Annotated in this window: 62 protein-coding genes and 1 pseudogene (2 of these 63 running past the window's edge); 26 read left to right on the forward strand and 37 right to left on the reverse strand. The window is 55.1% G+C overall.

Annotated features, from left to right (window positions below; all coding sequences use genetic code 11):
• Window positions 1–116 carry the 3' end of a GIY-YIG nuclease family protein gene (locus AN189_RS14130; protein WP_056037127.1) on the forward strand. Its footprint begins 1,090 nt before the window's first position, so 116 of the gene's 1,206 nt are visible here — the last part of the coding sequence; its start codon lies beyond the left edge, outside the window; the stop codon is at window positions 114–116.
• 291 nt (window positions 117–407) lie between these two features.
• Here AN189_RS14130 and ccmI read toward each other — a convergent pair whose 3' ends face one another.
• The 4 genes from ccmI to AN189_RS14150 are packed head-to-tail and all read right to left on the reverse strand — an operon-like array spanning window position 408 to window position 4,604.
• The gene (gene ccmI / locus AN189_RS14135; protein WP_056037130.1) at window positions 408–1,559 is read right to left on the reverse strand and encodes a c-type cytochrome biogenesis protein CcmI; all 1,152 of its coding nucleotides are present in this window, start codon (window positions 1,557–1,559) and stop codon (window positions 408–410) included.
• On the reverse strand, window positions 1,556–2,026 hold the full coding sequence (locus AN189_RS14140; RefSeq protein WP_056037134.1) for a cytochrome c-type biogenesis protein: 471 nt from the start codon (window positions 2,024–2,026) through the stop codon (window positions 1,556–1,558). The genes ccmI and AN189_RS14140 overlap by 4 nt, the downstream gene beginning before the upstream one ends.
• Complete coding sequence (locus tag AN189_RS14145; RefSeq protein ID WP_056037141.1) at window positions 2,023–2,589, reverse strand: DsbE family thiol:disulfide interchange protein; 567 nt, start codon at window positions 2,587–2,589, stop codon at window positions 2,023–2,025. The genes AN189_RS14140 and AN189_RS14145 overlap by 4 nt, the downstream gene beginning before the upstream one ends.
• A gap of 2 nt (window positions 2,590–2,591) precedes the next feature.
• On the reverse strand, window positions 2,592–4,604 hold the full coding sequence (locus AN189_RS14150; protein ID WP_056037144.1) for a heme lyase CcmF/NrfE family subunit: 2,013 nt from the start codon (window positions 4,602–4,604) through the stop codon (window positions 2,592–2,594).
• A gap of 202 nt (window positions 4,605–4,806) precedes the next feature.
• Between AN189_RS14150 and AN189_RS14155 the strand changes: the two genes are divergently transcribed.
• The 8 genes from AN189_RS14155 (at window position 4,807) to mrdA (ending at window position 13,567) form a co-directional block, all read left to right on the forward strand.
• Entirely contained in the window at window positions 4,807–5,385 is a 579-nt protein-coding gene (locus AN189_RS14155; RefSeq protein WP_056037148.1) for a hypothetical protein, read from the forward strand.
• A 15-nt stretch (window positions 5,386–5,400) separates the two neighbouring features.
• Window positions 5,401–5,868, forward strand: coding sequence for a rhodanese-like domain-containing protein (locus AN189_RS14160; protein ID WP_056037152.1), 468 nt, complete (start codon window positions 5,401–5,403; stop codon window positions 5,866–5,868).
• 55 nt (window positions 5,869–5,923) lie between these two features.
• On the forward strand, window positions 5,924–7,318 hold the full coding sequence (locus AN189_RS14165; RefSeq protein WP_253279627.1) for a multicopper oxidase domain-containing protein: 1,395 nt from the start codon (window positions 5,924–5,926) through the stop codon (window positions 7,316–7,318).
• Between the two features lie 70 nt (window positions 7,319–7,388).
• Window positions 7,389–7,793 (forward strand): DUF6010 family protein, encoded by a 405-nt coding sequence (locus AN189_RS14170; RefSeq protein WP_056037158.1) that lies wholly within the window; start codon window positions 7,389–7,391, stop codon window positions 7,791–7,793.
• A 19-nt stretch (window positions 7,794–7,812) separates the two neighbouring features.
• Window positions 7,813–8,457, forward strand: coding sequence for a TVP38/TMEM64 family protein (locus AN189_RS14175; RefSeq protein WP_056037273.1), 645 nt, complete (start codon window positions 7,813–7,815; stop codon window positions 8,455–8,457).
• A gap of 89 nt (window positions 8,458–8,546) precedes the next feature.
• Window positions 8,547–9,110 carry a ubiquinol-cytochrome c reductase iron-sulfur subunit gene (gene petA, locus AN189_RS18840; protein ID WP_083484426.1) on the forward strand — a complete coding sequence of 188 codons (564 nt, stop codon included), beginning with the start codon at window positions 8,547–8,549 and terminating at the stop codon, window positions 9,108–9,110.
• 137 nt (window positions 9,111–9,247) lie between these two features.
• Window positions 9,248–11,605, forward strand: coding sequence for a heavy metal translocating P-type ATPase (locus AN189_RS14185; protein WP_056037164.1), 2,358 nt, complete (start codon window positions 9,248–9,250; stop codon window positions 11,603–11,605).
• Window positions 11,606–11,629: 24 nt separating this feature from the next.
• On the forward strand, window positions 11,630–13,567 hold the full coding sequence (mrdA, locus tag AN189_RS14190; RefSeq protein WP_056037169.1) for a penicillin-binding protein 2: 1,938 nt from the start codon (window positions 11,630–11,632) through the stop codon (window positions 13,565–13,567).
• Between the two features lie 51 nt (window positions 13,568–13,618).
• On the opposite strand, the gene lgt is transcribed toward mrdA, so the two are convergent.
• The 4 genes from lgt to AN189_RS14205 all read right to left on the reverse strand — a co-directional run bounded on the left by lgt (window position 13,619) and on the right by AN189_RS14205 (window position 17,272).
• On the reverse strand, window positions 13,619–14,533 hold the full coding sequence (lgt, locus tag AN189_RS14195; protein WP_056037172.1) for a prolipoprotein diacylglyceryl transferase: 915 nt from the start codon (window positions 14,531–14,533) through the stop codon (window positions 13,619–13,621).
• Window positions 14,534–14,594: 61 nt separating this feature from the next.
• Complete coding sequence (locus tag AN189_RS14200) at window positions 14,595–15,227, reverse strand: DUF2182 domain-containing protein (protein WP_367379444.1); 633 nt, start codon at window positions 15,225–15,227, stop codon at window positions 14,595–14,597.
• A 117-nt stretch (window positions 15,228–15,344) separates the two neighbouring features.
• Complete coding sequence (locus AN189_RS18845; RefSeq protein WP_083484427.1) at window positions 15,345–15,836, reverse strand: disulfide bond formation protein B; 492 nt, start codon at window positions 15,834–15,836, stop codon at window positions 15,345–15,347.
• A 107-nt stretch (window positions 15,837–15,943) separates the two neighbouring features.
• Window positions 15,944–17,272, reverse strand: coding sequence for an APC family permease (locus tag AN189_RS14205; protein WP_056037177.1), 1,329 nt, complete (start codon window positions 17,270–17,272; stop codon window positions 15,944–15,946).
• Window positions 17,273–17,441: 169 nt separating this feature from the next.
• Between AN189_RS14205 and AN189_RS14210 the strand changes: the two genes are divergently transcribed.
• A complete protein-coding gene (locus tag AN189_RS14210; RefSeq protein WP_056037276.1) occupies window positions 17,442–18,227 on the forward strand; it encodes a DsbA family protein in 786 nt (261 codons plus the stop codon).
• A gap of 60 nt (window positions 18,228–18,287) precedes the next feature.
• Window positions 18,288–18,521 carry an anti-sigma factor gene (locus AN189_RS14215; RefSeq protein WP_056037180.1) on the forward strand — a complete coding sequence of 78 codons (234 nt, stop codon included), beginning with the start codon at window positions 18,288–18,290 and terminating at the stop codon, window positions 18,519–18,521.
• A gap of 18 nt (window positions 18,522–18,539) precedes the next feature.
• Here the strand turns inward: AN189_RS14215 and AN189_RS14220 are convergent, their stop codons facing one another.
• Window positions 18,540–19,829: a multicopper oxidase family protein gene (locus AN189_RS14220; protein ID WP_253279628.1), complete on the reverse strand. Its 1,290-nt coding sequence runs from the start codon at window positions 19,827–19,829 to the stop codon at window positions 18,540–18,542.
• Between the two features lie 154 nt (window positions 19,830–19,983).
• Here AN189_RS14220 and AN189_RS14225 point away from each other — a divergent pair, with 154 nt between their 5' ends.
• A complete protein-coding gene (locus tag AN189_RS14225) occupies window positions 19,984–22,047 on the forward strand; it encodes a protein-disulfide reductase DsbD (RefSeq protein WP_056037183.1) in 2,064 nt (687 codons plus the stop codon).
• Window positions 22,048–22,122: 75 nt separating this feature from the next.
• Here AN189_RS14225 and AN189_RS14230 read toward each other — a convergent pair.
• The 8 genes and pseudogenes from AN189_RS14230 to AN189_RS14260 form a co-directional block, all read right to left on the reverse strand.
• Window positions 22,123–23,532 (reverse strand): annotated as a pseudogene (locus tag AN189_RS14230) (fused MFS/spermidine synthase).
• A 200-nt stretch (window positions 23,533–23,732) separates the two neighbouring features.
• A complete protein-coding gene (locus AN189_RS14235; RefSeq protein WP_056037279.1) occupies window positions 23,733–24,500 on the reverse strand; it encodes a glutaredoxin in 768 nt (255 codons plus the stop codon).
• Window positions 24,501–24,513: 13 nt separating this feature from the next.
• Window positions 24,514–25,476, reverse strand: coding sequence for a DUF6692 family protein (locus tag AN189_RS14240; RefSeq protein ID WP_083484429.1), 963 nt, complete (start codon window positions 25,474–25,476; stop codon window positions 24,514–24,516).
• Window positions 25,477–25,544: 68 nt separating this feature from the next.
• The gene (locus tag AN189_RS14245) at window positions 25,545–25,967 is read right to left on the reverse strand and encodes an ion channel (protein WP_056037189.1); all 423 of its coding nucleotides are present in this window, start codon (window positions 25,965–25,967) and stop codon (window positions 25,545–25,547) included.
• A gap of 46 nt (window positions 25,968–26,013) precedes the next feature.
• On the reverse strand, window positions 26,014–26,442 hold the full coding sequence (locus AN189_RS14250) for a rhodanese-like domain-containing protein (protein ID WP_056037192.1): 429 nt from the start codon (window positions 26,440–26,442) through the stop codon (window positions 26,014–26,016).
• The gene (locus tag AN189_RS18850) at window positions 26,402–27,301 is read right to left on the reverse strand and encodes an MBL fold metallo-hydrolase (protein ID WP_083484430.1); all 900 of its coding nucleotides are present in this window, start codon (window positions 27,299–27,301) and stop codon (window positions 26,402–26,404) included. Before AN189_RS18850 ends, AN189_RS14250 begins: the two co-directional genes overlap by 41 nt.
• Before the next feature lie 96 nt (window positions 27,302–27,397).
• Window positions 27,398–27,787, reverse strand: a complete 390-nt coding sequence (gene cueR, locus AN189_RS14255) for a Cu(I)-responsive transcriptional regulator (RefSeq protein ID WP_056037196.1) — start codon at window positions 27,785–27,787, stop codon at window positions 27,398–27,400.
• A 9-nt stretch (window positions 27,788–27,796) separates the two neighbouring features.
• Window positions 27,797–30,307 (reverse strand): heavy metal translocating P-type ATPase, encoded by a 2,511-nt coding sequence (locus AN189_RS14260; RefSeq protein ID WP_056037198.1) that lies wholly within the window; start codon window positions 30,305–30,307, stop codon window positions 27,797–27,799.
• Between the two features lie 157 nt (window positions 30,308–30,464).
• On the opposite strand from AN189_RS14260, the gene AN189_RS14265 reads away from it, so the two are divergent.
• The gene (locus tag AN189_RS14265; RefSeq protein WP_055687632.1) at window positions 30,465–30,659 is read left to right on the forward strand and encodes a heavy-metal-associated domain-containing protein; all 195 of its coding nucleotides are present in this window, start codon (window positions 30,465–30,467) and stop codon (window positions 30,657–30,659) included.
• Here the strand turns inward: AN189_RS14265 and AN189_RS14270 are convergent.
• The 9 genes from AN189_RS14270 to AN189_RS14305 all read right to left on the reverse strand — a co-directional run bounded on the left by AN189_RS14270 (window position 30,656) and on the right by AN189_RS14305 (window position 38,113).
• On the reverse strand, window positions 30,656–31,375 hold the full coding sequence (locus AN189_RS14270) for a DsbA family protein (protein WP_056037202.1): 720 nt from the start codon (window positions 31,373–31,375) through the stop codon (window positions 30,656–30,658). The two genes, AN189_RS14265 and AN189_RS14270, sit on opposite strands and share 4 nt — an antisense overlap.
• Window positions 31,372–31,863, reverse strand: a complete 492-nt coding sequence (locus tag AN189_RS14275; RefSeq protein ID WP_056037204.1) for a cytochrome c — start codon at window positions 31,861–31,863, stop codon at window positions 31,372–31,374. Before AN189_RS14275 ends, AN189_RS14270 begins: the two co-directional genes overlap by 4 nt.
• The gene (locus AN189_RS14280; RefSeq protein ID WP_056037208.1) at window positions 31,860–33,248 is read right to left on the reverse strand and encodes a multicopper oxidase family protein; all 1,389 of its coding nucleotides are present in this window, start codon (window positions 33,246–33,248) and stop codon (window positions 31,860–31,862) included. The genes AN189_RS14275 and AN189_RS14280 overlap by 4 nt, the downstream gene beginning before the upstream one ends.
• Window positions 33,249–33,263: 15 nt before the next feature.
• Window positions 33,264–34,148: a cytochrome c gene (locus AN189_RS14285; protein ID WP_253279633.1), complete on the reverse strand. Its 885-nt coding sequence runs from the start codon at window positions 34,146–34,148 to the stop codon at window positions 33,264–33,266.
• Between the two features lie 9 nt (window positions 34,149–34,157).
• Window positions 34,158–34,739, reverse strand: coding sequence for a cytochrome c (locus AN189_RS14290; protein ID WP_055296332.1), 582 nt, complete (start codon window positions 34,737–34,739; stop codon window positions 34,158–34,160).
• Window positions 34,740–34,752: 13 nt separating this feature from the next.
• Window positions 34,753–35,211 carry a cytochrome c gene (locus tag AN189_RS14295; RefSeq protein WP_056037212.1) on the reverse strand — a complete coding sequence of 153 codons (459 nt, stop codon included), beginning with the start codon at window positions 35,209–35,211 and terminating at the stop codon, window positions 34,753–34,755.
• A complete protein-coding gene (locus tag AN189_RS18855) occupies window positions 35,211–35,780 on the reverse strand; it encodes a L,D-transpeptidase (RefSeq protein ID WP_157057503.1) in 570 nt (189 codons plus the stop codon). The genes AN189_RS14295 and AN189_RS18855 overlap by 1 nt, the downstream gene beginning before the upstream one ends.
• A 156-nt stretch (window positions 35,781–35,936) precedes the next feature.
• Complete coding sequence (locus AN189_RS14300; protein WP_157057507.1) at window positions 35,937–37,388, reverse strand: ATP-binding protein; 1,452 nt, start codon at window positions 37,386–37,388, stop codon at window positions 35,937–35,939.
• Window positions 37,389–37,393: 5 nt separating this feature from the next.
• Window positions 37,394–38,113, reverse strand: a complete 720-nt coding sequence (locus AN189_RS14305; RefSeq protein WP_056037281.1) for a response regulator — start codon at window positions 38,111–38,113, stop codon at window positions 37,394–37,396.
• A 138-nt stretch (window positions 38,114–38,251) separates the two neighbouring features.
• Between AN189_RS14305 and AN189_RS14310 the strand changes: the two genes are divergently transcribed.
• Together AN189_RS14310 and AN189_RS14315 are read left to right on the forward strand one after the other, a co-directional pair.
• Window positions 38,252–38,701, forward strand: coding sequence for a DUF411 domain-containing protein (locus AN189_RS14310; protein WP_055296334.1), 450 nt, complete (start codon window positions 38,252–38,254; stop codon window positions 38,699–38,701).
• A 1-nt stretch (window position 38,702) separates the two neighbouring features.
• Window positions 38,703–39,350, forward strand: coding sequence for a hypothetical protein (locus AN189_RS14315; protein WP_056037215.1), 648 nt, complete (start codon window positions 38,703–38,705; stop codon window positions 39,348–39,350).
• A gap of 7 nt (window positions 39,351–39,357) precedes the next feature.
• On the opposite strand, the gene AN189_RS14320 is transcribed toward AN189_RS14315, so the two are convergent.
• The gene (locus AN189_RS14320; protein WP_056037218.1) at window positions 39,358–39,927 is read right to left on the reverse strand and encodes a Crp/Fnr family transcriptional regulator; all 570 of its coding nucleotides are present in this window, start codon (window positions 39,925–39,927) and stop codon (window positions 39,358–39,360) included.
• 71 nt (window positions 39,928–39,998) lie between these two features.
• Between AN189_RS14320 and AN189_RS14325 the strand changes: the two genes are divergently transcribed.
• Entirely contained in the window at window positions 39,999–40,538 is a 540-nt protein-coding gene (locus tag AN189_RS14325; RefSeq protein WP_056037219.1) for a hypothetical protein, read from the forward strand.
• A gap of 155 nt (window positions 40,539–40,693) precedes the next feature.
• Window positions 40,694–40,984 (forward strand): hypothetical protein, encoded by a 291-nt coding sequence (locus AN189_RS18860; protein ID WP_083484432.1) that lies wholly within the window; start codon window positions 40,694–40,696, stop codon window positions 40,982–40,984.
• A 303-nt stretch (window positions 40,985–41,287) separates the two neighbouring features.
• Here AN189_RS18860 and AN189_RS14330 read toward each other — a convergent pair whose 3' ends face one another.
• A complete protein-coding gene (locus AN189_RS14330) occupies window positions 41,288–41,923 on the reverse strand; it encodes a cation transporter (protein ID WP_056037223.1) in 636 nt (211 codons plus the stop codon).
• Between the two features lie 73 nt (window positions 41,924–41,996).
• On the opposite strand from AN189_RS14330, the gene AN189_RS14335 reads away from it, so the two are divergent.
• The gene (locus AN189_RS14335; RefSeq protein WP_056037225.1) at window positions 41,997–42,413 is read left to right on the forward strand and encodes a helix-turn-helix domain-containing protein; all 417 of its coding nucleotides are present in this window, start codon (window positions 41,997–41,999) and stop codon (window positions 42,411–42,413) included.
• A 108-nt stretch (window positions 42,414–42,521) separates the two neighbouring features.
• On the opposite strand, the gene AN189_RS14340 is transcribed toward AN189_RS14335, so the two are convergent.
• Window positions 42,522–43,232: a L,D-transpeptidase gene (locus AN189_RS14340; protein ID WP_056037283.1), complete on the reverse strand. Its 711-nt coding sequence runs from the start codon at window positions 43,230–43,232 to the stop codon at window positions 42,522–42,524.
• A 224-nt stretch (window positions 43,233–43,456) separates the two neighbouring features.
• Here AN189_RS14340 and AN189_RS14345 point away from each other — a divergent pair, with 224 nt between their 5' ends.
• Window positions 43,457–43,768 (forward strand): DUF2933 domain-containing protein, encoded by a 312-nt coding sequence (locus AN189_RS14345; RefSeq protein WP_056037228.1) that lies wholly within the window; start codon window positions 43,457–43,459, stop codon window positions 43,766–43,768.
• A gap of 273 nt (window positions 43,769–44,041) precedes the next feature.
• On the opposite strand, the gene AN189_RS14350 is transcribed toward AN189_RS14345, so the two are convergent.
• From AN189_RS14350 to AN189_RS14385, 8 genes are all read right to left on the reverse strand, one after another.
• Window positions 44,042–44,893 (reverse strand): TniQ family protein, encoded by an 852-nt coding sequence (locus AN189_RS14350; protein WP_301281461.1) that lies wholly within the window; start codon window positions 44,891–44,893, stop codon window positions 44,042–44,044.
• Window positions 44,830–45,753 (reverse strand): TniB family NTP-binding protein, encoded by a 924-nt coding sequence (locus AN189_RS14355; RefSeq protein ID WP_253279630.1) that lies wholly within the window; start codon window positions 45,751–45,753, stop codon window positions 44,830–44,832. The genes AN189_RS14350 and AN189_RS14355 overlap by 64 nt, the downstream gene beginning before the upstream one ends.
• Window positions 45,713–47,347 carry a Mu transposase C-terminal domain-containing protein gene (locus AN189_RS14360; protein WP_157057504.1) on the reverse strand — a complete coding sequence of 545 codons (1,635 nt, stop codon included), beginning with the start codon at window positions 47,345–47,347 and terminating at the stop codon, window positions 45,713–45,715. Before AN189_RS14360 ends, AN189_RS14355 begins: the two co-directional genes overlap by 41 nt.
• Window positions 47,348–47,657: 310 nt before the next feature.
• Window positions 47,658–48,575 carry a cation diffusion facilitator family transporter gene (locus AN189_RS14365; protein ID WP_027240785.1) on the reverse strand — a complete coding sequence of 306 codons (918 nt, stop codon included), beginning with the start codon at window positions 48,573–48,575 and terminating at the stop codon, window positions 47,658–47,660.
• Window positions 48,565–49,320, reverse strand: a complete 756-nt coding sequence (locus tag AN189_RS18865) for a transglutaminase family protein (protein ID WP_027240784.1) — start codon at window positions 49,318–49,320, stop codon at window positions 48,565–48,567. The genes AN189_RS14365 and AN189_RS18865 overlap by 11 nt, the downstream gene beginning before the upstream one ends.
• 95 nt (window positions 49,321–49,415) lie before the next feature.
• Complete coding sequence (locus tag AN189_RS14375) at window positions 49,416–50,015, reverse strand: cation transporter (protein ID WP_027238636.1); 600 nt, start codon at window positions 50,013–50,015, stop codon at window positions 49,416–49,418.
• A gap of 198 nt (window positions 50,016–50,213) precedes the next feature.
• Window positions 50,214–50,540, reverse strand: coding sequence for a YnfA family protein (locus AN189_RS14380; RefSeq protein ID WP_056037240.1), 327 nt, complete (start codon window positions 50,538–50,540; stop codon window positions 50,214–50,216).
• A 1-nt stretch (window position 50,541) separates the two neighbouring features.
• The gene (locus AN189_RS14385; RefSeq protein ID WP_039965742.1) at window positions 50,542–50,970 is read right to left on the reverse strand and encodes a helix-turn-helix domain-containing protein; all 429 of its coding nucleotides are present in this window, start codon (window positions 50,968–50,970) and stop codon (window positions 50,542–50,544) included.
• Window positions 50,971–51,177: 207 nt separating this feature from the next.
• On the opposite strand from AN189_RS14385, the gene AN189_RS14390 reads away from it, so the two are divergent.
• The 7 genes in view from AN189_RS14390 to AN189_RS14420 are tightly spaced (at most 23 nt apart) and all read left to right on the forward strand, a layout consistent with a single transcriptional unit that may run on beyond the window.
• Entirely contained in the window at window positions 51,178–51,744 is a 567-nt protein-coding gene (locus AN189_RS14390; protein ID WP_050525832.1) for an SCO family protein, read from the forward strand.
• Between the two features lie 5 nt (window positions 51,745–51,749).
• Complete coding sequence (locus AN189_RS14395; protein ID WP_050525818.1) at window positions 51,750–52,172, forward strand: disulfide bond formation protein B; 423 nt, start codon at window positions 51,750–51,752, stop codon at window positions 52,170–52,172.
• Window positions 52,169–52,828 (forward strand): thioredoxin domain-containing protein, encoded by a 660-nt coding sequence (locus tag AN189_RS14400; RefSeq protein WP_009807980.1) that lies wholly within the window; start codon window positions 52,169–52,171, stop codon window positions 52,826–52,828. The genes AN189_RS14395 and AN189_RS14400 overlap by 4 nt, the downstream gene beginning before the upstream one ends.
• A 23-nt stretch (window positions 52,829–52,851) precedes the next feature.
• The gene (locus AN189_RS14405; protein WP_009807979.1) at window positions 52,852–53,319 is read left to right on the forward strand and encodes a copper chaperone PCu(A)C; all 468 of its coding nucleotides are present in this window, start codon (window positions 52,852–52,854) and stop codon (window positions 53,317–53,319) included.
• Window positions 53,319–53,945, forward strand: a complete 627-nt coding sequence (locus AN189_RS14410) for an SCO family protein (RefSeq protein ID WP_009807978.1) — start codon at window positions 53,319–53,321, stop codon at window positions 53,943–53,945. The genes AN189_RS14405 and AN189_RS14410 overlap by 1 nt, the downstream gene beginning before the upstream one ends.
• Window positions 53,942–55,315 carry a M23 family metallopeptidase gene (locus AN189_RS14415; protein WP_056037242.1) on the forward strand — a complete coding sequence of 458 codons (1,374 nt, stop codon included), beginning with the start codon at window positions 53,942–53,944 and terminating at the stop codon, window positions 55,313–55,315. Before AN189_RS14410 ends, AN189_RS14415 begins: the two co-directional genes overlap by 4 nt.
• 3 nt (window positions 55,316–55,318) lie before the next feature.
• Window positions 55,319–55,563, forward strand: partial view of a DUF411 domain-containing protein gene (locus AN189_RS14420; RefSeq protein ID WP_009807976.1) — the 5' portion only. The gene runs 211 nt beyond the window's last position; the window shows 245 of its 456 coding nt (coding positions 1–245); the start codon lies at window positions 55,319–55,321; its stop codon lies beyond the right edge, outside the window.

The following is a 55,563-nucleotide window of genomic DNA, read 5'->3' on the forward strand; positions in this document are numbered from 1 at the left end:
CCATCTTCGTCATCAACGACGCTGTTGAAAAGATCAGGGATGGCACAATAACGAGCTATCGCTATGATCCCCGCGCTGCCGAACTCAAACGGATTTCGGGGGAGATGCCGCAATAGATGCTGCGTGACACTCTATGGCACCTCGACCAGCGGGATGCATGGATCGGAGAAGGATTGCGCTTGAACTCGCGGAATATGGTCGAGCGCCATCACGTTCACCGGCACCCCAGCGTACCGCCAATCTTCTATCTTGCGCCTTTTGTTTTCTAACAAGAGTCGCAGTCGGGGGTAGCGCGCACCCGCGTACATGATAGATTCGCATAATGAAGTTTATGTTAAATAGTTGCACAGATTTTCTAGTTGCTGGGAGGTGTCGTTAATTAATCCCTGCTTACGATTTAACAACGGTCACTGCCTCAATCGCTTGAGCGCATCTGCAATTTCCTGCAATATAGGTGGCCCTAGGTCAGCCGCAAGCTCTTGTGCCCGTTCATACGCCGTAATTGCAGCCTCTGCCTCTCCAAGAACAGAATAGGCATTCCCCAAACGCATCCATCCATCAAGATCATCAGGCTCGTTTTCAAGGCGGTCAGCCAAACGCGCAACCATCGAAAGAATAAACGCCTGCCTGTCATCATCTGACATGTCTTGCGCGTTCGCAATGTCATCCGCTGTGGGGCCCGGTGCATTCACCGTTGGCGCAAAGTCTGCCAATGAAAGTGGTGTCTTCCCAATCCCGTCACCTATGCGGTTTGCCTCTGCCACAAGGCTTTCCATCCAAGGATAAAAGCCATCCGCCGCATCCAGGCGTTCTATCAGCAGGTCATAGCCGCGCAATGACTCGCCCTTTTGCGACAGTGCGACAGCCTTGTAATAGACGCTAGCCGGGTTGCCAGGGTTCATTGCTATTGCGCGATCAATTGCAGCTTCGGCTGGTGGTGTGACCACGCCTTGCTCTGCGTAGATCAGTGCCTCCGCCAACATGGAAAAAACGGCTGAGTCCGCTTCAGGGCGCTCAGAAACAACCTTGAACGCTTCAGCCGCATCTTCAAACCGGCCCATGCGAGTGTAGGTTTGCCCCAAAAGCATCCAACCTTCGCTTGGCCCACCATCTGGATCACTCACAAGCCTCTCGTAGAGCTGGGACGATAAATCGGCGATTTGGGCGGCCTCTTCCCGTTCGGCGGTACGGTCAGCAAAGGCTAGGCTATCGATCTCGGGTGATCCCATCGTCATGTAATAGCCTCCCGCAAACAATGGCACGAAGACAGCGCCAAGGATCAAAACGATGCGGCCGCCGGTGTTCGTCGCAATTCTGCGTGTTTCCGCCTTGCGTGACTGCATCAAAATGCGCCGCTTGATCTCTTGCTCGGCAGCTTTTGCCTCCGCTTCTGAGATAACACCGCGATCCAGATCGCGCTTCACCTCTTCCAACTGATCCAAAAGCACCGCTGGTGTGGTATCTTCGGGAATGGCGGCGATTTGAAACCTCCCGCGCAGTGGCATCGCCATCAGCGTCAGCGCGAACAGGGAAAGAAGTAGGAAGAACAGCCAGATCATGTTTTTTCACTCACTTTGTTCTGCTCGATGAACTGCGCTACTTCTGCTTCTTCAGCAGCAGACAGGCCTGTCACCGTCTTCCGTCTTCGGCTGGCTGACAGCACCACCCATCCAATCAGAAGAGAGGCCAAAGCAAGTATGAAGGGTGCGAGCCACAGTGCTGCCGTTGAGACATTGAACGGAGGGCGCATCAAAACATAGTCACCATATCGCGCATGGACGTAGTCGACTACTTCGACATCACTATCTCCCGCAATCAGACGCTCTCTGACTAGGATGCGCAGGTCACGGGCGACACCGGCGTTTGAGCTATCAATGTCCTGGTTCTGGCAGACGACGCAGCGCAGTTCTTTCGATATCTCCCGCGCGCGTTGCTCTAGCACTGGATCTTGCAATATCTCATCCGGCTCGACCGCAAAAAGGGTTGCGGGCAAGACCAGAAACAACACAACAGCAAGGTGTCTCATCCACCTACCCTTCTTTCCAAGGCACCGGCTTGAACCAGTGCTTCTCTAAACTTTCCGACGGCATCATCACCGACCACAGGACCAACATATCGGTAGAGAACGGTGCCATCCGCTCCGACGATAAATGTCTCAGGGACACCGGAAATGCCCCACTCGATCCCGGCTCTGCCTGTGCTGTCAGCCCCGATCTTTTCGTAAGGGTTGCCGAGTTCGGCCAGCCAGCGCGTTGCATCCTCGGGCTTGTCTTTGTAATTGATCCCGAAAAGACGCTGCCCCTCGCTTTCGACAAGCCGGGTCAGGACCGCATGTTCGGCACGGCATGGCACACACCAAGAGGCAAAGACATTCACGATCACAGGGCCCGGATTGCCAACAAGATCGGTCCGCGCAAAGCTTGGTGTCGCTAATCCCTCGACGTCCATGAGCGTGAACTCTGGCGCCTGTTGGGAAATCAAGACTGAGGGGATATCATTCGGATCCCGGTCTGGATCGAGGCCCCACAAGAAGAACCCTCCAAAGACAACCGCGATCAGTAGCGGAATAAGGGCAAGAGCACGTGTCATCCTTATTCCGCCGGAACCTGCGCCGAATCTGATATCTTCTTGGCCGCACCGCGACGCGGCGCACCAACGCGCAACCGCCGGTCCGAGAGAGATAGCCCACCGCCCAAAACCAGCATGGCTGATCCAATCCAGATGAAATTGACCAAAGGCTCGTAAAGAATGCGCAGTGTCAACGCGCCCCCTGCCCCGGCTTCTTCTGATGCTGGTCTGGCGATAGAAGCGTAAAGGTCACCAGCCATCGTCGAGCGAATAGCGCTTTCAGTCGTGTTGCTTTCCGCCACTGGGTAGTAGCGGCTTTCCGGAAAGAGCTCTGTTACAAAAACCCCGTCTTGTCTAACGGTTAGTTTGCCGCGATCGGCGACATAGTTTGGTCCACGAACCCGTTCAAGGCCCTCGAATGTGACATCAAATCCTGCAATTTCGATCTGGCTGCCCGGCTGAACAAAGACAATCTCCTCAGTCTTCCAAACGCTTGAGCCGATGAAGCCAAACATAGCGACGGCTAGTCCGGTATGTGCGAGTGTCATTCCATAGACTGATCTAGGAAGGTTGGCGGCACGCCTGCGCGACTCTGTGAACGGCACCTCAAACAGTTTAATCCGCACTGTCCACTCTTTGAGGGTCGCCATGAAAAGCCAAATGGCGAGAAGGATGGATAAATAGCCAAGCACCGGACCGCCGCGCACGATGTACCAGACCGCGAGTGTCGCCAGAACTGTCAGAACCGCGACAATCCGCAGCCTTTGAAGTACACCCGGTAGGTCTGCACGTTTCCAAGACAGGAACGGCCCGATGCCCATGACGAAAACCAACGGCAGCATAATCGGTATGAAGGCTGCATTGAAAAATGGCGGCCCGACAGACAGCTTTTGGCCGTCCGTCAACGCTTCATAAAACAGCGGATAAAGTGTTCCAAACAGGACGATGCCTGTCGCTGTCGCAAGGATCAGGTTGTTGATGAGCAAACCTGCCTCTCGGCTGATCGGTTTGAAGATGCCACCTGGTTCCATGACGGGTGCACGCCACGCAAAGAGTGCTAAAGAGCCACCGATCGACACCGCCAGAAGACCCAGAATGTATAAGCCACGTTCAGGATCGACTGCAAAAGCATGAACAGAAGTCAGCAGACCTGACCGAACAATAAATGTACCAAGTAGCGAGAGCGAAAATGTCAGGATCGCCAGCAGGATCGTCCAGCTTTTGAAGGCGTCCCGCTTTTCTGTGACGATGGCAGAATGCAAAAGCGCCGTGCCCATCAACCAAGGCATGAAGCTGACATTCTCAACCGGGTCCCAGAACCACCATCCGCCCCAACCAAGTTCATAGTAGGCCCACCAGGACCCTAGCGCGATGCCAGCGGTAAGGCTGAGCCAAGCCGCGAGCGTCCAAGGGCGGACCCATCTTGCCCAAGCCGCATCTACCCGGCCTTCTATTAAGGCCGCGACGGCGAAGGAAAACACGATGGAGAAGCCGACATACCCAAAATAAAGCAGTGGCGGATGCATCGCCAAGCCGACGTCTTGAAGCAATGGGTTGAGGTCTTGCCCGTCTACCGGGGGTGGGAAAACACGGTCAAACGGGTTCGATGTGAACAGCATGAAGGTGATGAAACCAACGCTGATCCATGCCTGCACAGACAGGGTCCGAGCCTTTAGACTATCCGGGATGTTGGAGCCAAAAACAGAAACAGCGGCACCAAAAACTGTCAAAATTAACACCCAAAGGAGCAACGACCCCTCGTGACTGCCCCAGGACCCTGCGACCTTGAACAGCATGGGTTTGAGCGAATGCGAGTTTTCAACGACGTTCTTGACCGTAAAATCGCTCGTCACGAAAGCCTGCAGCAGAGCAAAGAACGCGATGGATGCAAAAAAGACCTGTCCTAGCGATGACCACTTTGCGGATTGCATCCATAAAATATTGCCACGGGCGGCACCTAGAATTGGCAATACACTTTGAACAATCGCCATGGCAAGTGCAAGCGCCAGCGCGAAGTGACCGATCTCTGGTGTCATGTGAAGCTTACCCTTGGCTAGGTGTTTGCGCGAATGCGAGATGCCTAGAATTTATCAAGTGATGCCGCAGGCTGTTAGGGGTGCGTTTGTCACCTTTTGTAACCAAAATCCGCGACATAACATTACAAAACACCGATGCGTCAGACCTTTACCCGGATGAAGACGATCCCGATATTTGTTGTACAAATGGAAAGGAAAGAAGATGTCGATTAAACGTGTTTTGGTACTCGCTGCGTTGGTTTCAGCCGGAATGTCGCAGATAGTTTATGCTGATGAAGATCCTGGAGACACCTTAGATGCAGATACGGATATGATGTCAGAAATGGATAACGGTAGCGGTATGGGCATGGGTGGCGACGCGTCACAAATGGGAATGATGAACGGCAATATGATGCCCATGATGATGCAGATGCATGAGAACATGATGGGCAGTAGCGGCCAGATGGGTATGATGAATGGTGCCAACCGGATGGCTATGATGGACCGCGATATCATGGGCATGATGATGCCTGACGGTGATCCTAAAAATATGGCACCGCATATGGCGGTCAAGATGCAGGAGTTTGATGCAGACTCTGATGGCGCCTTGACGCTCGAGGAATTTGAAGCACTGCACACCAACGCGGTACGTGACCGGATGGTGGATCGCTTCCAGCATCTTGATGCGGATGCAGATGGTGCAGTCACGCAAGAAGAGATGCAAGCGGCGGGGACGCGGATTGGTGCCATGGGTAACATGTCCGATGACGGTGCCGCAGACCATCATGGTGATGACAATTAAATCAGGAGGCCCGTAATGGCACACTTTCTCACCCGCCGTAAGGTAGTGACGACGTTGGTTGCAACCGCAGTTGCGCCATCGCTCGGGTTAGCGCAGTCATCTGAGATTTGGTCGGTAGGCCAAGCATATGAGGCGCTTAAGGCTGACCAGATCCGTTTGATTGACGTGCGTTCACGCGCGGAGTGGGACGAGACTGGCTTGGCAAAAGGCGCATGGGCGATCAGTCTGCATGAAAACCGGTTCCCAGAGCGCCTATTTGCAGCGCGAGACCTTGCAGATGGCCGACCCGTCGCCCTGACCTGTGCGACTGGTGGGCGATCTGGCAGCGTGATGCGCAGCCTGCGCCAGGCCGGATATACTGGGTTCATTGATGTTTCCGAAGGGATGCTGGGGTCATCATTGGGGCCCGGCTGGATCGCTGCCGGTCTTCCTGTTGTTGATATTGAAACGGCACTGGCGACGTTGCCAGAGAGCCTAGCGTAAGCAAGTAATGCTAAATCGAAGACAAACTCTGCTATGTAGCGCTAGCTTTGGTGCAATGGCTGCACTTCCGGCGCAAGTTACCGCAGAAACGGGAAAGCAACTCACTTATCCGCAGCTTCTGGATGCGACGGCTTCACGGCAATTTCGATTGACAGCGCAAGCTGGAACGACGCGGTTTGACGGTGGCGCAGCCACGCAAACGCAGGGTTACAACCAAAGCTATCTTGGGCCGACCGTGCGGGTCATGGCAGACGCGGACACGCAAGCCAGAGTCAACAATCAGCTCCGCGCACCTGTATCGGCCCATTGGCATGGTTTGCTTGTTCCGGGCGACGTTGATGGCGGGCCGCATCAAGCAATTGCGCCGGGACAGAGCTGGCATCCAGTCTTGTCGCTGGACCAGCCCCCTGCTACGGCGTGGTATCATAGCCATGTCCATGGTACGACGGCGGAACAGGTCATGTTCGGGCTTGCCGGTGTCTTGCATGTGACCGACGGGAGCGATGATAGCCGCGGCCTGCCATCCACCTACGGGGTCGACGATCTGACTCTTGTTTTACAGGATCGCCAGTTCAACTGGCGTGGTCGGATGACATATGACAGCGGCATGCATGAAGCCATGAACGGTTTTGTCGGCGATACCATGGTGGTGAATGGACAGATAGGCGCTACCGCCGCTGTGCCACAGGGCATTGTGCGGTGCCGTCTTGTCAATGGATCTAACGCGCGGATTTATCAGCTTTCACTGTCTGACAATCGACCCATGCATCTGATCGCCACTGATGGCGGCTATCTCGACCGCCCCGTCGCACTCAATGCCTTTTTCCTTGCTCCTGGTGAGCGCGCAGAGGTCCTTGTCGATTTCACAAGTGGTACCAATTGCTCACTTGTTTCCGAAAACATTGCAAATTCTGCAATGGGTGGGATGATGGGTGGGCGTTCTGGCGGCCAGTTTGTGGTTCTGCCATTCGCCATCGATACCACGCTTCCTACACGGATCGACGGCCTGCCCGATAGCCTTGATGGTGCTTTGCCAAACCTGGATATTACTGGCGCATCAGTCAGGGGGTTTTCGCTCGATATGTCCATGGGAATGGGCATGATGATGACACGATCCAACGAGCAGTTTTCAATCAACAATGCTGCTTTTGATGAATCAGCGCTCAACTTCGCCGTGGCACATAACAGTCTCGAACGCTGGATCGTTCAAGGGGACCTGATGATGCATCCATTCCACATTCACGGCGTTCGTTTTCAAGTGCTTTCGGAAAACGGACAGCGGCCAAGGCCGGAGAACCGTGGGTGGAAAGATACCGTATTGGTCAATGGTCAAGTGGAGTTAGCCGTAAGGTTTGAAAAACTGGCCTCACGATCCGCGCCGTATATGTACCACTGTCACATTCTGGAACACGAAGATGGCGGGATGATGGGCCAATTTAGCGTCAGTTAGGCATTTCGTCCTTGACCCTCCCCTGACTGGAACCCGCAAAGGTGATTCCAGAATTTAATGAGAATGCACAATGGAATCAGAATTTCACGTCCGCCGCCCGGCCCTTCTTGGCGGTTTGCTTTTTATCGTCTCGGCACCGGTGCACTTTGTCGTCACGCAAGATGTTTCGATTGCGATTGCGGCAGTCACGTTGGGCATGATTGGAGGTGCTTACATCGGTTTTGGAGCACAGGCAAACGACAGCAAAACGCTAGCGTTGGAGCTACTGGTGGCTGTCCTTTTTGGCATGGCTGCGCTGGCAGGTCTATTGTGGCATTGGATCGCGATCCCGCTCGGCTTGGCCCTGCATGCGATTTGGGATTTACTGCATCATAAACCAATTGTCGGGGCCCGCGTCCCGCGTTGGTACATTCCGTTCTGTGTGATTTACGACCTCTCAGCAGCCATTTTTCTGGTGATGCTCTATGCCTTCTAAGAATGAGAATTTTCGCCGGATGGGTTTCTGGCTCTTCGTTGTTGCGGTTGCTGCCGCTATTGGCGCATGGGTCCTAGGGTATATGCCCCAGATTGACCGTGAGACCATTGAAGGCTGGATCGCTCTCGCTGGGCCGTGGGGCCCTGTTCTAATCATTGTTTTGATGATGGCCGCAGTTGTGGCAAGCCCGATCCCCAGCGCGCCAATTGCATTGGTCAGTGGTGCTGCATACGGCCATGTGGCCGGTGCCATCTATGTAGCCATTGGGTCAGAGCTGGGAGCTTTAGTTGCCTTCCTGATCGCACGCTACTTCGCACGCGATCAAGTTGAGCGCTGGCTTGGTGACAAAGCAACTTATGGCCTGCTTGGCTCGCAAAACTGGTTGATGCTGACGGTCTTTGGTTCCCGCCTATTGCCGTTCATTTCGTTCGACGCGATGAGCTATGCGGCTGGGCTCAGTCGGTTGCATTTGTGGCGCTTTCTGGTCGCAACACTGGCAGGCATTTTGCCTGCCAGCTTCCTTCTCGCGCACTTTGGCGCAGAGGCGATGTCGGGCGATTTCGGCACGTCCGAATGGATTGTTCTGGGCTTGGGACTTATGACTGCTGCTCCGTTCATATTGGGTGCTCTTTGGCACCGCAATAGTCGGGCAAAAACGCAGTGAAGCGCACAGTGTTTCGCCTGCTCCAGTCTGAGGACTGTCTTCGCCGATAGCATTGACCTTCCTGTGGGGGAACGATGTAGCATCGAATCATGGAAAGTGATTTAGACGCCAGCCCCGCACGACGTGATTTTCTTTATTATGCGACTGCCGGTGCAGGCACCGTTGCCGCTGGCGCGGCCATATGGCCCTTAGTCAATCAGATGAACCCATCGGCGGATGTCCTCGCTTTGTCGAGTATTAGGGTTGATGTGTCCAGTGTTGAACCCGGTACCCAACTTACGATCATGCTGTCTGGAAAGCCCGTATTCATTCGCCATCGGACCGAGGAGGAAGTCAATCAGGCGCGTGCGGAGGACCTCAGCGACTTGCCGGATACAAGCGCTAGAAACCCCAACCTGATTGGCGAGGATACTGCTTCGGATGCCAATAGGGTTGTGCCCGGACATGACGCTTTTTTGGTCATGATCGGTGTATGTACGCACCTTGGCTGCGTGCCGCTTGGCAACAGGGCCGGAGACTTTGGCGGCTGGTTCTGCCCCTGCCACGGATCTCACTACGATACTGCCGGTCGCATACGAAAAGGGCCAGCACCAGAAAACCTGCATATTCCAGTTATGTCAGTTTCAGACGATCTGGTTTTGACTTTGGGTTGACCCGTCTCTGTCTGGAAATCGCGAGTAGCGGTGTCGCCGTTACGAAATGATACAATTGGAGAAGACCACCCGCCTTGACCTTCCTGTTGCTGGAATGAGTAGCTTCGTGAGTGTCAAGCACGCGAAGGACCAAGACAATGGCGAACGATCACCAGCACGAACATGGACACGATCATGGGCATCTCCAAGCCCAAGTGCCCAAAAGCGCCAAGACAGATACCGATCCGGTCTGTGGCATGACTGTCGATGTGAATGAAATCACCCGACACGCTGATTATGACGGAGAGCGCTTCCATTTTTGTTCTGAAAACTGCGAAACCAAGTTTGCTACAGATCCCTATTTCTATGCATCGGGAAATGCTCGTAATACACAGATGGTCGATGAGACAGGCACGCAATGGACATGTCCCATGCACCCGGAGATCCTGAAGGATGCTCCAGGCGCGTGCCCCATTTGTGGGATGGCACTTGAGCCAATGGTGCCTTCAGATGAACCCTCCGAGGAATTGACTGACTTTACCAGACGCATGTGGATCAGTGCAGTCGCTGCCGTACCGTTGGTCATATTGACGATGGGTGAGCTGGTCGGCTTGCAGGCACGTGATTGGATTGGCCATCAAACAGCCATCTACATCGAATTTCTGCTGGCCACGCCAATCATACTCTGGGCCGCACTTCCCTTTTTCAGAAGGGGTATAGACTCGATCAAGAACGTGTCGCCAAACATGTGGACGTTAATCGCGCTCGGCGTAGGTGCGGCGTATCTCTATTCGCTGGCAGCGACTTTCCTTCCCGGAATATTCCCCGATGAATACCGCACTGACGAAAGCGTCGGCACCTACTACGAGGCAGCGGTCGTCATCGTTACATTGATCTTTGTTGGCCAAGTGCTTGAACTTCGTGCGCGAGAACGGACCGGTGATGCTATCCGTGCCTTGCTTGACCTCGCGCCCAAGAAAGCGCGTCGTATCTTGCCCGATGGCACCGAATATGACGCACCACTGGAGCATGTTGTGGCAGGAGACATGTTACGTGTCAGGCCAGGCGACAGCATTCCCGTGGACGCCGAAGTGATCGAAGGACGCTCTTCAATTGATGAAAGCATGCTTACTGGTGAACCTTTGCCCGTTGAAAAAGGTGAAGGTGATCGCGTCACAGGCGGGACCTTGAACAAGAACGGCACCTTGGCAATTCGCGCAACGCAAGTTGGGGCGGACACCGTTTTATCGCAGATTGTGGATATGGTTGCGGGGGCCAAACGGTCGCGCGCACCCATTCAGGGATTGGCCGACCGCGTCTCATCGGTTTTTGTGCCAACCGTTGTGGTGATTGCTATCGTTTCATTCTTCGTGTGGCTCACAATTGGGCCTGATCCGGCATTGGCCTTTGCAGTGACGGCGGCTGTTTCGGTGCTGATCATCGCCTGCCCCTGCGCATTGGGTTTGGCGACTCCAATCTCAATCACCACAGCGGCTGGCCGGGGTGCGCAGGCCGGTGTACTGATCAAAGATGCGGAGGCGCTCGAACGGATGGCACGCGTTGACACCGTTATCGTCGATAAGACCGGCACGCTGACCCAAGGACGCCCAACGCTGACGGATGTGGTCGTATCAGGTGACTATTTAGAAAGTGATGTGCTGGCCCTTGCAGCGGCACTGGAGCGTGGATCTGAGCACCCGTTGGCCGAGGCCATAGTTGAAGGGGCGCGCGAGCGCGGCTTATCGTTGGAGAACGCAACAGAATTCGAAGCCATCACCGGCAAAGGGGTGCGAGGTCACGTTCGAGGTCGCAACGTTGCGTTGGGCAACCCTGCGATGATGAATGAAATTGGTGTGGATTACGCACTGGGAGAGAACGCCGCCGATGATCTCCGAGCGTCGGGGAAGACAGCGATGTTCGTCGCGGTTGATGCAAGATTTGCTGGAATTGTTGCGGTAGCCGATCCGATCAAGGAAACTACCGCTGGGGCCATCGAAGATCTCCATCGTCTCGGGCTCCGGGTCATTATGGCCACCGGGGACAACCAGAAAACGGCTGAATCGGTTGCAGAGAAGCTGGGTATTGATGAGGTTCACGCAGGCGTTCTGCCAGAAGATAAAAAGGATCTGGTCGACAAGCTTCGCAAGAATGGCGCGCAAGTCGCAATGGCAGGCGATGGCGTCAACGATGCCCCCGCCCTTGCGGCCGCTGATGTTGGGATCGCCATGAGTACAGGTGCCGATGTCGCGGTGGAAAGCGCTGGTATCACGCTGCTTGGTGGCGATTTGGTTGGTCTCGTGCGTGCGCGGAAACTGGCGAGAGCAACAGTACGCAACATCAAGCAGAACCTGTTTTTTGCATTTGCCTACAACACCGCTGGTGTCCCGGTTGCCGCGGGTATTCTCTACCCGTTTTTTGGATTGCTGCTGTCTCCAATGATTGCGGCGGCAGCAATGAGCCTGTCATCAGTGTCTGTGATTGCGAACGCTTTGCGTTTGCGACGTGTCAAGCTTTAGGAGCCAAATGCGTGGTAAGGTTCCATGGTCCGCAGTACTAAAGATCAAGTCCAGCAGTTCAGAGGTGTCTCAAGGCGCGCGCTCATTGTTGGGATGGGTCAGATCGGCGTGCTGGGCATTATCGGATGGCGCATGCGATCACTCCAGATCGAGAACGCCGATCAGTACCGGCTTCTGGCCGAAGAAAACCGTATCAACGTTCAACTCATTCCTCCATCGCGTGGCCTGATCTTTGATCGCAACGGCATCCTGCTTGCCGAGAACGAACAGAACTATCGTTTGGTCATCACACGCGAAGAGGCTGGTGACCCGGTTGAAGCAATTGCAAGGCTGGCGAACGCGATCGAACTCGATCCCGACGACATCGCGCGCGCCCTTTCTGAGATGGAACAGAAGGCACCATTCATCCCTGTCACACTGAAGGAACGTTTGTCTTGGGACGAAGTCGCTTTCATTAACATCAATGCACCGGCACTGCCGGGTGTACGTTCAGAGGTGGGACTGTCCCGGCTATATCCTCTTGGGGCCGATCTGGCACATGTCGTCGGCTATGTGGGTCCGGTCAGTGATTACGATCTCGGCCGCACAAATGATCCCGATCCGCTATTGCGGATACCGAGGTATCAAATTGGGAAAACAGGCGTAGAGAACAAGCTTGACCGTTCACTAAGAGGCGTCGCTGGTACACGCCAAGTCGAAGTTAATGCGAATGGGCGGATCATTCGCGAACTCGGCCAAGTTGACAGCATGGCTGGTCCAGATGTTCAGCTGACTATCGACACACCTTTGCAAAGCTACGCACAGGCGCGCCTTGCTGGCGAAAGCGCGAGCGCGGTGGTCATGGACATCGAGACCGGAGAACTGCGATGCGTAGCATCTGCGCCAACCTTTGACCCAAATCAGTTTGTTCGGGGGATTTCGGTCCAAAATTGGACCGAGCTGAATGAGGATCCATACCGCCCCTTGGCGGCCAAAGCCTTTCAAGGGACCTATCCGCCCGGATCAACCTACAAGATGATCGTCGCCCTCGCAGCTCTTGAGGCGGGTGTCGTGGCACCTGAAGAGACCGTTTATTGCCCCGGATTTGTGGATGTAGGTGAAACACGTTTCCATTGTTGGAAGCGTGGCGGGCATGGCAACATGAACCTACACGAAAGCCTGAAGCAGTCGTGTGACAGTTATTACTATGAGATCAGCCAACGCGTCGGGATTGACGCGATATCGCAGATGGCGGCCCGGTTTGGTATCGGTGTGCGTCATGACTTGCCGCTGTCGGCGGTAGCACAAGGTCTCAATCCGACGCGCGCGTGGAAACGAAGCGTGCGCGATGAAACGTGGAGGGTGGGTGACACTGTCAACGCGTCAATCGGTCAGGGATATGTTTTGACCTCTCCACTACAGCTCGCAACCATGACGGCGCGCCTTGCGTCGGGGCGAGACATCACACCGCGATTAGTGAAATCGCGACTTGAGGCTGAACCGCCGTCTATGGCAGCAAAACTGCCTGTCAATGAAAACGCCCTAAGGCGCTGCCGCGCAGCCATGGCAGACGTTGTCAATCACAACCGAGGTACCGCGTACCGTTCACGCGTTCTGTCGGCAGGATACAATCTGGCCGGCAAGACTGGGACGAGCCAAGTGCGCCGGATCACGCCGGAGGAACGCGCTCTTGGCATTATTCAGAACGAAGACTTGCCTTGGGAACGAAGGGATCATGCGTTGTTCGTTGGCTTTGGGCCTATCGAAAACCCCAAGTACAGCATCGCCGTGGTGGTTGAACACGGCGGGAGCGGATCACGTGCAGCCGCACCAATCGCGCGGGATATCATGCTGCGCGTGCTTTATGATGGTCGACCGCCGCTTGAAGCCTATCCCGAGGGACAGAGGCCACACATTCTAGAACAGCAAGAGCGGGTGCGCGGACGGGTCATGATGGAAGGTGAAATTAGCGACCGTACATGACGGTTCACTCTTCGAAAGAGGAGTATCATTGAAGAAACGGTCGGTGCCGCGCTAGGGTTGGTTCGGTAGCCCTGCGTTCCTTTGCCAAAGAACAGGCCATAGGATCAATACAACACCAACCAAGATCATTGGAATGGAGAGGCTCTGCCCCATCGTGATGCCCCAGTTTCCCCAGTGCAGTGCATGACCAACCGGATTGTCGGGTTTAACAAACTGCATGTCCGGCTGTCGGAAAAACTCGACAAAAACACGAGAGCTTCCATAACCCAGCAAAAATAGACCAGTAAGCCGACCGGGGGAACGTAACCAACCGCTGCGCCAAGCCAGAAACAGCAGTAATGCCCCGAGTATCAAACCTTCAAGAATAGCTTCGTAAAGTTGAGACGGGTGCCGTGCGCAAACACCAACAACTCCGGGACAGGCCTGCGCCACCTCTCCGGGGAATGCCACACCCCATGGCAGATCGGTCGGCCGCCCCCAAAGCTCGTTGTTGGTGAAGTTCGCCACCCGCCCCAGGAAAAGACCGGGTGGTGTGGCGATTGCCAAAAGATCTGCTGTTGGTAGGACAGCGGCACCTTGCCGATGACAAAAAATCAGCTTTGAGAGAACGACGCCGAGAAATCCGCCGTGAAATGACATGCCACCTTGCCATACCATCAGGATTTCCAGTGGGTTCTCGAGGTAGTATTCCGGCTGGTAAAACAGAACAAATCCCAGCCGCCCCCCGATAATCACGCCCGCGACGATCCAGGTGAACAAGTCTTCCAACTGCCGCTTTGACAACGGTGGTCCAGCCTTTGTCCAGAAATCAGCCCGGCTGATAGTTCTTGCACAAATGCGCCAACCAACAAAGAGCCCAATGATGTAAGCAAGCGCATACCAACGCAGCGCTAGTCGAAATCCACCTAGCTCAAGCGCAAATATCTCGGTCCCGATCTCAGGAAATGGAAGATAGCCGATCATCATTGGTCCCTCGTTTTTTAAAGATTGAGGCGCGCATAGCCGGCTTGCTGGCCCGTGGTGCCCCTCATTGAATGAGGGTGAAAATGCCCCAGGAGATCAGGCCCACGCCGAGTGGTCGCGTCAGGTATCTACCCACCTGTGGTAGCTTTTCCAATGTCATCAAGAGCGTCGCGCCCCCCATCCAAAGTAAATCCATGACTCCACCAACAAAGCCAATGACCATGAGCCCCCAACAGCAGGCGACGCAATACGCGCCGTGGTGCAGTCCCATGTAGACCCCGCCAGAGAAGCCCGTCCGCCAGTGTGCGAGGAACTGGAATGTCGGCGACCTGCAGTGATCCAAGCATCGATCCTTGAGAGCGGTAAACTGATAGATACCGGCTGACAGCAGCAGGCCCGCCGAGAAATACTTCGATACGGACTGTCCCATAGCCGTTAGCAAGCCAACTTCGATCAGCCGATACTGCGCGAATGCGATCAACCCCGCGAAACCCACCCAAACAACAAAGAAGCCCAGGACCACGCCGATGGAACCTGATCTGCTCCCATCGGCCGATGTAATCAGGTCTTCATAAGCGCGCATAGTTGGGACAAAAGTCGGGCCCATCATCGCCGCCATCATGATCGCCCACATTGAGAGTAGACCCAGATACTTGCTAGGCATCATCGACATTGGCGCGATTGTCATGCTGAACATGACCCACCAAGCCCACAGCACAATTGCAAAGAACCCCAACCAAAATGTGTTTCGAAGTATTACTTGCTGCATAAGCCGTGTCCGTTTGTTAGGGGGTCAATTGCGCGGAACTGCGCCTCAGACAGATGCACGCGAACGGTAAGCCAATACTGCAGCGATAACCCAGAAGACCGCGATCATCAGGCTAAAAATCGCATTCCAACTTGCCATCGAAAGGCTGAGAAACTCCCAGACGACTTCATCACACATTACAACGTTTGAGGGCCCGCTAGTTGATAGCAACTGTTGTCCTGACAGGCCCAACATGTCGAAACCTGAACCAGTACATGTGCTTGGCCCTTCCCACCAGCCGCGTTCGACACCGGAGTGATATAGCCCCAAGCCAGCCGTGGTTGCCGCCGCTGCCGCGCCAAGTAAATAGATTCCGATGTGTCGCAGGCCGAAGAGGACAACCAATCCCAAGAGAATGGCAATTGCATGCGGATAACGTTGCCAAATGCACATCGCACAAGGCGCGTATCCAAGTGCTTGGAATATCCATGCGCCCGAAAGCAGGGACAGTGAGCCCGCGGATGCCAGAATAGCAACGTGGTGCGATTTGTATGTCATATGAAGTTACTCAGGTGAACGTGATCAGCCGCGAAAATGGCTTACAAATGAGGCATCGTCCATGCCTAGAACCCTTTGAGCGCAATGAGTTTTGTAACGATTTGTAATTATCCATGCGCGCTTTCTTGTGCGGGTGCAATCCAGCGAGAAAGGTAAATCCTCTGAAGCACAAATACTGTGATGATTGAAAAGATGGCGATGACCACAATGGAGGGGTCTGATCTCAGCTTCATTATCGTGAATGCCACCAGCACAACCGCATCTAGAGCCAATGCAATGAGGATGACTAGTCCGTTTGCCTTGATCTCGTGACGCATAAATCGCCAAACGCCCCAGTGCACAATCATGTCCATCACTAGATAGAAGAATGCACCCAGCGATGCGATACGAGACAAGTCGAAGAAGACGGCTAAAAACGATGCAACGACGACCGTATAGACCAGCATATGACCTTGGATCGGCCCCGACATGCCAAAATGCCGATGCGGGATCATTTTCATGTCCGTCAGCATCGCGAGCATGCGAGATACCGCGAAAACGCTGGCCAAGACGCCAGAGGCGGTTGCTACTGCTGCCAAAACCACTGTGAAGTAGAAACCGGTTTGCCCCAGAACAGGTGCCGCGGCCTCGGCGAGCGAATAGTCCTTTGCAGCGATGATTTCATCAATGGTTAGGCTCGAACCGACAGCAAATGCCACGAGCAAGTATACGACAACGCATATGGCAATAGAGATCATGATCGTCCGGCCAACGTTGCGATGCGGATCCACGATCTCTCCACCGCTGTTGGTAATCGTCGTGAAACCCTTGAAGGCGAGAATGGCAAGAGCGACGGATGCGACAAAACCGATTACATCACCTTCGAATGTTGCTTCGGTTTCGGCTGCGAAGGAAAATCCACCCGCCCACAGCGCCGCAATGCCGAACAGGGCGATACCCCCTATCTTCAAAAATGCCATCACGAGAGACAATGCACCGACCGATCTACTCCCAAATTTGTTCACAATGAAGGCAAAGACGATGACGCCTACCGCGAGCACCGGTATGAGAGGTCCGTCAGAGATTCCAAATGGCCTCAAAACATAAGTCGCAAACGTACGTGCGACCAAGCTCTCTGCGATCACCATAGATATCGCCATTAGGAGTGCCGCGGCCGCAGCAATGGCCCCGGGCCCATAAGCCTTTTGCAGTATCATCGCGATACCACCTGATGAAGGCCAAGCGTTTGACATTTTGATGTAGCTGTAGGCGCTGAAACTGGTCACAATCGCGCCGGCAATGAATGTCAAAGGAAAAATCGGTCCGGCGAGCTGCGCAATTTGGCCCGTAAGCGCAAAGATACCCGCGCCAATCATGACGCCTGTTCCCATCGCAACAGCACTGCTGAGGGTTATGCGATCATCACTTTGCGGCTTGTTCGAATGATCATGGTCCATATGGCGTCACTCGCTCTGGGTCTCGGTTGCTTAGAATATCTATCCTAGAAGCCAGCGCAAATCGGCGTAACCCAGTCGAGCCGACTGTCTTGTATCGATATGTAAAGTTGATCAAATGACTTTCAAAAGCCTATAGAAAAGGGCTTAGATGCATAGAAAGGGGCGCAGTGTGGACGAGAAAAAGCGCAGCACTCTGATCACGCTATCAGCGGTTGTGGCGGGTTATGCTGCGTTCAGGTACGGCCCAAACCTAATACCGCAAGAGCTTCAATTGGTGAACTTAGATCGGCCGATTGGATTTCGTAAATTCGTTGCGGGTGAGACAAGTGGTGGTTCTTTCGACCCTTTTGTAGGGATGGGCAATAACGATTCTGCGGCCAATAGAGAGGCGAAACTACGGGCAGATGCACGGATCGGTGAAAACGTCTGTCGCGCATTATACGGTGAGCTTGACCTCACGACAGGGCAAGTTCCCGTTGCGTCTTTTTCAGACTATTATTGCCCGTTTTGCAGAATCCAAACAAAGCGCCTTGCAGATATCGTCAAGTCCAAAGGTAATGAAATATCTGTCGCATGGCATGAGCTTCCTTTACTCGGAGAAGGGTCCAGCCTTGCAGCAAAAGCAGCTTTGGCTGCCAAGCGACAAGGTGCATATGTCGCGTTTCATGAAAGGCTGATGAAAACGCCATTTGTCGCAAACCCAGAATACTTGGCCCGATTATCCCAAGATCTAGAAATCGATGAGGAACAATTGCTCGCAGACATCGATAGCACAGCGGTTTCTCAGGAATTGGAAAACAGCGCCGCATTGTCGCGTGCGTTGGCACTAGTGGGAACGCCTGCCCTCGTGATTGGGCGCACGGTTGTTCAGGGTCAAGTCAGCGATTCAATGATTATGAGGATCATAGCGTTGGAGCGTGAAGAAGGGTGGGCTGAGCAGTGCAATTATGCGTGACATGTCACCAGAAATACCGACGCAGGACCAAGCCGGAACGCTAATTACGGGGGTATTGAATTGACGCGAAACAGCGAACAACTGAGCGCCTTCCTCGATGGTGAGTTGACCGAAGCAGAGACTGAAATGCTCGAAAAAGCCTTGCTGATAGACACTCATCTGCGCGCAGAACTGCAACAGCTGTGTGAGGCGAATGCGGTAGCGCGCAGCGAATTTGCCGCCATGCTCGACGAGCCAGTTTCTGCTCGGCTTATCAGCACAATTTGGCAAACGCCTATCGCCGCTAAAGACTAGCCGCACATCATCCTGAGGCTACGCGACCAGCAACCAGGTGGCCATGCCGTCTTCTTGATGGCTCAACATATGACAATGAATCAACCATGCGCCGGGATTGTCGAGGACACAGAGTATCTCTCGGCTTTCTCCTGCTTCAACAAGCGTCGTGTCGCGCAGGACCGTCGGCGCTTGGCTTTCGTCGGTTTCCCAAAAATGATGACCATGTAGATGAATACCGTGCGGAAAAGCCGTATCATTGCGCAGTCGAATAAGGACTGTTTCACCACGCCCTGCCGATATGATCGGCTGCCGCGGCAGGCCACTTACATCGTTCAAGGCCCAACTGCCAAAGCCGCTATGTGGTTTTCCCCCTGCCCCGCCTTGCATCACAAGATCAACGCTTTGCGTGATACGGCCGGGCTGCGGCAGGCGGTTTGGTGGCAATGGTGCGAATGCCGTCTGTCTTTCGTCGCGGGAACCGGATGGGCTGATCTTGGTCAGCAACAATGGTTTGGATGCTGATTGCTCAAGAACATGAACATCTGCTTCAACATCTCCAATCACATCGACGCGTTGCCCCGGCGCTAAGACCAGTTCGCTCAGTAGCTGCGGTTCCGCCAGTGGCATGCCGTCAAGTGCGACGACCACGCCGGACAACCCTTGGAGTGCGATCTTGAACACCCGATCAACTGACGGATTGATCAACCGCAGGCGCAATCGCTCACCAACACGCGTCTGAGATGATGATGAAAAGGCTGTCATGACATCACCAAGCCGCCCCTCTGTCGTGTAGTGAGCTGGATGAAACGCACGGTCGAAATTGCCTTCTGCGTCGGTGAGAATATCTAAAAGCTGGATCGTGATGTCTTGATCGACGTCAGGTGGGTTACGCTCTTCAACAATCAAAGGTCCAAACATGCCGCGGCTGACTTGGTCGAGGGAAAGATAATGTGAGTGATACCAGAATGTCCCTGCATCCGGCACGGCGAAACGGTAGTCAAAACTGCCGCCCGGTATGACCGCGTCCTGCGTGAGGACGTTTACGCCATCCATCGTATTGGGAAGCCTGATACCGTGCCAATGGATCATGGTCCCCTCCTCAAGCGTGTTCTCAAGGCGGGCCGATAGGGTGTCGTTTTGAGGCAGCCTGATTTCTGGACCAGGGACAGAGTTGTTGAAACCCAGCATCTCGATCATGCGCCCGTTGACCGACAACCCCACTCTTGTAGGACGTAAGATAACGCTGCTTTCTGCCGCCAGTATTGGCTGGGGCAGCGCTGCCGCACTTAATCCAATAAGCAACTGCCGTCGATTGATGTTCATCATCTACCTTTTGGGTTCGATCAGCACCTAAAAAGCATAGATAGAGCCCTGCCGAAAGGCCGCATCAGTCAGACATTTTGATACATTTCTGAACTCTTCATTGAAGGACGACAGGTTTATCACTGGGACTGATCACATCACCTGAGCGAGCACATCAATGCTGTCTGCCAGCCGAAATTTCTTATTCACGGTTCTGAGTATCCTCTGGGCATCCATGGTAGTGGCTGAGGTCTCGGAACCCTACACCAACCCTGCTATAACCGCGCGGTTGATTTCGGTGGAGAATGCGGTTCCTCCCAATGCGACGACGCTTTCCCTTGGATTGGACCTCAAACTTGAGGAAGGTTGGAAAGCATACTGGCGCTCACCGGGCGAGGTTGGTTTGCCACCACAAATTTCTTGGGATGGGTCGCAGAACCTTGCCAGTGCAGAAATTCTATGGCCTGCCCCCGAGAGGTTCACCGCGTTTGGCATCGAAAATTTCGGCTATCACGACCGGGTTGTCCTGCCTGTTCAGATTCATTTGCAAGAAGCCGGTGAGCCGGCGCTGTTAAACGCGAGCGTAACCTTGCTGACATGCTCCGAAATCTGTGTTCCACATGATTTCACCTTGAGCCTTTCACTGCCCGCTGGAGTCGGGATCGACCTGAATGCGGGTGATCTGATTACTGAGTACGCGCGCAAGGTTCCCTTGGACCCTGCTGCAAGCGACATCGTTGTCGAAACAGCAGTCATCACCGATGATGCGCTTTATGTGACTGCCAGTTCCGAGAACCGCTTTGTTGCGCCGGATGTTTTTCCTGAAATGGGTCCTAGCTTCACCTTTGGTAAGCCTGATATCAGAACCAATAGTTCTGGAACGGAAGTATGGGCAAAGCTGCCCCTTTACGCCCGCGATGCTGTTGTTCCACTGGTACAGGTAACGCTGACAGATGGCTCACGTTCTGTCACGGCAAACCCAGCTTGGTCGCAAGATGTACCGCAGGCACCTTTCACACTGACAGAGGGTCGGCCCGACCTGTCTCAGATCATGACAATCGCCATGTTTGCGCTGCTGGGTGGATTGATACTAAACGTCATGCCCTGCGTGCTGCCTGTTCTTTCCATCAAGCTGACGTCAGTGCTGAACCAAGCTGACAAACCTGCGCAACAAGTCCGCTACGGCTTCCTGATGTCAGCTCTTGGCGTCTTGGCCTTCATGTGGGTCCTCTCAGCTACAATTCTGGCACTGCAATCCGTTGGGGTCACCGTGGGCTGGGGTGTGCAGTTTCAAAGTCCTGTATTCCTGACGATCATGTTTTTGGTGCTCGCAGTTTTTGCGGCAAATCTGTTCGGCGTATTCGAGATCTCATTGCCATCCGGATTGCAAACGCGGCTAGCGCGATCTAGCGGGCGCGAAGGATATGGCGGGGACTTTGCCACAGGTGCTTTCGCAGCCGTATTGGCCACACCGTGCTCTGCACCCTTCCTTGGCACAGCTGTTGCCTTTGCCCTGACAGGGCAGCCAGTTGATGTGATTGTAGTGTTTACGGCGTTGGGTCTTGGGCTCGCCCTGCCTTATCTCCTTTTTGCATGGAAGCCCGGCTTGATCAGACTGATGCCAAAGCCTGGACGCTGGATGGTTGTTATCAAATGGGTTCTGGGCTTGCTTCTAGCGGCAACGGCGGCTTGGTTATTGTGGGTCCTAAGCGGCGTAGCGGGGGTGCAGGCCGCAGCATTTTTGCTTGGCTTGGCGACCCTTTTCGTGGCGATTGCAGCTATTCCAAAGATTGGTAGCTTGACCCGAGTTGTCTCACTCACCGTCATCGCGATTTTCGGTCTTGCCATGACCGGTAGCGTGACCTCGCCAGCAGAGGCGAAACAGGTTGATCAGGATTGGGTCGTCTTCGACCGTGGCGAGATCCCCCGCCTTGTGTCCCAAGGCAAGACGGTTTTCGTCGATGTTACCGCAGACTGGTGTCTGACCTGTAAGGCAAACAAGGCATTGGTCCTAGATCGCGCACCTATTTTTGACCGGCTTCAAGGTAACGATGTCATCGCTATGCAAGCTGATTGGACACGTTCCGACCCCGCCATTTCGCGATATCTGGAGTCTCATGACCGTTTTGGGATTCCGTTCAATATTGTGTATGGGCCAAATGCGCCTGATGGGATCATTCTATCAGAGGTGTTATCAACGGCCGCCGTGATGGCAGTCCTGGACGAGGCTGCTTTGCGCTGAGCACATGCTCTCTTCTAATACATGATGATGCGGTAAAGGTTGTCGGAGGTGCGACAGAATGCGTGTTCGTTAAACCTAGCGATGCCCGATCCAGCCACGATTGTCTGTAAATGGGCGGCTTGGTGTGATTGTTGTATCCATGTACTCACTCGGCATTCCGTCAAGTGGCGGAAGCGGTACAGGAGACGCTATCAGGATAGTATTGGCGTAGCCGCGCGCACTAACGGGTCCCATGACTGCGGATACGTGCGGATAAAGCTGCGAAAGGATGGCAAAAGTGCCTCGGGCCAGCCGTCCGTCTGGCTTGTCGATTAGGTTCACATAGACTGGTCCGGCGACAATCTCGCGCAGTCGCTGATAGGTCTCCAGCGTCACCAGATGGGCGGGGACAGATCCGGATGAAAACGCATCCATAACAACCGCATCAAACTGGCGTTCTGTTTCATTGATAAACCTTCGCCCATCCGCATGAACGATCTCGAGCCGTCTGTTATTTCGGATTACAGAGCCGGCCCAAGGGAGGTTTTCCTTCGCCACTGCAGTTATAAGCGGGTCTATCTCGACCGCTACGGCTCGTGCTAGTGGGCGCATACTCAACAACTGACTTGGCAACGTATACCCGCCGCCACCCACAAAGAGTACGTTTGCATCTGTAGGCAGATCAAGCGACATGCGCGCCCATAGCATTTGCGTATAACGCAGAATCAATGCGCCCTCTTGCGATCGAGCACCGTTAGAATTTATCCGCTCAGCCGCTTGCGTAATGCGGTCTGAAAATAGGCGAACTTCACCGTTGCGCTGACCGACGTCGATGCAGGATAAGCCCGATTCATATCGACAGACCGGCCCATTCGTAAGTCCTAATGCTATGATCAATCCAGCAGGTGCGATCACTCCGAGTATAGACTGCGGACCGCCACGCACGAAAAGGACGCATAACAGAGCTATAGCACCGCATCCTGCAAAGGTCAGTGCCGAACCCAAGAGCGGTAATGCCACAAATCCTGCCAAAATCGCCCCTACGATGGCGCCCAATGAACCAGCCGCTAGTACGATGCCCAACGATGATCCCTCTCGTCCTGGCCGCGCCTCAACAGCCAGCTTCGCCAAATAGGGAGAGGGAAAGCTGACAAGCACTGACGCGGGAAAGAACGCTACGATAACCGACAGGATCATCCCACCCGTATTACGCGCTCCTAGCCCATACAGTATCGAAAGGATTGTCGGTGACAACGCCATCAGCAATGCAGTAGCTATCAGAGCTCTCCTGACGATCTACGCCGCGACATCTCGCTCGCGTTCTGCAATCAACCCGCCGAGTGCGCTACCCAACGAAAACCCTGCTAAGACCGTCGCGATTACAGTGGTCCAAGTGACCAGCGACGTCCCAAAAAACGGGGCCAATACGCGGCCAGCCGCAATTTCATAGGTCAGCCCAACCATGGACAAAACCAGAATAAGGCTCACCGTCTCCCAAAACCGCATGACGGCCCCCTCTTTTGCGTGCACGGACTAATACCGCGTCATCTCAAACGCCGCAATCGTTCGCAAATCCGAACGAAGGGTCATTTTGCGGGATGCGGCGGCACAGATAAAGTTGTCTGCATAGTGCCACCAAGCGATGTGCACAGCACCGATGGCTGGTCTTGGGAACTAAGCGATCCTGCCCATACCTTTGCGGGCGACTAGAACAGCCCCATAGCACGCGCCGGCATCCAAAACCCCATAAAGATCATCATCAGGTTTTCTGTCAAAGACACAAACCCAAGCGGCACATTCGAGCTGCCACCGACACAGGCACATTTCAATTCGCGCTTGTCGATGTAGACAGCTTTGAACACTGAGACCGCACCGATTGTCCCGATCGTAAGTGCGATGGGTGCGCTGACCCAGACAAGCGCCCCGGCCACCATGACAATCCCGGCGATGGCCTCTCCAAACGGGTAGACATAGCCGTACCGCACCCATCTCTGAGCAAGCAGGTCATAATTTAGGAACATGGTCGAAAAGCTTTCGATGTCCTGCAGTTTCTGCACAGCAAGAAAACACATCGATATGGCAATGAACCATTCAAATGCTCTGAGTGTCGCGACAGAACCATAAAATCCCCAACTCAATCCCAACGCCATAAGGAAGGAGACGGAAAAGATGGCGATCACTGGCTGATAGCTTGTCGCATCTTTGTCAGGCACATCATCGCCAAAACGTTCGCGCAGGGCATCATACCCACCGACGCGATCACCATCGATAAATGTCTGCGGTGTCGTTTCAACGTTATATTTCTCTTTGAACTTGTCCGTTTCTTCGCGCGTCGTCAGATGGCGATCATCCACTTCGAACCCCCGCCGCTCCAGAAGGTCCTTGGATTTCAGACCATAGGGGCAAACATGCTCTTCCATGACCATCCGGTGAAGGATCGCAATTTTGCCGGTCGTTTTAATATCCTTGGGCATATTCACCTTCCTTTTAGTTGCTGCAGGTCCAGTAGCCGGTGAAACCAACGGCCAACGGCTGCGCGCCCGTCAATTCAAACAGTAGGGTCGCATCATCACCGTCCGCATCGCCCGGTGTAAGCGTCAATTGACCGCCATCAGCCGTCAGCAGGCCGCCAGAATTGACCGGCCCGTCGGCTGCGAAAGTAACAAGCGATCCAGAAATTTTTGCCACGCCGGTGCCGATGCCATCAGTCACCAAGATCGGGTTCGCATTTACCGCGCGAATAAAGGTGCATTCACCCCCTGAACCAAGCGCAGAATTGATTTCGTCTGTCGCCAGCGGTGCCGGACGGATCCCTGCGATGATTGGTGTTGCAATTGCGTCCTGCAAGCTCTCTAGCTGCGCAGGCCCTTCCGCTTCGCCCAAAGGCCATTCTGGTCCCGCCTCACCATTCTGTGCGATATCATCAATCAGATAGCGCATCTCAGAGATTTCGCGATTTTGGGCTGTCACAATTTCGGCCGCAAGCGCACTGACACGCGGGTCAGTTGTTTCGGCCCTCTCACTTGTCATAATCGCGATTGAGTGGTGCGGGATCATTGCGCTCATCCAGCTTTCGTCTTGGACAGTCACCTGACTTCGCACCAGCCACAAAGCCCCGGCAAATACGATGGCGGAGCCAGCAATGATCGCAACGTTCGCCGATGTACTCTTGTACATATTTAGCATGAACAATAACATGACGATGGCCATGGTCGCGCCCATGACAAAGGTCATATAGAAACGTGTTTCGCTCCAATAGAGATGTTCAACCGAGTAAGAGTTGATGAACATCAGGCCGAACATCAGCGCAGTCGATGTGCCAACCATAGCGAAGAACCGACCATAAGATGAACCAGAATGCGTGTCGGAATGACTGGCGTCTTGGTGGCTTTTAGCGTCGGTGTCACCACGACGCCCAGTAGAGGTATCTTGGTTCGCAAAATTGGTCATTTATTGTCTCCATCCAGCATAGTGTGATAGAAAAATAACCTTCCCGCGCCGGAGGGTTCCTACAGATTTCAATATTTTTTGCGTGATCGCGACATTTGAATGAAGATAAAGGATGCCGAACAACTTATCAGCAGAAAGCCGTTCAATGCTTCAAGGCCGGAAATGAAGCGCAGATGATTGGTTGGTACCACATCTCCGAGCCCCAACGAGGTGTACGTAATCAAAGAAAAATGTAGAACATCCATAGCAGACAAAGCCGTATCTGACTGAAATTCCCCAATACCGAACCTCAAGCCCATCATATAGGCGAACCCGTAAACGCCTGCTTCTAGCACGTGCGCTGCGGCTGTAATGTGTACGGCTACGAGCATCTGCAACGAATTCGAGCTTTTAAGATTGCCCGTGATTTGAGCGGCTTTGTTCAACGCAAGAAAGTGAATTGCACCGCATACAGTGAAGCAAGCGACACCAAGGGCGATAGCAAGGAGCATAATCGCACCCTTCTAGGAAATGTTAGTGGGTTTCAGTGCGAAGCCATCAGTCAGGCGCCTTTCGAACAGGGGCGCCGCTTGCCATGTCAGTCGTAATGTATGGTTGACCCGCTTTCTTCCAAGCAGCGAAGCCACCATCCAAATGTGCGATACGCTCTCGGCCGGACATCAGAGCTTTGCAGGCCATTTTGCCTGATCTCGCTGATGAGCCACACATCAAGACGACTGTTTTGCCTTCTTCGCCCGGAAGAAACTTGGGATCAAAAAATGCCATTGGCAAAAGCATAGCCCCTTCCACATGTTCGAAAGCGTATTCGGCGGGAGTACGAACATCGATCAGGACGATCTTTTCGTTCGCTATCGCATCAGCAACTTCATCTGTTGTCCAGGTTTGCAGTTCGCCGTTCAATGTTTTCTGTGTCCATGATTTCACCTCAGAATTTGTTTGCAGGAATTTTGAAATAAGAGTGGCCATCATCCTCTGGCTCAGGCAGACGGCCACCCCTCAGGTTGACCTGAAGTGCATAAAGCATGCGGTCTGGAAGACCGAGGGTATCATCTCGCTTGTCACGAAGGTCTATGAACGATGAGCGTGTTTGTGTACCGCCAACATGAGGGTTATTTTTGCGGTGCTCCGCAACAGTTGCTACACACGCCGGTTCGGTCCGGCTCTCTGTTCCGTAGTCATGACCGACAAACACCCGAGATTCATCTGGAAGAGCGAGGAGTGCCTGAATCGAATTCCACAGGTCAAGTGAACTACCGCCGGGGAAATCTGCGCGGGCTGTTCCGACATCGACATGCATCAAAGTGTCATGCGCGAAAATTGCATCGCCGGTGACATAGGATAAGGACCCAAGCGTGTGCCCCGAGCTTAACATGACAGAAGTTTCAAAACGCCCGATCTGAAGACTGTCGCCATCTGCAAAAAGCCTATCAAAACAATTGTCGGGCACGAATGATTGAGGCTGATTATAATAGTCTCTCCAAAGGATCGCGATGTCTCTAACCTTCTGCCCAATGCCGTGTGGGGCCGCGGTACGTTGTGCCAGCCAATGGCCAGCGGTCAGATGGTCTGCGTGAGGATGTGTGTCGAGTATCCAGTCGACTTTGTATCCTTCACTTTCAACAAGGCGCAGAATGACCTCGGCGCTTTCGGTTGATGTTCTTGCTGAGGCTGGATCGAAGTCTAGAATAGGGTCGATAATCGCACAGGATTTAGAGTCCTGGTCCACGCAAACATACTGCCAAGACCCGGTCGCTTCGTCGTATAGGCAATGTACGAGCGGTCCGTCGGTTGAAGATTGGCTATCAAATTTTGCCTCTATTGGCATTTTTCCCTCCTCTGCCTGTTGATGAGCCTAAAACAAGTCTCCAGTGCTGGATGGTTCCAAAAGAACCAGAAAAATAGAAGGCAATAGGACAGTCAGTCAGACGCCCCGCGACAAATCCTTCAAGATTGGACAATCGGGACGGTGGTCGCCTTGACAGGCTTCCACAAGATGAGACAGTGTTTCGCGCATCGACTTCAGCTGAGTGATCTTGTTGTCGATCTCGGCCAAATGTTCTTTGGCCACAGCTTTCACCTGCGCGCTCTCACGGGTCTCGTCTTCGTATAGACCCATCAAGGTGCGGCAGTCTTCGATGGAAAATCCTAAGGCTCGCGCACGCCCCAAGAATGCGAGCTTGTGGATGTCGCTTTCACGGAAACTGCGGTACCCATTGTCACTGCGCAGCGGGCGGACGAGATTAATGTCTTCGTAATAACGGATCGTCTTTGGCGGTAATCCCGAGCGTTCAGATACTTCTCCGATATTCATAATGAACTCCTATTCTGCGGGTTGCGTTATTAAATGGGGCGATGCCGCCTTGTGTGGCGCTGCCTCGGGCATCTTCGGCGTGATGCGCCGCAAACGCAGAGCGTTGGTTAGAACCGAGACCGATGAAAGTGCCATCGCCCCTGCCGCAAAAACCGGCGAAAGAAGCAATCCAAAGGCTGGGTAAAGCGCACCTGCAGCAACCGGGATTAAGGCAACGTTATATCCAAATGCCCAGATAAGGTTCTGGTGGATGTTGCGCATTGTCGCCTGTGACACCTCGGCCGCATTCACAACACCGCGCAGGTCGCCGGACATCAACACGACGTCTGCGCTCTCGATGGCGACATCAGTTCCTGTACCAATAGCAATCCCAACATCGGCGTGTGCAAGTGCAGGCGCATCATTAATGCCATCGCCGACAAAGGCGATCTTGCGTCCGCCTTGCCTTAGTCTTTCAAGAGCCTTCACCTTTCCATCAGGTAATACGCCAGCAATCACCTCGTCGATCCCAACCGCACGACCGATGGCATCAGCCGTCTCCTGTTTGTCCCCAGTAATCATCGCGACCTTGAGCCCGCGGGCGTGCAAAGCTTCGATGACGCTGGCACTGGACGCTTTGACAGGGTCAGCAACAGCGATCACGGCAGCCAGAGATCCGTCGATCGCCGCGTAGAGCGCTGTCCTCCCCTGCTCTGCCAGTGAGCGTTCGTCAGCCTCAAGCGCTTTGGTGTCGATGATTTGCTGCGCCATAAATCGGTCTGCACCGACAAGCACTTTTCGACCGTCGACCATAGCCTCGACGCCGTAGCCGGTCACGGATCGGAAATCTGTCGCAGTGGGGAAATCCAGACCTTCCTCGACGGCCGAGCGCACGATGGCCTCGGCAACAGGATGTTCTGACTGCGCTTCAACAGCAGCTATTAGGGCGAGGGTTTCGGAGCGTTCAAAGCCTTGTGTGGTGATCAAGTCTGTGAGTGTTGGTTGGCCTTCAGTCACAGTGCCGGTCTTGTCCAGCGCGATGATTTCAACTTCGTTGAGATGCTGCAGCGCATCACCTTTGCGGAACAATACACCCATTTCGGCAGCCCGTCCGGTGCCGACCATAATTGAGGTGGGCGTTGCCAAGCCCATTGCACAGGGGCATGCGATAATCAGGACTGATACGCCTGCAACCAACGCAAAGGTCAGGGCGGGATCAGGACCGATCAAAAGCCAAACAATAACGGTCAGCAGTGCAAGTGCCAGAACAGCGGGCACAAACCACATGGTGACGCGGTCCACCAAACCCTGGATGGGCAACTTTGCACCCTGCGCCTCTTCGACCATGCGAATGATCTGTGCGAGGGTCGTATCTGCACCAACCCGTGTGGCTGCGAAGGTCAGGCTGCCGGTGCCATTGACGGTCCCGCCAGTGACGAAATCATCAGCGCTTTTTGGCACTGCAAGCGGTTCGCCGGTGATCATGCTTTCATCAACGTTGCTGCTGCCTTCAGTGACGGCGCCGTCAACCGGAATCCGTTCACCGGGGCGCACAAGGACGAGATCGCCTATTGCAAGCCTGTCGATGTCGACCTCGACGGTTTCACCATCACGCAAAACGCGGGCTGTCTTTGCTTGCAATCCCAAGAGCGCTTGAATCGCGGCGCCGGTTCTTCCTTTGGCACGTGCCTCGAGCCACCGCCCAAGCAAAATAAGCACAACAATAACAGCTGCTGCTTCAAAGTAGACCGCGCGGACACCATCCGGCAGCACCTGCGGCAGGAATGTTGCGACAACCGAATAGCTCCATGCTGCACCTGTACCGAGAGCCACGAGGCTGTTCATATCAGGCGTACGTCTCAGCAGAGCGGGGATACCCTTAGCGAAGAACCCCCACCCTGGGCCAAAGAGAACAATCGTCGCAAGAACAAATTGAATGAGCCAAGATGTTTGAATGCCGATGGTACGTTCGATCAGATGGTGAAAGCTGGGGATTGTATGCGCACCCATTTCCAGAACAAACACGGGCACAGTAAGGATGGCTGCGAAAACAACGCGATTCAGGAGGGCCATTGCTTCATCGGCTTTGCGCTCTGAACGCGAGGCCTGCGCGTCTGCTTGCGCGACTTCGGCCGGGTAGCCAGCGTCGCTGCTGACAGCGACAAGGTGTTCGGCTGTCGTCGCCCCGGTGACATACACAATAGTTGCATTTTCCGCCGCGAGGTTGACCGACGCCTCAAGCACGCCGGGTGCCGTCATGAAGGCTTTCTCGACACGTCCAACACAGGACGCGCATGTCATTGATGCGATGTTCAATGTGATACGCGACGTACGGGCAGGATATCCAAGGTCGGTCAAAGCATTGACGGCGGATTTCAGGCCGTCCGGCCCAGAAACCGTCACTGTCGCCGCCTCTGTCGCAAGATTAACGGTTGCGTTGGTCACGCCATCCACACCGTTTAACCCCTGCTCGACCCTGCCGACACAGGAAGCACAACTCATGCCTTCGATGGATAAATTGACGGTTTCTTGTTCGGTCATCGTGCGGCTCCTGTGAACTCTCGCAATAGAGATAAGGATTCCAGCCACTGGAAGCTCAAGGCCTAAGTTGGAATTTTTTCAGATTTAACAAATTTCGGGTTGACCCTCCACCAACTGGAAGCCGCATCTTAAGGGAAGAAGATGAACGGAGAGCGATATGATTTTCAGCGTACCCAGAATGAGTTGCGGCCATTGCACCTCGGCAATTGAAAAGGGCATCAAAGCCAAAGATCCGTCGGCGGTTGTCACCACCGACCTTGATCTACGCTTGGTCACTGTTCAAAGCAACCTTACGCAATCTGACGTCCAAACAGCGATCGTTGGTGCAGGCTATGAAGCCTCCGCCGCTTAGTTATTTGCGCGGGCCTGATTGACCAGGCTGATCATTTGGTCAGCATCAATCAGGCCCGGCGCCAGACTGTCGCCAATCACGAATGAGGGCGTTCCGCTAAATCCCATTGCACGGCTCAGACGCATGGACGTCGCAATATGCTCGTCGATCTCGGGCGCGTTCATATCCCGGCGCAGTTGTACGACATCAAGGCCAATGTCTTCGGCGGCGCGCATGACACTTGCTTCTTCTGCCCGACCGCTCAGCTCCATCATTGCCCAGTGAAACTCTTCATATTTGCCTTGGTTGCGCGATGCCAATGCAGCGCGTGCCGCAAAGACTGACCCTTCGCCCAAAATCGGCCACTCACGGTAGACCACACGTACATTCGGGTCTGCCGCAAGCAAGGCCTCCATATGTGGCTTTACTCGCCGACAGTACGGGCAGTTGTAGTCAAAGAATTCGACCACAGTGACGTCGCCATCAGGGTTTCCGAGCACGGGCGCATTCGGGTCGCGCTCAAGGGCTTCTCTCTCTGTTGCCAGAACCTGAGCAGCAACCAGCGCCTGGTTAGCCTGCTGTTGTTCTTCAAAGAGTTGCGCGGCCTCAAAGACAATTCCCGGATTTTCGCGAATTGCTTCCAGCACAAGCTGTTTGATCCTGTCTTCGGTCAGCTCATCGGCGGCCGCCATGAACGGGATCACCAACATGGCAGTACTAATCAGTAGTTTCTTCATCGCTCATCTCCCTGCGCCGCTGTGTCAGCGGCAGTGCGCTCAGCCTGAGCAGCACGCACGCGCTCGGGCCATGTGGATTTTATGTAGGAAAGGATATTCCAGATTTCTTCGTCGCTGAGTTGTTCACCAAACCCGGGCATCCCACTGTCAAAATCCATGCCTTGCGCCGCCAAAGTCTCTCGGCCGCCAAGTTTGGTATAGGTGAATAGTAGGCTGTCGGCATGATGCCAAGTGTGACCAGTTTCATCGTGTGGGGGGGCTGGCAGGCGTCCGTCCGCTCCGGGACTGCGCCAGTTCTCTTGGCCTTCGAGGTTTGCACCATGACAGGACGCGCAATACTGTCCATAGAGCTCTGCCCCCGCAACAATATCGACTGGAAAATCCGTTGGAGCCAGGGCAACCTCTTCTTCTGACTGCGCCAGAACAACAGCCCCTCCGGCTGCCAAAGCCAGAAAACCAAGCCCGAAAAGCAGCATGCGGCGTGTCATGCCACCACAATCCGTGTCATCATCCCTGATGCGGCATGGGACAGCATATGGCAGTGCAGCAACCACTCTCCGGGATTATCCGCGACAAATGCAATCTCGCGCGAGGTGTTTCTTTCAAGAAGTGTCGTATCGCGGAGTGATCCGAGAGAACCATCCTCGGCGACTTCGTGAAAATGCATGCCGTGCAAGTGCATCGCGTGCGGAAACGCAGTGTCGTTGCGAATTGCCACACGAACATGCTCGCCAATACTCACCCGCGCAAGAGGTGGACCATCCATTCCGTCGGCGGCGCCATTAAAAGCCCAAAACCGACCAGCATCGACAATCTCGCGCATCGATTTTTCTTCGCCACCTAGTGTGGCGGCCCGCAATCCGCCCATGGCGCCGCCTTCCATGTTCAAGGTCAGTGCGGTCGCCTTCACCAGATCCACGGGTGTGTAGCTGTTCGGCGGCAGCGCATCAGGTGCCGCCCGTCTGGTGGTTGCACCACCAATGCCGACTTCAAACGCAACCTGACTGAATGCTTCTTGTTGCCCGAGGTGGACAAGATGCGCCGTCTCGCCTGCGTCCGCAATCACATCAACGATCAGGTCAACTCTCTGGGCAGGCCCTAAAACGAGCGCTTCCGTCACTTTCTGTGGGACCGCCAAAGGCATACCATCCAAGGCAACCGTCCATCCATCGAGACCCTGCAGTTGCAGCGGGAAGATCCGAGCGTTCGATGCATTGATCAAGCGCAGACGCAGACGCTCGTTCTTACGTGTATTGAGGACCAGATTGTACGCCGCATTGGTGGTGATGAAGTTGCCAATCCTTCCCGCATGGCTGAGGGCGTGCGACGCTTCAAAATCATCGTCCAACTGGGCGGTATCAGCATTGACCAGCCAGTCATCTAAGACCAAAACCTCTTCGCGATCGACGTCGGGCGCATCCGCTTCTTCGACAATAAGCGGGCCGTAAAGGCCACGTGCGACTTGCTGTGTGGACATATTATGGGCGTGATACCAATAGGTACCCGCATCAGGTGCCACAAAGTTGTAATCGAATTCTTCGCCGGGCAGAACAGCACTTTGGGTCAGGCCCGACACACCATCCATTGCATTGTCGATGCGGATGCCATGCCAATGGACCGATGTCGGTTGAGACAGAACATTTCGGAGCATGCGTTTGACCCGCGAGCCCTGCGCGACCCGTATCTCGGCACCTGGCGCATTCCCGTTAAAACCCCAAAGTGTCGTCCGACCATAAACATCCGGCAAAAGTTGGACGCTGACCTCTTGTGCAGACAAGAGGTCAGCGTTTGCGTCGGCAAATGCACGTGAACTGGGGAGGGTTGCGAGTGCAGTTGCTGAAGCTATGAACTGGCGGCGGTTAAGGCTGCGCATAGATAAAAAACCTTTCTAGGTATCGCTGTCCATGATGTACGTCGCCATCGCGTTCAAATCATCATCGGTTAGGAACCTTGTGCCAAATTGAACTACCTCTGCCATAGATCCGCCAAAGACATCACCCGACGGGGTAATGCCTGAACGCAGTGCATAGGCGAGGTCGTCTGCGGCCCACCCTTCCGCCAAAAGGTCACTTGAAAGTATCGAAGGCGCCTTTCCACCGACGGGCAGATCGGCGTTGCCTGAAAAACGCTCGGATATGATCCGTGCGCCTACAACATTCCTTGGTGTATGGCAGGCTGCACAATGTGTCGCCCCGTTGACGAGCACTTTGCCTCGATTCCACGCATCACTCTTGTCCGGTTCAGGGGCGGTATCCGGGGTGGCCAAGAAAGCAGCCCGCCAAAGCTTGAGACCCCATCGTTGGTCAAACGGGAAGGAAACATCGTGCTCGGGTGCGGCTTCAGCCACTGGTGGCACCGTTTGAAACGCGGCCCAAAGGTCTGCGATATCCTGATCCGAGAAGTTTGCATAGAAGGGATAGGTGAAGGTCGGATAATAAGGTTCGCCGTCGGGCGAGATGCCCTGACGGACCGCACTCGCAAAATCTTCGGCTGACCAACTTCCCATCCCGTAGTCAGGATCGGTGGTCAAATTCGGCGGATAGAACGTGCCGAAGTCTGTTTTGAGAGGTGCTCCTCCTGCGAGAGGTGCACCGCCCTCTTCCGCATTCGTATGGCACGCTATGCATCCGCTCGCACGTGCAAGGTAGGCACCCTTATTCACATCGCCGACCAATGCAATCTCTTCAACTTCCTTGCCAATCGGCCAAACGATCGTAGCAGCCACTGTTCCGACGCCGGCAAGCAAACCTGCCCCGACAACCCAACGAAAAATGCCCACGGCCTAGTCGTCCTCGGCGCGGAATTTTTGGTGACACGCAGAACATGTCTGCGCTACTGCAGCAAATGCTGTGTCTGTTGGCATGGTCGCGAACATATCAACTGTCATGATTTCGCTTGTTTCACCCATACCACCGCCCATCGCGGGGGCATTTTCCGATCCCATCATTCCGCCGCCCATCATCGAGGCCCCTTGGTCAGGCTGGCTAGCAGCTAAACCAACGTCGGCACTCAATTTCAGACCTTCAGCACGCAACTCCAACTGTTCGGCCAGCTCTACGAATTCGTCCCAGTCCTCCCAGACTGATGGCAACACCTTTGAGACTGGTTGAACGGAACCCTCTGGAAACAGGCTGGTCATCTGTTGGCCCGCATGCGTCACCATCACATCCGCACCGGCGCGCACTTGATCTGCATTAAAGGGTGATTGGCCCCGCATCATTGGGGTTAGCTCCTTAAGGACATCGCTCAATGCGGTCATGCCCTGCATGCGCTCCAATACCACACCGGTTGCGCCTTTGTGTGCCAAAGCTGCCGTTGCCGCGATGATGCTTGCTGTCGTCAGAATTACCAGTCCTGTGCGCATTCTCGCATCCCTTCTAAAATATGCCGTTGGCCCTTTGGAGCTCACGGATGTAGGCGACAACCATCTTCACATCGCCGTCTGTCAGGCCTTCAATGGCGGGCATGTTTCCGAATTGCCAATGGTGGGCGGTTACGCCGTTGCGGGCCGCGCTGAGGAAGGCCCCATCACCATGATGCCCGGGTTCATAGGTGATATGAACCAAGGGTGGTGCGATCCCGTTTTGCCCTGCAGCATTGGCACCATGGCATTCCGCACAAGCAACGTTAAACACTTTCTCACCAAATTGAGCGTCTGCAGAAAGCTCCGATGGCAGTGTCACTTCAACGATCGGATCACCGACTTCCAGACCAGACAGATTGGCAGGCGTCATGGAATGGCCATTCACCGGCGGGGCTGGCTGCATCTGCTGCCAAACAAATCCAGCGCCGCCGATCACGAAAAAGCCAACAATAAACAGAGCAGATTTATCCATTAGAGAAGCTTTACCTGTGTTCCAATTGGTGTGCGGCCAAACACTTCTTCGATTTGCTCGTTGAAAAGACCAATGCAACCGTTAGACGATTTTCTACCAATCTTGCGAGTGTCTTGGGTGCCATGAATCCGGTAGTACTGCCAAGAGAGGTACAACGCATGCGAACCCAAAGGATTTCGCGGATCTCCGCCTTGGATATAGGCGGGCCAATCAGGATTGCGCTCAAGCATGGATGGCGTCGGGCCCCACCCGGGTGCGACCTTCTTGTCGATCACTTCAGTATATCCAAGCCGTGTTAAGTCTTCAGAAAGTGGCACCGATGTTGGATACGTCCGCATCTCACCATCGGCCGTCCAATGCTGCAGGAAACGTGACCCAGTGTCAGCCAAAAGAATGCCCTTACCGATGGTTTCAAAGTGATCCTGCCACTGATGCGGCCGAAATGCTGCAACGTTGCGAGTCACTCCATCCAATGCCTGGGCGTTCACAATGGAAGGGGCCGCTAGGGCGGTAGCGCCGATACCTGAAACAAAGTTCCGACGCGATAGAAGTTGCATTTTCTTATTCATCTAACTTGCCTCTTTTTTCTGCTTTCCTGCAGTTCTAACTGCCCGGCGGGATTTCATGAATAGTTGGCACGTTGGTTTCTTGTACTGATATGTAACGCTTGTGCGGCGGCAACGTTGAGGTCATCCCTCCGCACCGCCATCAGCTCCAGAATTGGATTACTGGGCGCTCACACCAAGACGGCGGTTTTTGGTACCCTTTGGCTTGGTTACCACGAGAGCATCCATGGAGGTCTCATCCCGCTTTGTGTTGCGCTCGAACGGGAGTCTCACGGTAGCGCGGAGCCCTGCTTTTGGAAGGTTCGTGAGTTCAACGGACCCGCCGTGTTCGAGAATAATGCTTCTTGCGATCGACAAACCCAGCCCATGACCACCGGTATCACGCGATCGCGATGTCTCAAGTCTTACATAAGGACCAAACACCGCCTCCAAATCACTTTCTGGAATTCCGGGCCCCTGATCGTCGATATGGATTTCAGCATAACCATCGACGGGTTGCCACGAAACGCGCGCTTCCTTCCCATAGCGAATGGCATTCTCGATCAGGTTCCGAAGGGCACGCCGCATCGTGCTTGGTTTGGCAGGTACAATCAATGGTTCGTCCGACAGGAGCGACATACCATCTGTTCCAAATCCGGAGAGCAATCCATGAATATCTGTTGGGCAGACCTCTTCATGCTGTCCAACGCCTTTCGCGAAATCCAGCGTTGCATCCACCATCTGCTGCATCTCTTCACCAGATGCGACCAGAGAGGCGCGGGTTTCATCATCGTCAACCATTTCTGCGCGCACTCTGAGGGCCGTCAGCGGCGATCGCAGATCATGGGCGAGTGCGGCCAGCATTTGTGTGCGATCCGAAACAAACCGTGTCAGGCGGTCTTGCATGGTGTTAAAAGCCTTTGTCAGATCCTGGACCTCTTTGGGACCCACAACAGGCAGTGATCCCTCACCAGCGCCGCGTCCCAATCGCTCAGAGGCATCCGCCAAGGTATTCAGTGGCCCAGTCAATCGCGTGAGAAGGAACCAAAAGCTCGCAAGCAACAGAAGCGTTGCAGTCAACACAAAGGACACATTGGATGCGGTCGACCATTGCAAAGGTGGCCGCTCAAACCGCGTACCGACATTCAGCCAATCCCCACCCGCCAAGGCGATGGATAGCTCCATTTCAATTGCGGCCAAACTGCCCTGCATCATTTCTGCGTGCATCTCAGCCATTTCTGGCGATAGGTTTGGGAGAGGCAGCAAACCTTGTTCAATCTCATGAACCTCAACCCGAATATCACGGCTGTAGCTGTCACCAAGCAATGCGCGCACGCGGGCCTCAACGGCCCCTCCGTCGTCGTGATTGCCATGTGCAACCGATGGCAGGTCAGATAAGTCAAATCGCACCAATGGTGATGTCGCTGCCTGAATGATCTGGGCATGTAGGTCAGTAGGCGCCCCTTCGACCAGCTGCGCAACATTGGCAGCGCGGCCTGCGGCTTCGGCACCGATCGCTGCTTGCACTGCGAGTGATCGTTCATCCACAAAGAACCAAAGACTAAGCGCTTGCGCAACAAACAGCACGCCCAAAACCAACAATGCAATTTGTGTTCTTAGCCTCCAAGCCATGTACTTCACTCCATGACCTTGATATCGGCAGTAAGGCTATAGCCGCGATTTCTGATCGTCGCGATGACGCGAGGCCGCAATACGTCCTGCTCGATCTTGCGACGCAAGCGACTGATCTGATTGTCAATCGTCCGATCCAAAGGACCGGCGACCCTGCCCGCGCTGAGTTCAAGAAGCTGGTCGCGGCTGAACACCACCCGCGGTCTTTCCAAGAGTATCGTCAGTAATTTCAACTCACTCGTTGTCAGCATTGTTCTGTTGCCAACTTCATCAAAAAGAGTGCGCCCATCATAGTCTAATTCCAGATGAGCAAAGCGGAGCTTTTTACCGGAGAAGGGCTCGATTTCCGGAATCTGTTTCGTGCGCCGGAGGATGGCGTTGATACGCGCGAGCAATTCTTTGGGATTGAATGGTTTTGCCAAGTAGTCATCTGCACCGCCATCAAGGCCAGCAATCCGATCGTCGTCATCGCCCATCGCGGTCAGCATCAAGATAGGGATTTTCGAAGTCTGTTGAAGGCGTTTGCAAGCACTCAATCCATCCTCTCCCGGCATCATGACATCCAATACGATGAGATCAAATTTCGCCTCGGTAAGCTTTGTATCCATCTCCTCAGCGTTCTCTGCCACTGAGGTGCGCATCCCGTTACGCTCCAGATAGCGGGAAACGGACTTTCGGATTTCCAGGTGGTCATCAACGACAAGAATGTGCGGCATATCGATCATATGGGTCATATAACTGTTGTGGAAGGGAAATGCCCGTCCCATGTTTGTAGCCAAATGTAACAAGATCGGTAGCCGTACGCCGCTCGACTTCGCGTTCCGCAAAATCTACCTTTGTACAAACGAACGGAGGACTACCACGTGAACAGACGGCATTTCATCGCGAGCGCAGCAGGTTTGCTTGTGACAGTCCCTGCGATCGCGCAAACTGCACCCATTATGCAAGTCGCTAAGACGCCAACTTGTGGCTGCTGCACGGCGTGGGTCGAACGGATGGTAGATGCCGGTTTTTCCGTCGAGGTTGAAGACGTCAATCAAGAGGTTCTTTGGGCCATGAAGGATAGTCTCAGCATCACATCAGATCTCTCCGGTTGTCATACAGCGCTCATTGGCGACTATTTTGTTGAGGGCCATGTGCCAGCCCGCGAAATTCAGCGTATGCTTGCCGAAGCGCCAGACGCACGTGGACTGACAGTTCCCGGAATGCCCATGGGCTCGCCCGGGATGGGTGTGGCGGGAACAGGTGACCCCTATGAAGTCTTGCTTGTCCTGAACGATGGTTCAACGCAGGTTTTTGCAAGCTACGCCTGACGTGGCGCTGCAAGACACCTTTCGCAAACACTTCAGCCTTCATCTACCTTTCGGTCTGTTTTGCTGGAACCTGACGCTTCTCAGCATTCTAAGCCTGCTGCCATTTCTGATTGTTTTCGTCGCACTTACGCCGGACTTTGCCAAAATTCTGGTGACAAACCCAACGGCCCTCAGTCGATTCTTCCGGCAGGTCGTCACCAACGGTTTGCCTGTTGTCGTCATCATCAACTATATTAGTTTCGTTGCTTTATCCGGAGTCGTGCAGAAGGCAAACCGATCGGCAATTCGCCATATCGCCTTGGATAGCTTTGCGCGCGCGGGTGCCTTCGTAATGCTTCATATGCTGATCTACGTTTTTTCAGCAGATTGGTTTGGCTCGTTTGGCGGTGACCGCTGGACGGCGCTCCGTGTTGTCGGACCAACACTCGAACGTTCCTATCTGTTCGAGAACATATCCGGCGTATACCTCTACGCGCTTCTGCCGGGTGCGGTGTTCGCCTACTTGGCGGTAATATCGGACCCCGCCGACACCAAGAAAGGTCCATTTTCGGCAAGGTCGGTTAAGGCGATAATAGTTGCATGCGTTAGTCTCGTGCTCATGGTTACATTCCTGTCCATGGCACTGACACAACTATTCAGCAAATCATGAAAGCCAATCAGTGGTGGTGCAGTTGGTAGATGCCTCTTTGAGGGTTAAGCACTTTGCCTTCGGCAACCAATTCTCGCAGAGCGCGATATGTGGCTTCATGGGTCAGCGAAACAGTGGCCGCAAAGTCGATGACTGTCCCGACAAGAAGCCCTGCAACAACACCAGCATATACTCTGTCCTTGGCTGATCGAATGGCGAGAATCTCGCGCATCTGTCGTGTCAGCTGAACTTGGACAGACAGTATCTTGCAATATCCCTTCGCGAAGTCATGCTCCTGAAGCCCCTTTAAGACCGCTGTTTTGTCGATGATGAGCACGCTTCCGCTTTGTTGTGCCACCGCATCACAGTGATAGGATTCGGAGAAAAGCGATGCCTCGGCAAACCACGTTCCAGGCGTCGCACGGTGTATCATGATGGTTTCGCCATCCTCGCTTGCCCGGACCAAATGCACGGTCGTATTCTGGGCAACAAAAAGGCCAAACGTCCGATCGCCGTCGCGAAACAGATGATCTCCCTTCTGCACTTCTACGGATTTTAGAGCCGTCTTTGGCAAGAGATTGAAAGGCGTCGGTGTCATATGATCAAGATCATATAGATTTTTGAAGCCGGTTGGTATCCGCAACTCAGGAAAAATCGAAGGAGAGATCAATGAAGATCTTACTCACTAGCTTCTTTGCTTGGATTGCATTGGCGACATTGGCGGCATCTCAACACGCGCACACAGATCACGCTGATATGGGCGGGAAACCAAACCTTGTGTTGTCAGAGCCTGGGCAGGGTGCATTTTCTGCGGTTGCCGAAATCACACAAGTCTTGCGAGACGACCCCAGTACAGACTGGTCGAAGGTCAACATCACCGCCCTGCGGGAGCATTTGATCGATATGGATTTGGTCGCTACGGACGCAAGCGTTAGCGCGTCCGCAACCCCGAAAGGCGCAACTTTCGTCGTCACCGGCGATGCGCGCACGCAGCGAGCGATCAAAACAATGGTCCCTGCTCATGCACCATTCCTTGCTGCAGAGACCGGCTGGGAGGTTGCCGTTCAAGAGATCGACAGCGGCGTCACCATGCATGTTTCTGGAGATGCGACCCAAATTGCTGCATTGAGTTTCATCGGTCTGATGACCATAGGTGCCCACCACCAAGAGCATCACTTGATGATGGCCAAAGGAGGTGATGTCCACTAAGCTGAAAGGCGTAGGAGAGTGCCCTGAGAAGGAATTGCATCTCAACCATCAGACAAAAGAAGTTGATACAAAAGAGTAACTAGCGTTGCTGGAAGATTGCTCTGGTCCTTGCTAAGAGGTTTAGTCATGCTTTGCTGGCATTTGAGGATGACTAGATGAACTACCGAATTCTGTTGCTTTGTATTTCGTTCTTTGGGCTTTCGGCATGTGCAAGTGTCTCGACTGAAGATGACGTTCCGCCCAACCCATTTATTGAAGAATTGCCGGAAGGCGTCTCGGCGATTGCCGCCCCTTTTCAGGACCTCAATGCAGTGATGATAGACCCAACAGACGGGTGCTATGTCTACCGGCACGCCGGTCCGGTCGAAACCACTTTCCTTCCACTTCGCACCAACAGCGGTCGGCCAATTTGCACCAGACTGCCGGAACAAAGTGAGCCGGGTTGAGTTAGAGAGCACTGCCTTCCGGCATAAGGGAGTAAAACCAAGCGAATACAAAATCATGTGCCAAGCGCTTGCTTCCCCAAAGTAGTCATTCAAGTGAAGTTCAGCGAAGGTGACCCAGCCGCATATCCCAAGTGGGATAAGATTCCCAAATAGGGTTAATATGGGAGCCTGCACAGACGCCGGTGCAAGCAAGGTATGTGGTTTTGGGGACCACAAACGTGGCGCTGAAGAGGCTACAGAATATAGGATCGCGGCTAGCGTTCCTGCTCTATTCGCCAAACCTATGCATCAGAACGCCTTATATCATACCTCCGCGTGTCCGCGGTCGATCATTTCCCTCCGTTCCACGAGCGCTTGCCGCACAATCTGGAACGCTGATGACAGAAAAAGGCCCGCCATGATCGTCGCGACAATCAGGTCTGGCCAGCCGGTTGCGGTGCCCCATACGCCTAAGGCCGCAAACATGACAGCAACGTTGCCAATGGCGTCATTGCGCGAGCATAGCCAGACAGAACGCACGTTGGCGTCACCATCCTTGTAGGGCACCAGCAAGAACACACTGGCAAGGTTGGTGAGCAATGCCAAAAAACCAACAGCACCCATGATCTCGGCCGTGGGAACCCCGACATAAAACACGCGGTAGACAGTCGATCCGAATACCCAAAGTCCCATCAACAAGAGGCTGAAACCCTTGAACAGCGCGGCATTGGTACGGGCGTGAAGTGAGGCACCAATGACTGCCAGAGAAATGCCGTAGGTCATCGCATCACCCGCAAAGTCGAGAGCATCGGCTTGCAACGCCTGTGACTTCGCCAAATGACCCGCAGTCATCTCAACCGCGAACATTATCGCGTTTAGTGCAATGACTATCCAAAGTCGTCGTTTGTAGTCATCTGAGACACCATCAAACTTGGCGTCATGTCCGCAGCATCCTGCCATGGGGTAACCTCTTTCATCTTATGTTGATGATAGTGTAATGTCTCTAGTGACTAGAGATTCAAGAGGTTTCTTCATGTTTTCTATCGGCGAGCTTTCAAAGCGCACAAAGGTCAAAGTTCCAACCATTCGCTACTACGAAGAAATGGGACTTCTCGTGGAAGCCGAGCGCACGAGCGGCAATCAAAGACGGTATGACAAAGCCGGGCTTGAGCGATTGAGCTTTATTCGGCACGCCCGAGATTTGGGGTTTTCGATTGAAGCCATCGCTTCACTGATCGAACTACAGGATCACCCAGACCGATCCTGCGAGGCAGCAACCGACATAGCCGTCGCTCAGCTCGCAGACGTACGTGCCAAAATCAAACGGCTGAAATTGCTGGAAAAGGAACTCGCGCGGATTTCCAAGAGCTGCGATGGGCAGGGTGTATCGGAAGACTGCTACGTTCTTGCATCTTTGGCTGATCACGAGCTCTGTCACAGAGAACATTGAGCCGCTACAGCGGAAATTTCGACGCATCACTCCAAAATGCGCTACGTCTTCCTGCATCTCATAATTTCTTAAGGTGTTACTCTGCACCTGAGCATAATTGGCCCTCACTTAGGTCAGATCAAATTCGCTTGGCGCAGTCACAGCATTCTCCGGAGGATAGAGGAATGCTGTCGAACCGGTTCTGACCTCGGCATGCAAGTCAATGATATGTGCCATCACCATGCGCACGCATCCAGAGCTCGCCCGGCTACCGATTGATCTTGGTTGAGGTGTTCCGTGGATGCGCAGGTAAGTGTCCCGGTTCCCCTCGTAAAGATAAAGCGCGCGCGATCCCAAAGGGTTCGTCGGTCCGCCATCCATTCCATCAGCAAAGGGCCCGTAAACGTCTGGTTCGCGTTCAATCATTGATGCAGTCGGGGTCCATATCGGCCAACGCGCCTTGCGCTTGATGTTGTAGATGCCCGGCTCATACAAATCACCCCGCGCGATCGCGACGCCGTAACGCATGGCCGTACCATCACTCTGAATGTGGTAAAGATATCTTGCGACGGCATCCACATGAATGTCCCCTGGCACGAGGCCGGAATTCGCCGCAACCCGCTGCGGCAAGAAACGGGAATGCAAGCCCCAAGGGTTTGACGTTGCGGGATCATAGTTTGACGGCGTTACCCGCGCATCCCATCTCGCCCACATGGATCTGTCGGATATGGGTGTTCTTTTTGGCTCGACCACATCCTGTTCCTGCGCAAGTGTCGGCAACGGTGCTGCAAACAAGGCGGCCGTAGAAGTCAGAAAATGGCGCCTATTCAACTGATACATGTTCTTCTCTTTTGGCTTTGCTTTACAAGCACTTGGGGTAGGCATCGAGATGCCCTTGGGACTTTTGAAGACTCTTAGACACAACGATTCTATCAATCATCCACAATAGCAAACGCGAATATGATCGGGTAGCTAGTGCTAATATTTATCGAAATGTATCCTTGACCCTCGTCTACTGGAAGCTTGTAAGGCTGTGCTCCAGAAAAGTATGGAGAAAATGGACTATGGCAAACGAAGATCAGCAGCAAACAGCGGGTTCGTCAAAACTGATGCATTACGGCATGATGGTATGCTGCGCTGTCATGTTGCTTCCTGTCGCTGCATTCTTGCTTGCGGGTGGGACGATTGCCGGGATGTGGAACAATCTCGGGCTTTTTGCGCCAATCGCACTTTGCATTGGCGCACACGTCTTAATGTTCAAAATGATGGGCAAGTCATGCCACAGCTCGAAAGAGGAACAGGACCAAGAACCCGTTGCAGATGCTAGCTTCGAAGACGCTCATGCATCGGTTCCGGAAGTTGCCCGCCAATCGTAGGCCTGCATGGCGTCTGTCGCTAGCAACCGCGAGCCTCATCACTCTCGGCGCGTGCTCTACCGTGGAAACTGAATGTCCGTATGACGAAAGCTCTGTTGCGCGTGATTTGGTTCTTCCCGAGGGATGCTTCTTGCAAGGGGCCATAGGCGATCAGCTTCAGAGTGTATCTTGCGCTGATGGCAGAACGGGTTTCACATTCTAATTACGCCTTAAGTCATCTGTCGCGTTGCCTTTAAATCTGAGACGCGACGCTTTCGGCATCGAGTTTTGCCCTTAATTGCGAGATTTGGCTGTCATGGGGCCTTTGCTTCTCGCCCGCCTCTGCGCAATCTGATCAACTGCGGCAAGCAGACGTGGCTCCTTCTCGAAAGTGCGCAAAAGAGCAACCTTTGCATAGTCGTCGATGCCGGAGCTTGAGATGGCCGCTTTGATCAGTGGACGAGATTGGGCTGCATCAATGGCAGCAAGGCAAAACAGCCTCACTTCCGGTTTGTGGCTCTGAAGAGCAAACAACGGCTTCCGGTGGCAGCCCTTAAGTGACATGGCAAAGGTGACCGCGCGCATTGCGCGCCGAAGTTGCTTGGGGCTGCGTGATCGCGCGGCGCAGGCAAGCATCCCTGCCCCGCGGCGCGCTCGGTATATCAGTTTTCCAGATATTTGTTCTTCACCGATTTTGCCAAGGGTCTGCACAAGTCTCGTCCCGCAAACCTGACAGTCAAATGCCCAGGCCCGCCTCCAATGCCTGAGCGAAAGGCCCTCTCGGGAGCATTGCAGACAATGCTGGAATGGCATCTGGGCCGTCAGTGAGGCTTCTCCTGGCGTTATTGCCGGAAAGGTCAAAGATCGCACGACATCTGGGGAGACACGTGCAGCGCTCGCAATCTTCTCCGCCGCTGCCGCGTCGATGCTGAAGTCCAAGGCGGTGCCATGCGTGGTATCGACTTCGATATGAGCCAGCAGTTCGGCGTCATCACAGTAGTTGGCCGCAGCCAACCGAGACAACCAACCTGACAACAACTCGTCTGGAAGCGGTGCGACAGTCTTTGGCAGCGGTCGCGGCGTCACCCCCCGGACTTCTCGAGTCGCCGATGGGCGTTCGCATGGCGCGACCAAACCGGCGTCCATTTTGCGATTGCGTCATCGGTGATGCATTCCTCACCTGTGACAATGGCGTCGATGGAAAGATCCTTGATCAGTGCGAAGATGCGCGAAGTCACCCCGCCGCTCAGCGCCAGTATCTGCTTGAGCGACTTGACCTTCAGATTGGATTTCTTCTCGAGGGGCATTGCCGCGATGAGTGTCTGGATCATGTCCGAGAACTCGGCATCGTCGCGCCAGTTTGGCAGGTGATGTTCGTCCAGTCGCCTGGCAAGCTGGATATCACCTCGGATGGCATCGACGGCCTCGCTGACCCCGAGGCAGACCAGCGACACCTCGAGTTCATTGCTGAGATACCGCAGAACATTGAGAAAGCGGCGCTGTTCGCGGTGGGTCCCGGCCAAGAGATTGTGAACCTCGTCGATCATGATCATCCGCAGGCCGAGGTCGCGCAAGAGCGCGATGACACGGACTTCGAGGGAAGCCACATTTTGAGCGCGGGCGCTCAGTGCCGTCGCCGGGGCGCCGACGGCGGCCAGGATGTGCAGATAGAACCGCCGTTCATCAGGTGCGGGCGGCGCTTGCAACAGCAGCAGCGGCGTGAGGGTGATGCCTGATGCCGGATCGTATTCTGGTGCGTACTTGCGCGACAGGTTTCGGGCAATCATTGTCTTTCCGATCCCGGACGCGCCATGCACAAGAAGCCCTGGCATACGGGTTTGCCGAGGCGCCTCGATCATACACTGCAAACGGTCCAACACCTGTTCGGCCCGCGGAAAGCCGATCCAGATGTCCGATTGAATGAGGGCGACCCGACCGTCTTCCTCAGTTGTCCCTGCCGTCAATTCACCATCTCTCCACCTTGAACAATGGGCGCGATGTATCACCCGTGTCGATCGCGCGCAGCCCTTCGGTTGTCGCGACAGCCGAGTTGGCGCCCTCCAATGTCACTTTTCTTTCACGGGATCGGCGTTCGGCCTTCGTCAGGCCCCGGCTTTCAGCTTCGACCTGGCGTTGCTGTCGGATCAGCTCAGCCAGCACCAGCTCATTGGACCCGGACTTGCCAAGGGCACGGGCCTTCCTCATCGCATCGCGATATTCCCAGAGTGACACGGGCGGAATTTCCAGGTTTCTGTACCGCGCCTCAACATATCGGCCATCGTCCAGTTCGACCCAGATCATTGAGATATCGCGAGGATCGTAGCGAACGACCACCTTTCCATCCCCGCGCCCAATGTGGCCTGCGAGGACATCGGACCAGTACCGTATCTCGAACAGATGGATACCGTCCCGCCTGATCTTGCGCAGTTCGCTCGGCAGGAAGCTCACCCAAAAGGTTTCCATCTCGAAGGGGATGTCGCCCATCATTTTTTCTGAGAGCGCCTCCCATTTGGCGACGGGCGTGCAGCCAAGACTTGAATGAATGCTGTTGTTGTAGCGGCAGATTTCCAGAGCAAACCAGCGATCGAATTCGCTCAACGTCATCGTGGCCATGCCTTCGGCGTCATAGTCGCCCTTGGCCGCGATCGAGGATTGCGTTGTTCCCGGCAACAGGTGAACGGCCCCCATCATCGTCCCGATCAACCGTTCGATGTGACCTCCGAAATGAGGACTTCCCGGCGGCCGATAGACCAGATCGATCCCCCATTCCGCACATGCCGACTGAAAAGCCCGCGACCGGAAATCGCGACCGTTATCGACGTGGATGCTGTGCGGTTTACCCTGCGCTGGCCAAGGAACATTGCACGCCAATTCCGCCAGAAGTTCCGCCTTGGGGGCCACCGCCTGTGTCAAGCAAAGCGCCACTGACAGACGCGAAGGTGCCTCGAGAGTGGTGTAATATCCGGTTACCATCCGCGTTGCGACGTCGATCGCCAGCGTGACCCATGGTCGGCCAATTGGTTGGCGTTCAAGACTATCGACGAGAATGATGTCCGCAGGCGTATGGTCGATCTGCACGACCTCCAGTGGCTGGTTTGCCTTGTTTTCGCCTGTGACGGCCGCAAATTTCTGGCGGGCCGCCTTTGCGCCCTCGCGTGCCTTCGCAACTTCACGGGCATCCATTGCATCCAGACGATGCTGAACCGTCCGCCTTGTCGGCGGCTGCAAGCCCTGTTGCCAGCAGGCGCTGCGGATCTCAGTCACGACGCGCGAGAGGCTCGAACGCTCCCGGCGCAAGAAATAACGGCGAAGATGTTCTTCGATCACCGCTTCGACCTTGCTGGATATCAAGGTCGTACCGGCCGGGCGGCCCCGTTTCCGCGGAGCCAGCGCGCTGGTGCGTCCACCTTCTTCGACCAGCCGCTTTATCCAACGCCAGACCGTCGCCCTGCTGACACCAAGCTCCCAAACGGCGTCATTGATGCCACTTTCCAGACTGCCAGTCCCTTTCAGAAATGCTTGAACAAGCGGGCGCAGCACCGCGGCCCTGCGCGCCTCTTCAGCGCCAACTGCAACGGAGTCTTCGCCATAATCATCCATCGATATTTGCTGCACATGTCTGTGAACCCTGTCTCAGGTTTAAGGGCAAAAATATCGGAATTAAAGGCAAAATCTCATATTTAAGGGCAAAGGACAGCCGTTGATTTCGTTGAATCTCTCATCTCACAATTAAGGGCTACGCGACACCTTCCGCCACACAAGGTGAGGCAGAGCCCATTTAAGGGCTACGCGACATATCTGTTTGGAGGCCAGATGCACTTGGACGGGCGGGCGATCGACCAAAAGAGCGCACCAATCAAAACCAGACCGGACAGCAGGCCTACGACCACTAGTATGCCTTGGGCAATCGTCATGAGCGGTGTCCGAACACCTGCGCCTCCTGATGCGCATTGTCGGTCGCTTCGAATTCAAGCGTGGAATGCTCGATTGAGAAACGTTCATGCAGCACCGATTTGACGTTTTCTTTAATTTTGTCGGCCTCACCCATCCGGTCGCGTTCGACAACAATATGGCAGTCCAATGCCGCAGTGTTCTCCTGCATTTGCCACAGGTGGACATGATGCACGTTCACAACGCCATCGACACTCTGGATCGCTCTGACCACGTCATTTCCATCAATATCTGGTGGGCTCCCAAGCATCAGGGTTCGAATTGGGCCCCCTATTTCGGTGAAGGACAGATACAGGATGTAGAGCGCGATGCCGATGGTGATGGCCGGATCCACCCAACGCATATCATAAAGTATAATGAGCGTCCCGCCGACTATGACGGCCACTGAAGCCAACGCGTCCGAAAGGTTGTGGAGAAACAGCGCGCGGATGTTCACGCTCCCCTTCTGCATCGAATAGGTCAGCATTGCGGTCAGCGTGTCGACCACAAGCGCAATTCCACCGAGAATGACGACGGTCCACCCCATGACTTCGGGTGGATCAATCATGCGCATGCCACCTTCGTAGATCAGGTAGAAGCCGATCACGATCAGGGTGGTGTAGTTGATCAGGGCAGCGACGATTTCGACCCGGCCATAGCCGAAAGTCATGCGCTCATCGGCCGGGCGGCGCGCGATCTTGCGCGCGGCGAAGGCAATGACAAGCGAGGCCATATCGGAAAAGTTGTGCAGCGCATCGGCGATAAGTGCTAGACTGCCCGACAATATGCCCCCGACGATTTGCGCAACAGTAAGTAGCCCATTCGCCCAGATCGCGATCGCAACCCGTCGATCCCCAGAATTCGGATCGATATTCGCGTGCCCGTGATCATGCGGCATTGGCAGGCTCCTCATGCGCGTGTGTCGCGCGTCGGTCAGTCTTCAGGCGGCCGCTGCGGAAACCACGTACGCGCGCATTCATCCAGTGGCGTATTATATGACGGTAAAGGGCACCACGCAGCCTTCCAAAGGATTGCTCATGGGACAAATAGAAGGCGTCGGGCGTATCGTACACGCCGAAATCTTGCACGATGCCGGTTTTCTGAATGTAGGTATCTTCTCCGTTCCAGGCGACGGGAGGCGCGCCAAGGCAATCCGTGCCCGCGCCATAACCGCAGAGACTGTCCGTGTCCGAGAACGATCTTTGCAGGACTTCGAAGAAAGCGTCATCCAGGATGAAGCCTTCAAGGTTGATCCAGGCCCCTTGAAATTCGATCTCTACCCACGAATGGAGAATTTCCTCTGGAGCAAGCGGATACACCAACTCTGGGACAACACCGCGCTGCAAGCCTTTGTGGATCGTAAACCCATGCAACCGGCAACGAACGCCAACACCACGCAGCAGCGCCATTAAGAGCGTGCCTTTCGTATTGCACTGCCCGTAGCCGTCGGAAAGTACCTCGGATGCGGGGATGTCGTCAGCTCGATTGTATCCGAACGAGATTTCATTTCGAACGAAATCATAGGCAGCTCCGATCCGATCGTATTCGGATAAGTCGCGCCAGCTGCGGCTCTCTATTAGATGCGCAAGAGGCGCGGCATCAAAATCCAGTAGTTTGGTGGGTGCAAGTAGGGGGTTGGTTATCTGCAACGGAGTCGCTCCTCGAATCGTCTTGGAACAGACTAGTCTCTATAGGTACTGTAGCTTCAACCCCTTCTTTTAGAAACGATCTCTCGCAACTACTTGTCCGTGTGAACTGCTTTGTGGTGTTCACCGTGTGCGTCGCGTAGGATATTGACACCGCCCCAGGCCGCGATCCCGGCGATAATCACACCGACGACTAGGTCGGGCCAGTTCGTTCCCAGCCAGGCAACGAGGCCACCTGCGACCACGATTCCGAGGTTTGCCGCAAAGTCGTTCCAGCTGAAAGTATTGGCCGCGCGGATGTTGACGTCCGGATCTTTGAGCCGAGCGAGCAACCAGACACAAACTGAGTTGATGGCCGCCGCGCTCAGCGCCATGACGATCATAACGGTGCCAAGGGGATCCGACCCACCGACATAGCGGCGCCAAGCATCATAAAGGATCCCGATGGCGAACACGATCAGCAAGCAGCCCGAGACATTCGCCGCACCACGTTTCCATTTCGCAGACCGCGACAATGCAAACAGACTGATTGCGTAGACCAAGCTGTCTGAAAGGTTGTCGAGCCCGTTTGCGATCAGGGCACTGGAATCCCCGAAGGCCCCGGTCGCAAAAAAGGCCATGGCAAGACCCACGTTTAGACCGAGAACAATCCAAAGGGTGCGTCTTTCGCTTGCTCCTTTTCCTGCAGTCATACTTCCCATTCCGCTTGGTCGACTATGATCCTTCAACCTCTCGGGCAGATCAGAGTTCCGGATTGATTAATAATGGTCAGTTCCATGTACGACCGCCGGGAGCTGTCAGTCAGGCGTCTCAACCAAAGTAGAGTATAGCCCTTTTTATGGGGCGATGAGATCGCGATTTGAGACGGTTTCAAGTTCAAACCATAAAGTTCAATTGGTTCGTGGCGCGGCCAGTATTATAGCTGCGCCGAGCAAGCAAACGGCTGTGCCAAGCGTATCCCACCTGTCCGGTCTGTGACCCTCTGCAAGCCACATCCACAGTACCGAAGCCGCAATGTAGACTCCGCCATAGGCGGCAAAGGCGCGGCCCGCAGCAACCGTTTCGACTTGCGCCAGAAGCCACCCGAATACCACCAAGGCTACAATACCCGGTACGAGCCAGGCCGCGGATGCGCCGAGGCGCCACCAGCTCCAGATCGCGAAACACCCGGCGATCTCGGCCAAGGCCGCAAGCGGATAGGCAAGCGCGGCAGGCATCTCAGGCACCGATCTCGTCGTGTTCGGTCAAACATTCGGAATGATCCCGCAACACCTCAAGCACCTTGCAATCGGCGGTACGTCCACCGCTGCATTCGTGAACCATGCGTTTCAGTTCGGTGCGCAGCGCCTTCAGACGGGCCATGCGCTGCTCCACCTGCTTTAGCTGGCGACGCGCAATCGCGTCGGCTTCTTCGCAGGGCCGATTGGGCTGGTCGCTGAGGTCGAGCAGCTCGCGGATCGCATCAAGCGAGAAGCCGAGTTGTCGCGAATGGCGGATAAAGGACAGTCGGTCGAGCTGTGCATTGTCATAGCGCCTCTGTCCGCCTTCAGTCCGGCCGGGTTCGGGCATGAGCCCGATCTGCTCGTAGTACCGAATGGTCTGCACCTTTGTGCCGGTCTTCTTTGACAGAGTGCCGATCGTGAGCATCTTCGCCTCCATGAAAAGTTACAGTCTTTGTAGGTTTTGCCGCCCCAATAGACAAGTGCCGGATTCACAGACGCGTGAGTTTAAGCCACAACGTGATTTCGCGCTTGAACCTCTAGTAGCTAGAGGATGTAAACGCGGCAATAATCAAGAATCAAAATCAGGCGCACAGGATTGTCCCTCACATCGGCACAGAAATTTCTTTGGGTTTTGGCAGGCGTCGCGTCGCTTGCCTTCGTATGGTTTTTGCTCTGGTCGGACTATCGCGCTGACCGCGCCCGAACCGACACCGATCCAGCGTTTGTCGCTGCATTCGAATTGACGGACCACCAAGGTGTGGTTCGAACGGAAGAAGACTTTTCGGGGCGTTGGATGTTGGTATTTTTCGGCTTCAGCAACTGCCCCGATGTCTGCCCGACGACACTGTCTGAGGTCGCGGCGGTGATGGACGGTCTGGGCGACAATGCCGCGAGGGTCCAGCCGATTTTCATAACCATCGACCCCGAACGGGACACGCCCATGGCACTCGCCGAATTCGTTCCGCTGTTCGATGCGAACATCATCGGGCTGACAGGTACGCCCGAACAGATCGCCGCTACATCCGAAACGTTTCCGATCTTCTTTGAACGCATCGAAGAGGCCACAGCGCCGGATGGCTACACAATGGGCCACACGTCGCATCTGTTTCTGTTCGACCCCGAGGCAGGCTTTGCAGACTCATGGCCCTATGGCACGTCCGCTGAAGAGATTCTCGCCGATCTGGAAGAGAGGATCTGACCGACATGAACCGCGTACCCGCAGAAACCGCCCTCGGGCTGGCATGGATCGTTGCCCTCGTCGCCTCGCTTGCTGTACTTTTCATCGGCGAAGTGATGGGGCAGACACCCTGCGTGTTGTGCTGGTTCCAGCGCGCCTTCATGTTCCCGCTCGCGATCATTCTCGGCCTCGGCCTTTGGTGGCGAGACGGCAGCGTCGGGCGCTATGGCATCGCTCTGGCGCTTGGTGGTGGCGTGGTCGCCCTGTGGCACATGGGCCTCTACGCGGGCCTGATCCCCGAACGTATCCAGCCCTGCACGGCCACCGGCCCCTCGTGCACCGATGATAACCAATTGGTCTTCGGCATCCCGATCCCGCTGATGGCGCTGGCCGCCTTCGCGCTGATCGGGTTCCTGTCGGCCCTTTCATTGAAGGAAACACAAACATGAATCGACGCGGCTTAATCCTGTCCGTTCTCGCCCTCGGCGTTGCCGGTTTCGGCGGAGCCACTTGGTACGCGACTCGCCCCGGCCCCGCGGCCGAAGCAAAAACCGTTGCGCCGGAACTCGCGGACGCGATGATCCGCTCTTACTCGCCCATCCTCGGACCTGCCGACGCGCCCGTCACGATTGTCGAATTCTTTGACCCGGCCTGCGAGGCTTGCCGCGCCTTCCATCCGATCGTGAAGGACATCATGGCACAGCATGGAGATGCCGTCCGCGTCGTTATCCGCTACACCGCGTTTCATGGCGAGGCATCCGAGGAAGCGATCCGCGTGCTCGAGGCAGCACGCATGCAAGGCGTTTACGAGCCGGTGCTCGAAGCCGTTCTGCGGGATCAGCCGAGATGGGCGTCGCACGGCGCGCCTGAGCCCGGTCTGATCCTCCAGATCGCCGCCACTGCCGGACTCGATGCAGAGGCCGCGCGCACGCAAATGCTGGCACCGGATGTCGTTGCGATCCTGAATCAGGATCGTGCGGACGTCGAAACCGTGGGAGTTCGCCAGACTCCTACTTTCTTTGTAAACGGCAAGTCGCTCGATCCATTCGGGGAGGCAGAACTGCGTCGATTAGTGGCCGCGGAAGTTGCCGCCGTGCAAAGCTGAATGGAAAAGGCAGGACCAAAACGATGAAAAAGATTATTATGACGGGCACACTGGCCGCGCTCTTGACCTTTGGAGGGCTCTCAGTACCCGCACTGGCCGGACCCGTGGATGTCGTCGTCGAAAGCGCCTGGTCCCGCGCCTCCATAGGGATGAACCGCCCCGGGGCCGCCTACATGACGATCCGCAACACTGGCGACGAGCCGGTGACGCTGATTGGTCTTTCAACACCCCTCGCGATGATGCCCGAGATCCACGAGACGAAGACCAATGCCGAAGGTGTGAGTTCCATGAGCGCGGCAGGTGAGATCGCGATCGCCCCGGGCGAGAGCGTCGCGCTTGAGCCGGGCGGCCTCCACGCGATGTTGATGCGGCTACAACAACCCATGACGGAAGGGGAAACCTTTCCGCTGACCCTACTTTTTGTCGACGGGGGCGAGGTGACAGTCGAGGTGCCGATCCTTGGCATCGCCGCACGCGGACCGGAAGACTAATGCGACGAAGGACGATCGCAGGATACGGCGCGGCCGGTGCCGGTGCAATTGCCTTGACGCTCTTCGTCGGTTGGTGGCGGGTCGACGGACCCGGTGCGCCCGAACCTATCGAGCAGCGGCCTATGGCTCTGACCGAGATGGATTTCCGCCTGACTGACCATGAAGGCAACGAGGTCGGGCCGGAAACCCTGATCGGGCGACCGACGATGGCGTTCTTCGGTTTCACTTACTGCCCCGATGTCTGCCCGACCACGCTCTCGGACATTTCAGGTTGGCTCGACGATTTAGGAGACGAAGCCAAACAGTTGAACGTGGTTTTCATCACGGTCGATCCCGAGCGCGATACCGTCGAGGCGATGGCAGAATATGTCAGTTATTTCCACCCAGCGATCCGCGGCTGGACGGGACCGGAGGGGCAGATTGCGCGCATCGCGGACGGCTTCCGCGCTGCCTACGAGCGGGTGCCCACGGAAGGCGGCGACTACACGATGAACCACACGGCCAGCGTCTTCCTGTTCGGTGCCGCTGGACGGTTCGTCACCATGATTGACTATCATGAACCGAGGGAATTCGCGGTACCGAAGATCCGCCGCGCGTTGGAAGAAGAAACGGAGGGAGCGACATGAGGCTCAGAACTTTTGCGGCAGGTGTCGCGCTTGCGGGGACCGTTTCGGGGGCGGCTATCGCATTCTTCGATGTTCTGTCGAAAGAACCCGTGCCGCCAGAACTTGCCCAGGCAGGTAGCTGGATGCCCCAGCGTCCTGAAGCTCCCCGGAGCCTGGATATTCCGTTGTCGCTGCCAGCTACGGCGTGGGTGGAAGATACACCCGGCTTCGGCCCCTTGCCCCTGCTGCAGGCCGCTGTTGTTGACAGGCCGATGCAGGCCATCGAACCGCCCCTGTTGACTTGGTCTCGCGACATCTCTTCTGGTGAAACGCTCGACTCCTTGCTTTCCGAAGCCGGTCTTGCGGGAGCCGACAGGGCGGAAGTCGCCCTTGCACTTGGCGCGGAATACGATCTGCGACGGTTGCGGCCGGGGAATTCGGTCACTGTTGTTTCGACTATGGATGGCAGCCCCCGCACCGTCTCGCTCGCCGTCGAGGACGGGGTGCGGATCGAGGTGCTTTTTGGCGAGCAGGTGTCCACGCAGGTCGTGGCGCCGGATCCGGAGATCGTAACCCTTGCTGGGGAGGCCGTGATCGACACCTCGATCTTCGCGGCACTCGACAATGCCGGCATCCCCGCCCGATTTGCCGTGGACCTTGCGCAAATGCTGGGTGGAACCGTGGATTTCCGCCGTGAGATGGCTGGAGGCGAGACACTAAGGCTTCTCTGGCGCGAGACGCGCGTCGGCGATGACAAGATCGGACAGCCGGACCTCGCCTTCGCCGCACTGGAAATCGGCGATTCGCTTTACGAGATCGTTTGGCCGGACGACGGCAGCGGTCAGGCGACGATCTACGTCGATGGCGAGGTGCTTCGCGTCTTTGCACAGCCAGTCGAGGGCGCGCGCCTCAGCTCGGTGTTCGGGCGCCGCACACATCCTGTCTACGGAAACGTCCGGATGCACACCGGCGTCGATTTTGACGCGGCAAGCGGGACGCCGGTACGGACGACGGCACCGGGCCGGGTCAGCTTCATCGGCTGGCGAGGCGGTTATGGACGCGTGGTCGAAATCTCCCATGGCTCCGAGACCATGACGCGCTACGCGCATCTCAGCGCCGTGTCGGAGGGCCTAACACAGGGCCAACGCGTGGCGGCGGGAGATGTGATCGGCCGCGTTGGCGCAACCGGCACAGCGACAGGTCCCAACCTGCACTACGAAGTCCTCGTAGATGGGCGTCCGACTGACCCTCTCTCTGACGACAGGCTCGCCGAAGCCGCAGAGAACGAGGTGGATGATACCGCCGCGCTGTTGCGTCTGACCGAGGCGCGCGCGCTTCTGACTGAAAACCTTGACAGCGAAATTGCCCAGACGACAACCGAAAGGCTCTGACCCATGAAACGCATGACCCAAGCTCTGACCATCGCGCTCGCCCTGTTCCCGGCGGCCCAGGCCCTCGCAGAGGCAACAGCGATAGACGTCCGCAAGACCAACGGATGCGGCTGCTGCCTGTCCTGGATGAACCATCTCGAGGAAAACGGATTCGCGCCGACGGGCGAGAACATGTTTGGCGGGTCGCTGGTTCGTTTCAAGCTCGACAACGGCGTGCCGCAGCGCATGGTCTCCTGCCATACCGCGCT

This window comes from Loktanella sp. 3ANDIMAR09 (assembly GCF_001420005.1).
Lineage (GTDB): Bacteria > Pseudomonadota > Alphaproteobacteria > Rhodobacterales > Rhodobacteraceae > Loktanella.

What these genes read in the sequence shown, in the direction of transcription:
- ccmI (WP_056037130.1), bottom strand. Translation starts at nt 1,559, where the DNA reads ATGATCTGGCTGTTCTTCCTACTTCTTTCCCTGTTCGCGCTGACGCTG.
- AN189_RS14140 (WP_056037134.1), bottom strand. Translation starts at nt 2,026, where the DNA reads ATGAGACACCTTGCTGTTGTGTTGTTTCTGGTCTTGCCCGCAACCCTT.
- AN189_RS14145 (WP_056037141.1), bottom strand. Translation starts at nt 2,589, where the DNA reads ATGACACGTGCTCTTGCCCTTATTCCGCTACTGATCGCGGTTGTCTTT.
- AN189_RS14150 (WP_056037144.1), bottom strand. Translation starts at nt 4,604, where the DNA reads ATGACACCAGAGATCGGTCACTTCGCGCTGGCGCTTGCACTTGCCATG.
- AN189_RS14155 (WP_056037148.1), top strand. Translation starts at nt 4,807, where the DNA reads ATGTCGATTAAACGTGTTTTGGTACTCGCTGCGTTGGTTTCAGCCGGA.
- AN189_RS14160 (WP_056037152.1), top strand. Translation starts at nt 5,401, where the DNA reads ATGGCACACTTTCTCACCCGCCGTAAGGTAGTGACGACGTTGGTTGCA.
- AN189_RS14165 (WP_253279627.1), top strand. Translation starts at nt 5,924, where the DNA reads ATGGCTGCACTTCCGGCGCAAGTTACCGCAGAAACGGGAAAGCAACTC.
- AN189_RS14170 (WP_056037158.1), top strand. Translation starts at nt 7,389, where the DNA reads ATGGAATCAGAATTTCACGTCCGCCGCCCGGCCCTTCTTGGCGGTTTG.
- AN189_RS14175 (WP_056037273.1), top strand. Translation starts at nt 7,813, where the DNA reads ATGGGTTTCTGGCTCTTCGTTGTTGCGGTTGCTGCCGCTATTGGCGCA.
- petA (WP_083484426.1), top strand. Translation starts at nt 8,547, where the DNA reads ATGGAAAGTGATTTAGACGCCAGCCCCGCACGACGTGATTTTCTTTAT.
- AN189_RS14185 (WP_056037164.1), top strand. Translation starts at nt 9,248, where the DNA reads ATGGCGAACGATCACCAGCACGAACATGGACACGATCATGGGCATCTC.
- mrdA (WP_056037169.1), top strand. Translation starts at nt 11,630, where the DNA reads ATGGTCCGCAGTACTAAAGATCAAGTCCAGCAGTTCAGAGGTGTCTCA.
- lgt (WP_056037172.1), bottom strand. Translation starts at nt 14,533, where the DNA reads ATGATGATCGGCTATCTTCCATTTCCTGAGATCGGGACCGAGATATTT.
- AN189_RS14200 (WP_367379444.1), bottom strand. Translation starts at nt 15,227, where the DNA reads ATGTTCAGCATGACAATCGCGCCAATGTCGATGATGCCTAGCAAGTAT.
- AN189_RS18845 (WP_083484427.1), bottom strand. Translation starts at nt 15,836, where the DNA reads ATGACATACAAATCGCACCACGTTGCTATTCTGGCATCCGCGGGCTCA.
- AN189_RS14205 (WP_056037177.1), bottom strand. Translation starts at nt 17,272, where the DNA reads ATGGACCATGATCATTCGAACAAGCCGCAAAGTGATGATCGCATAACC.
- AN189_RS14220 (WP_253279628.1), bottom strand. Translation starts at nt 19,829, where the DNA reads ATGATGAACATCAATCGACGGCAGTTGCTTATTGGATTAAGTGCGGCA.
- AN189_RS14225 (WP_056037183.1), top strand. Translation starts at nt 19,984, where the DNA reads ATGCTGTCTGCCAGCCGAAATTTCTTATTCACGGTTCTGAGTATCCTC.
- AN189_RS14235 (WP_056037279.1), bottom strand. Translation starts at nt 24,500, where the DNA reads ATGCCCAAGGATATTAAAACGACCGGCAAAATTGCGATCCTTCACCGG.
- AN189_RS14240 (WP_083484429.1), bottom strand. Translation starts at nt 25,476, where the DNA reads ATGACCAATTTTGCGAACCAAGATACCTCTACTGGGCGTCGTGGTGAC.
- AN189_RS14245 (WP_056037189.1), bottom strand. Translation starts at nt 25,967, where the DNA reads ATGCTCCTTGCTATCGCCCTTGGTGTCGCTTGCTTCACTGTATGCGGT.
- AN189_RS14250 (WP_056037192.1), bottom strand. Translation starts at nt 26,442, where the DNA reads ATGGCCACTCTTATTTCAAAATTCCTGCAAACAAATTCTGAGGTGAAA.
- AN189_RS18850 (WP_083484430.1), bottom strand. Translation starts at nt 27,301, where the DNA reads ATGCCAATAGAGGCAAAATTTGATAGCCAATCTTCAACCGACGGACCG.
- cueR (WP_056037196.1), bottom strand. Translation starts at nt 27,787, where the DNA reads ATGAATATCGGAGAAGTATCTGAACGCTCGGGATTACCGCCAAAGACG.
- AN189_RS14260 (WP_056037198.1), bottom strand. Translation starts at nt 30,307, where the DNA reads ATGACCGAACAAGAAACCGTCAATTTATCCATCGAAGGCATGAGTTGT.
- AN189_RS14265 (WP_055687632.1), top strand. Translation starts at nt 30,465, where the DNA reads ATGATTTTCAGCGTACCCAGAATGAGTTGCGGCCATTGCACCTCGGCA.
- AN189_RS14270 (WP_056037202.1), bottom strand. Translation starts at nt 31,375, where the DNA reads ATGAAGAAACTACTGATTAGTACTGCCATGTTGGTGATCCCGTTCATG.
- AN189_RS14275 (WP_056037204.1), bottom strand. Translation starts at nt 31,863, where the DNA reads ATGACACGCCGCATGCTGCTTTTCGGGCTTGGTTTTCTGGCTTTGGCA.
- AN189_RS14280 (WP_056037208.1), bottom strand. Translation starts at nt 33,248, where the DNA reads ATGCGCAGCCTTAACCGCCGCCAGTTCATAGCTTCAGCAACTGCACTC.
- AN189_RS14290 (WP_055296332.1), bottom strand. Translation starts at nt 34,739, where the DNA reads ATGCGCACAGGACTGGTAATTCTGACGACAGCAAGCATCATCGCGGCA.
- AN189_RS14295 (WP_056037212.1), bottom strand. Translation starts at nt 35,211, where the DNA reads ATGGATAAATCTGCTCTGTTTATTGTTGGCTTTTTCGTGATCGGCGGC.
- AN189_RS18855 (WP_157057503.1), bottom strand. Translation starts at nt 35,780, where the DNA reads ATGAATAAGAAAATGCAACTTCTATCGCGTCGGAACTTTGTTTCAGGT.
- AN189_RS14300 (WP_157057507.1), bottom strand. Translation starts at nt 37,388, where the DNA reads ATGGCTTGGAGGCTAAGAACACAAATTGCATTGTTGGTTTTGGGCGTG.
- AN189_RS14305 (WP_056037281.1), bottom strand. Translation starts at nt 38,113, where the DNA reads ATGATCGATATGCCGCACATTCTTGTCGTTGATGACCACCTGGAAATC.
- AN189_RS14320 (WP_056037218.1), bottom strand. Translation starts at nt 39,927, where the DNA reads ATGACACCGACGCCTTTCAATCTCTTGCCAAAGACGGCTCTAAAATCC.
- AN189_RS14325 (WP_056037219.1), top strand. Translation starts at nt 39,999, where the DNA reads ATGAAGATCTTACTCACTAGCTTCTTTGCTTGGATTGCATTGGCGACA.
- AN189_RS18860 (WP_083484432.1), top strand. Translation starts at nt 40,694, where the DNA reads ATGAACTACCGAATTCTGTTGCTTTGTATTTCGTTCTTTGGGCTTTCG.
- AN189_RS14330 (WP_056037223.1), bottom strand. Translation starts at nt 41,923, where the DNA reads ATGGCAGGATGCTGCGGACATGACGCCAAGTTTGATGGTGTCTCAGAT.
- AN189_RS14335 (WP_056037225.1), top strand. Translation starts at nt 41,997, where the DNA reads ATGTTTTCTATCGGCGAGCTTTCAAAGCGCACAAAGGTCAAAGTTCCA.
- AN189_RS14340 (WP_056037283.1), bottom strand. Translation starts at nt 43,232, where the DNA reads ATGTATCAGTTGAATAGGCGCCATTTTCTGACTTCTACGGCCGCCTTG.
- AN189_RS14345 (WP_056037228.1), top strand. Translation starts at nt 43,457, where the DNA reads ATGGCAAACGAAGATCAGCAGCAAACAGCGGGTTCGTCAAAACTGATG.
- AN189_RS14350 (WP_301281461.1), bottom strand. Translation starts at nt 44,893, where the DNA reads ATGGACGCCGGTTTGGTCGCGCCATGCGAACGCCCATCGGCGACTCGA.
- AN189_RS14360 (WP_157057504.1), bottom strand. Translation starts at nt 47,347, where the DNA reads ATGGATGATTATGGCGAAGACTCCGTTGCAGTTGGCGCTGAAGAGGCG.
- AN189_RS14365 (WP_027240785.1), bottom strand. Translation starts at nt 48,575, where the DNA reads ATGCCGCATGATCACGGGCACGCGAATATCGATCCGAATTCTGGGGAT.
- AN189_RS14375 (WP_027238636.1), bottom strand. Translation starts at nt 50,015, where the DNA reads ATGACTGCAGGAAAAGGAGCAAGCGAAAGACGCACCCTTTGGATTGTT.
- AN189_RS14380 (WP_056037240.1), bottom strand. Translation starts at nt 50,540, where the DNA reads ATGCCTGCCGCGCTTGCCTATCCGCTTGCGGCCTTGGCCGAGATCGCC.
- AN189_RS14385 (WP_039965742.1), bottom strand. Translation starts at nt 50,970, where the DNA reads ATGCTCACGATCGGCACTCTGTCAAAGAAGACCGGCACAAAGGTGCAG.
- AN189_RS14395 (WP_050525818.1), top strand. Translation starts at nt 51,750, where the DNA reads ATGAACCGCGTACCCGCAGAAACCGCCCTCGGGCTGGCATGGATCGTT.
- AN189_RS14400 (WP_009807980.1), top strand. Translation starts at nt 52,169, where the DNA reads ATGAATCGACGCGGCTTAATCCTGTCCGTTCTCGCCCTCGGCGTTGCC.
- AN189_RS14405 (WP_009807979.1), top strand. Translation starts at nt 52,852, where the DNA reads ATGAAAAAGATTATTATGACGGGCACACTGGCCGCGCTCTTGACCTTT.
- AN189_RS14410 (WP_009807978.1), top strand. Translation starts at nt 53,319, where the DNA reads ATGCGACGAAGGACGATCGCAGGATACGGCGCGGCCGGTGCCGGTGCA.
- AN189_RS14415 (WP_056037242.1), top strand. Translation starts at nt 53,942, where the DNA reads ATGAGGCTCAGAACTTTTGCGGCAGGTGTCGCGCTTGCGGGGACCGTT.